Source organism: Sphingomonas sp. Leaf67 (assembly GCF_001421965.1).
Taxonomy (GTDB): domain Bacteria; phylum Pseudomonadota; class Alphaproteobacteria; order Sphingomonadales; family Sphingomonadaceae; genus Sphingomonas.
Window position 1 is genome coordinate 1 of record NZ_LMLP01000020.1, and the last position, 57671, is coordinate 57671.

The 57671-nt window shown below is 66.0% G+C and carries 48 protein-coding genes, 1 tRNA gene and 1 pseudogene (1 of these 50 running past the window's edge); 16 read left to right on the forward strand and 34 right to left on the reverse strand.

Annotated elements, in window-relative coordinates:
• Nucleotides 1-194 (reverse strand): annotated as a pseudogene (locus tag ASE90_RS19725) (hypothetical protein); the annotation flags it as partial.
• A gap of 110 nt (nt 195-304) precedes the next feature.
• On the opposite strand from ASE90_RS19725, the gene ASE90_RS10990 reads away from it, so the two are divergent.
• Complete coding sequence (locus ASE90_RS10990; RefSeq protein ID WP_056000236.1) at nt 305-706, forward strand: hypothetical protein; 402 nt, start codon at nt 305-307, stop codon at nt 704-706.
• 88 nt (nt 707-794) lie between these two features.
• On the opposite strand, the gene ASE90_RS10995 is transcribed toward ASE90_RS10990, so the two are convergent.
• Complete coding sequence (locus tag ASE90_RS10995) at nt 795-1994, reverse strand: penicillin-binding protein activator (RefSeq protein ID WP_056000239.1); 1200 nt, start codon at nt 1992-1994, stop codon at nt 795-797.
• Nucleotides 1995-2007: 13 nt separating this feature from the next.
• Here ASE90_RS10995 and rsmI point away from each other — a divergent pair, with 13 nt between their 5' ends.
• Complete coding sequence (rsmI, locus tag ASE90_RS11000; RefSeq protein WP_056000819.1) at nt 2008-2844, forward strand: 16S rRNA (cytidine(1402)-2'-O)-methyltransferase; 837 nt, start codon at nt 2008-2010, stop codon at nt 2842-2844.
• A gap of 1 nt (nt 2845) precedes the next feature.
• Here the strand turns inward: rsmI and ASE90_RS19730 are convergent, their stop codons facing one another.
• The 3 genes from ASE90_RS19730 to ASE90_RS11010 all read right to left on the reverse strand — a co-directional run bounded on the left by ASE90_RS19730 (nt 2846) and on the right by ASE90_RS11010 (nt 4164).
• A complete protein-coding gene (locus tag ASE90_RS19730) occupies nt 2846-3043 on the reverse strand; it encodes a hypothetical protein (protein ID WP_156347232.1) in 198 nt (65 codons plus the stop codon).
• A gap of 144 nt (nt 3044-3187) precedes the next feature.
• Nucleotides 3188-3547, reverse strand: coding sequence for a GntR family transcriptional regulator (locus tag ASE90_RS11005; protein ID WP_056000242.1), 360 nt, complete (start codon nt 3545-3547; stop codon nt 3188-3190).
• Between the two features lie 38 nt (nt 3548-3585).
• Nucleotides 3586-4164: a nitroreductase gene (locus ASE90_RS11010; protein WP_056000244.1), complete on the reverse strand. Its 579-nt coding sequence runs from the start codon at nt 4162-4164 to the stop codon at nt 3586-3588.
• 236 nt (nt 4165-4400) lie between these two features.
• Here ASE90_RS11010 and ASE90_RS11015 point away from each other — a divergent pair, with 236 nt between their 5' ends.
• The 5 genes from ASE90_RS11015 to ASE90_RS11035 all read left to right on the forward strand — a co-directional run bounded on the left by ASE90_RS11015 (nt 4401) and on the right by ASE90_RS11035 (nt 10167).
• Entirely contained in the window at nt 4401-5975 is a 1575-nt protein-coding gene (locus ASE90_RS11015; protein WP_082449766.1) for a peptide MFS transporter, read from the forward strand.
• Between the two features lie 71 nt (nt 5976-6046).
• Nucleotides 6047-7915, forward strand: coding sequence for an acyltransferase family protein (locus ASE90_RS11020; protein WP_056000250.1), 1869 nt, complete (start codon nt 6047-6049; stop codon nt 7913-7915).
• Between the two features lie 68 nt (nt 7916-7983).
• Nucleotides 7984-8059: transfer RNA gene (locus ASE90_RS11025), tRNA-Val, on the forward strand.
• A gap of 148 nt (nt 8060-8207) precedes the next feature.
• Nucleotides 8208-8519 (forward strand): hypothetical protein, encoded by a 312-nt coding sequence (locus ASE90_RS11030; protein WP_056000253.1) that lies wholly within the window; start codon nt 8208-8210, stop codon nt 8517-8519.
• Complete coding sequence (locus tag ASE90_RS11035) at nt 8509-10167, forward strand: methyl-accepting chemotaxis protein (protein WP_235531758.1); 1659 nt, start codon at nt 8509-8511, stop codon at nt 10165-10167. The genes ASE90_RS11030 and ASE90_RS11035 overlap by 11 nt, the downstream gene beginning before the upstream one ends.
• Here the strand turns inward: ASE90_RS11035 and ASE90_RS11040 are convergent.
• From ASE90_RS11040 to ASE90_RS19140, 7 genes are all read right to left on the reverse strand, one after another.
• Nucleotides 10125-11054 (reverse strand): winged helix DNA-binding protein, encoded by a 930-nt coding sequence (locus tag ASE90_RS11040; protein ID WP_162235083.1) that lies wholly within the window; start codon nt 11052-11054, stop codon nt 10125-10127. The two genes, ASE90_RS11035 and ASE90_RS11040, sit on opposite strands and share 43 nt — an antisense overlap.
• 67 nt (nt 11055-11121) lie before the next feature.
• Nucleotides 11122-12621, reverse strand: coding sequence for an NAD(P)(+) transhydrogenase (Re/Si-specific) subunit beta (locus ASE90_RS11045; protein WP_056000261.1), 1500 nt, complete (start codon nt 12619-12621; stop codon nt 11122-11124).
• 5 nt (nt 12622-12626) lie between these two features.
• The gene (locus ASE90_RS11050; protein ID WP_056000264.1) at nt 12627-12905 is read right to left on the reverse strand and encodes a proton-translocating transhydrogenase family protein; all 279 of its coding nucleotides are present in this window, start codon (nt 12903-12905) and stop codon (nt 12627-12629) included.
• Between the two features lie 3 nt (nt 12906-12908).
• A complete protein-coding gene (locus ASE90_RS11055) occupies nt 12909-13289 on the reverse strand; it encodes an endonuclease domain-containing protein (RefSeq protein ID WP_414889140.1) in 381 nt (126 codons plus the stop codon).
• Between the two features lie 173 nt (nt 13290-13462).
• Entirely contained in the window at nt 13463-13831 is a 369-nt protein-coding gene (locus ASE90_RS11060; RefSeq protein ID WP_056000271.1) for a PH domain-containing protein, read from the reverse strand.
• Nucleotides 13832-13844: 13 nt separating this feature from the next.
• Nucleotides 13845-14972: a Re/Si-specific NAD(P)(+) transhydrogenase subunit alpha gene (locus tag ASE90_RS11065; protein ID WP_056000274.1), complete on the reverse strand. Its 1128-nt coding sequence runs from the start codon at nt 14970-14972 to the stop codon at nt 13845-13847.
• Between the two features lies 1 nt (nt 14973).
• A complete protein-coding gene (locus tag ASE90_RS19140) occupies nt 14974-15099 on the reverse strand; it encodes an aa3-type cytochrome c oxidase subunit IV (protein WP_082438684.1) in 126 nt (41 codons plus the stop codon).
• Between the two features lie 166 nt (nt 15100-15265).
• On the opposite strand from ASE90_RS19140, the gene ASE90_RS11070 reads away from it, so the two are divergent.
• A complete protein-coding gene (locus ASE90_RS11070; RefSeq protein WP_056000277.1) occupies nt 15266-16696 on the forward strand; it encodes a sigma-54-dependent transcriptional regulator in 1431 nt (476 codons plus the stop codon).
• 129 nt (nt 16697-16825) lie between these two features.
• Here the strand turns inward: ASE90_RS11070 and ASE90_RS11075 are convergent, their stop codons facing one another.
• Together ASE90_RS11075 and ASE90_RS11080 are read right to left on the reverse strand one after the other, a co-directional pair.
• On the reverse strand, nt 16826-17374 hold the full coding sequence (locus tag ASE90_RS11075) for a pseudouridine synthase (protein WP_056000280.1): 549 nt from the start codon (nt 17372-17374) through the stop codon (nt 16826-16828).
• Between the two features lie 40 nt (nt 17375-17414).
• Nucleotides 17415-18245: a DUF4253 domain-containing protein gene (locus ASE90_RS11080; RefSeq protein ID WP_056000283.1), complete on the reverse strand. Its 831-nt coding sequence runs from the start codon at nt 18243-18245 to the stop codon at nt 17415-17417.
• A 94-nt stretch (nt 18246-18339) separates the two neighbouring features.
• On the opposite strand from ASE90_RS11080, the gene fghA reads away from it, so the two are divergent.
• Nucleotides 18340-19179: an S-formylglutathione hydrolase gene (fghA, locus tag ASE90_RS11085; RefSeq protein WP_056000286.1), complete on the forward strand. Its 840-nt coding sequence runs from the start codon at nt 18340-18342 to the stop codon at nt 19177-19179.
• A 32-nt stretch (nt 19180-19211) separates the two neighbouring features.
• On the opposite strand, the gene ASE90_RS11090 is transcribed toward fghA, so the two are convergent.
• Nucleotides 19212-19922, reverse strand: a complete 711-nt coding sequence (locus ASE90_RS11090; protein WP_056000289.1) for a FadR/GntR family transcriptional regulator — start codon at nt 19920-19922, stop codon at nt 19212-19214.
• A 100-nt stretch (nt 19923-20022) separates the two neighbouring features.
• On the opposite strand from ASE90_RS11090, the gene ASE90_RS11095 reads away from it, so the two are divergent.
• The 4 genes from ASE90_RS11095 to ASE90_RS11110 all read left to right on the forward strand — a co-directional run bounded on the left by ASE90_RS11095 (nt 20023) and on the right by ASE90_RS11110 (nt 23911).
• The gene (locus ASE90_RS11095; protein WP_056000292.1) at nt 20023-21603 is read left to right on the forward strand and encodes a sodium/sugar symporter; all 1581 of its coding nucleotides are present in this window, start codon (nt 20023-20025) and stop codon (nt 21601-21603) included.
• Nucleotides 21594-22463 carry a 2-dehydro-3-deoxygalactonokinase gene (locus ASE90_RS11100; protein ID WP_056000295.1) on the forward strand — a complete coding sequence of 290 codons (870 nt, stop codon included), beginning with the start codon at nt 21594-21596 and terminating at the stop codon, nt 22461-22463. Before ASE90_RS11095 ends, ASE90_RS11100 begins: the two co-directional genes overlap by 10 nt.
• Nucleotides 22460-23098, forward strand: a complete 639-nt coding sequence (locus ASE90_RS11105) for a 2-dehydro-3-deoxy-6-phosphogalactonate aldolase (protein WP_056000298.1) — start codon at nt 22460-22462, stop codon at nt 23096-23098. The genes ASE90_RS11100 and ASE90_RS11105 overlap by 4 nt, the downstream gene beginning before the upstream one ends.
• Before the next feature lie 330 nt (nt 23099-23428).
• Nucleotides 23429-23911, forward strand: coding sequence for a DUF1440 domain-containing protein (locus tag ASE90_RS11110; RefSeq protein WP_056000301.1), 483 nt, complete (start codon nt 23429-23431; stop codon nt 23909-23911).
• 302 nt (nt 23912-24213) lie between these two features.
• On the opposite strand, the gene ASE90_RS19735 is transcribed toward ASE90_RS11110, so the two are convergent.
• The 5 genes from ASE90_RS19735 to ASE90_RS11135 all read right to left on the reverse strand — a co-directional run bounded on the left by ASE90_RS19735 (nt 24214) and on the right by ASE90_RS11135 (nt 28274).
• A complete protein-coding gene (locus ASE90_RS19735; protein ID WP_235531760.1) occupies nt 24214-24609 on the reverse strand; it encodes a hypothetical protein in 396 nt (131 codons plus the stop codon).
• Nucleotides 24606-25364, reverse strand: a complete 759-nt coding sequence (locus tag ASE90_RS11120; protein WP_056000304.1) for an exonuclease domain-containing protein — start codon at nt 25362-25364, stop codon at nt 24606-24608. Before ASE90_RS11120 ends, ASE90_RS19735 begins: the two co-directional genes overlap by 4 nt.
• A 226-nt stretch (nt 25365-25590) precedes the next feature.
• Nucleotides 25591-26958 (reverse strand): phosphoglucomutase/phosphomannomutase PgmG, encoded by a 1368-nt coding sequence (gene pgmG / locus ASE90_RS11125; protein ID WP_056000307.1) that lies wholly within the window; start codon nt 26956-26958, stop codon nt 25591-25593.
• Nucleotides 26959-27208: 250 nt separating this feature from the next.
• Nucleotides 27209-27463: a J domain-containing protein gene (locus ASE90_RS11130; RefSeq protein WP_056000310.1), complete on the reverse strand. Its 255-nt coding sequence runs from the start codon at nt 27461-27463 to the stop codon at nt 27209-27211.
• Between the two features lie 13 nt (nt 27464-27476).
• The gene (locus ASE90_RS11135) at nt 27477-28274 is read right to left on the reverse strand and encodes a division plane positioning ATPase MipZ (RefSeq protein WP_056000313.1); all 798 of its coding nucleotides are present in this window, start codon (nt 28272-28274) and stop codon (nt 27477-27479) included.
• Between the two features lie 82 nt (nt 28275-28356).
• Here ASE90_RS11135 and panC point away from each other — a divergent pair, with 82 nt between their 5' ends.
• A complete protein-coding gene (panC, locus tag ASE90_RS11140; protein ID WP_056000316.1) occupies nt 28357-29196 on the forward strand; it encodes a pantoate--beta-alanine ligase in 840 nt (279 codons plus the stop codon).
• Between the two features lie 97 nt (nt 29197-29293).
• Here the strand turns inward: panC and ASE90_RS11145 are convergent, their stop codons facing one another.
• Nucleotides 29294-30148 (reverse strand): helix-turn-helix domain-containing protein, encoded by an 855-nt coding sequence (locus ASE90_RS11145; RefSeq protein ID WP_056000319.1) that lies wholly within the window; start codon nt 30146-30148, stop codon nt 29294-29296.
• A 235-nt stretch (nt 30149-30383) separates the two neighbouring features.
• On the opposite strand from ASE90_RS11145, the gene ASE90_RS11150 reads away from it, so the two are divergent.
• Nucleotides 30384-38165 carry a choice-of-anchor L domain-containing protein gene (locus tag ASE90_RS11150; protein ID WP_056000322.1) on the forward strand — a complete coding sequence of 2594 codons (7782 nt, stop codon included), beginning with the start codon at nt 30384-30386 and terminating at the stop codon, nt 38163-38165.
• Between the two features lie 93 nt (nt 38166-38258).
• On the opposite strand, the gene ASE90_RS11155 is transcribed toward ASE90_RS11150, so the two are convergent.
• The 6 genes from ASE90_RS11155 to ASE90_RS11180 form a co-directional block, all read right to left on the reverse strand.
• Nucleotides 38259-39542, reverse strand: a complete 1284-nt coding sequence (locus ASE90_RS11155) for a metal-dependent hydrolase family protein (RefSeq protein WP_056000325.1) — start codon at nt 39540-39542, stop codon at nt 38259-38261.
• A 177-nt stretch (nt 39543-39719) separates the two neighbouring features.
• The gene (locus ASE90_RS11160; protein WP_056000328.1) at nt 39720-42236 is read right to left on the reverse strand and encodes a TonB-dependent receptor; all 2517 of its coding nucleotides are present in this window, start codon (nt 42234-42236) and stop codon (nt 39720-39722) included.
• Nucleotides 42237-42353: 117 nt separating this feature from the next.
• The gene (locus tag ASE90_RS11165; RefSeq protein WP_235531762.1) at nt 42354-43964 is read right to left on the reverse strand and encodes a tetratricopeptide repeat-containing sulfotransferase family protein; all 1611 of its coding nucleotides are present in this window, start codon (nt 43962-43964) and stop codon (nt 42354-42356) included.
• A 147-nt stretch (nt 43965-44111) separates the two neighbouring features.
• Nucleotides 44112-45602 carry a tryptophan halogenase family protein gene (locus ASE90_RS11170; RefSeq protein ID WP_056000330.1) on the reverse strand — a complete coding sequence of 497 codons (1491 nt, stop codon included), beginning with the start codon at nt 45600-45602 and terminating at the stop codon, nt 44112-44114.
• Complete coding sequence (locus tag ASE90_RS11175) at nt 45599-46909, reverse strand: tryptophan 7-halogenase (RefSeq protein ID WP_056000331.1); 1311 nt, start codon at nt 46907-46909, stop codon at nt 45599-45601. Before ASE90_RS11175 ends, ASE90_RS11170 begins: the two co-directional genes overlap by 4 nt.
• A complete protein-coding gene (locus ASE90_RS11180; protein ID WP_056000334.1) occupies nt 46906-48396 on the reverse strand; it encodes a tryptophan halogenase family protein in 1491 nt (496 codons plus the stop codon). The genes ASE90_RS11175 and ASE90_RS11180 overlap by 4 nt, the downstream gene beginning before the upstream one ends.
• Before the next feature lie 202 nt (nt 48397-48598).
• Between ASE90_RS11180 and ASE90_RS11185 the strand changes: the two genes are divergently transcribed.
• The gene (locus ASE90_RS11185) at nt 48599-51901 is read left to right on the forward strand and encodes a TonB-dependent receptor (protein WP_156361542.1); all 3303 of its coding nucleotides are present in this window, start codon (nt 48599-48601) and stop codon (nt 51899-51901) included.
• 634 nt (nt 51902-52535) lie between these two features.
• On the opposite strand, the gene ASE90_RS11190 is transcribed toward ASE90_RS11185, so the two are convergent.
• From ASE90_RS11190 to ASE90_RS11220, 7 genes are all read right to left on the reverse strand, one after another.
• Nucleotides 52536-52961 carry a TadE/TadG family type IV pilus assembly protein gene (locus ASE90_RS11190; RefSeq protein ID WP_056000340.1) on the reverse strand — a complete coding sequence of 142 codons (426 nt, stop codon included), beginning with the start codon at nt 52959-52961 and terminating at the stop codon, nt 52536-52538.
• Nucleotides 52958-53479: a TadE family protein gene (locus ASE90_RS11195; protein WP_056000343.1), complete on the reverse strand. Its 522-nt coding sequence runs from the start codon at nt 53477-53479 to the stop codon at nt 52958-52960. Before ASE90_RS11195 ends, ASE90_RS11190 begins: the two co-directional genes overlap by 4 nt.
• Nucleotides 53476-55500 carry a pilus assembly protein TadG-related protein gene (locus ASE90_RS11200; RefSeq protein ID WP_056000347.1) on the reverse strand — a complete coding sequence of 675 codons (2025 nt, stop codon included), beginning with the start codon at nt 55498-55500 and terminating at the stop codon, nt 53476-53478. The genes ASE90_RS11195 and ASE90_RS11200 overlap by 4 nt, the downstream gene beginning before the upstream one ends.
• A 351-nt stretch (nt 55501-55851) precedes the next feature.
• Nucleotides 55852-56460, reverse strand: coding sequence for a hypothetical protein (locus tag ASE90_RS11205; RefSeq protein ID WP_056000348.1), 609 nt, complete (start codon nt 56458-56460; stop codon nt 55852-55854).
• Nucleotides 56457-57158, reverse strand: coding sequence for a HupE/UreJ family protein (locus ASE90_RS11210; protein ID WP_056000351.1), 702 nt, complete (start codon nt 57156-57158; stop codon nt 56457-56459). Before ASE90_RS11210 ends, ASE90_RS11205 begins: the two co-directional genes overlap by 4 nt.
• Nucleotides 57155-57523, reverse strand: a complete 369-nt coding sequence (locus tag ASE90_RS11215) for a hypothetical protein (RefSeq protein WP_056000353.1) — start codon at nt 57521-57523, stop codon at nt 57155-57157. Before ASE90_RS11215 ends, ASE90_RS11210 begins: the two co-directional genes overlap by 4 nt.
• 21 nt (nt 57524-57544) lie before the next feature.
• A protein-coding gene (locus tag ASE90_RS11220; protein WP_056000356.1) for a DUF4198 domain-containing protein crosses the window boundary here: on the reverse strand, nt 57545-57671 show its 3' end. Its footprint extends 617 nt past the window's final position; the window shows 127 of its 744 coding nt (coding positions 618-744); its start codon lies beyond the right edge, outside the window; it ends in the stop codon at nt 57545-57547.

Sequence of the window (57671 nt, forward strand, 5' to 3'; positions counted from 1 at the left end):
CGTCGAACGGCGCGATCTGGGCGATGCCGTTGACGAGGCTTTCGTCGTCCAGCTGCTCTCTTGCGCCACTTCGCGACCGTCTTGGGGTTGATCCCCAACTCGCGGCTCAGCGTCGCGAGCGAAGCTTGCGATCGCTGTATTGCTGCTCGGACGGCGTGCGTGGTCGTGGCGYTCCCGTGACGAACCTGTCCCATACGGCTTCCTTCCATTCCAACGAAAGGATCGCACCATCAAACCGTGGGATCAAACACCTAGGACGTATGACCCCGATACTGTTGTCCTGCGGTCATATTAGGTGCGGTTGATGGAAGAGGATTATCAAAAGCTGCGTGCGGGTTGGGCGGCTGGGGATCGTGACCGGGAACGTGCCCTGCACCTACTATATCTGTCGTGGTGGCACTGGGCGGAGCCGGACTTCCTGACGGGGTTGTCCGACGATCCTACCGCTTTGCAGTTATGGCGCGCTATATTTGAACATTTCGGAGGTAGAGCCTCTGTGGATGCAGAATTCCTCTTTGTGGCTGCAATCATGATTGAGATTACGACTTGGGCGTTTGGCGATGAAGATGCTTGGGCGAAGGTTGCCGATATGATGATAGCGCGCTCGCTCCTATTGAAGCCTGATGGCTTCTCAGCAGCATCGTTCGAAGATCGAGGCTGTTTTGGTGTATACTTCGCGCATCAGGCAAGCACGCTGCGCGTTTAACCACCGAATGTCGAAAAGTGGGCGTCAGATGACTGCCCACCTCGCACTCTAGTTTGATACAAAACTTTTCAGTTCTGCATCAGACCCCCTACTCCCCGAACGTCTTCGGCGCGGGGCTGACCGTCACCGCGCCGCCCGTCCGCACCTCCTGCACCTCCAGCGCGCGCTCGGCGATGCCGTCGCGGCCGAAGCGGAAGGCGCCATCGAGGCCGGCGAACCCGTCGCCGCCGCGCAGGCGGCTTTCGGGGAAGTCGCGGCCGATCGGCCAATCTCGGGCGATGCGGACCGTCAGCAGCACCGAATCATAGCCGAGACTCGACAGGCGATAGGGTGCAGCACTGAACCGGGCGCGATATTTGGTCGCGAACTGACGATAGAGCGCGTTCGACACGCTGGCATACCATGCACCGTTCAGTGCCGGCATCGTCCCCAGCCCGGTTTCGGTATTCCATAATTCGGTGCCGAGCACCTTCGCGCTGCGGCTGGGCGACTTGCGGATCGCGGGCACCGCCAGCGCCGCCGTGCCCGCCTGATCGGCGATCAGCACCGCTTCATAGGGCGAGGTGCGCGACAGGCGGGTGACGGCGGCCGCCACCTGTCCGCTGCCGCGATCATAGGTCTGGATCGACACGACCTGTCCGCCGGCCTGCTCGACCGCGCGCAGGAAACTGGTCGAGGCGCGCTGGCCATAGACGCCCGCCGGCACCAGCCCGGCAAAACGGCTGATCCCGCTGGTCCGGGCAAAGCCGACCACACGCTCGATCGATTGCGCCGGGGAATAGCCGAGCAGATAGGCCCCGTTGCCCGCGACCGACACGTCGTTCGAATAGCTGATGACCGGCACCTTCGCGCCGCGTGCGATCGGCGAGACGGCACGGACATCCTCCGCCAGCAGCGGGCCGAGAATCAGGCGGTTACCCTCCGCGATCGCGCGTTGCGCGGCGGCGGCGGCACCGGTGGCGGTGTCATAGGTGGTGATTCGTACCCGTTCGCTGCGCGTGTCGAGCAGCGCCAGCTGCGTCGCGTTGGCGATCGACCGCCCGACCCCGCCATTGGGGCCGGTCATCGGCACCAGCAGCGCGACGCGGTGGCGCTGCGTATCGGTCGGGATGCCGCCGGTCACCGGATCGGGGCGAGTCGGCTGCGGACGGGTCGGTACGGGCGGGGCCTGTTCGACCGGCCCCTTGGGGACCAGCGTGCTGCACCCCGCCAACAATGCCGCCGCCAACACCGCCGTGGCGCGCGCGAAATGGTGCCGCCATTGCCGGGGCGCTATCGTGTCTGCCATGGACCTATCCCTGATGACCGAAAAACTTTCCCCCGGCCTGTACATCGTCGCGACCCCGATCGGCAATCTCGCAGACCTAAGTCCGCGCGCCGCCGATATTTTATCCCGCGCGGACATTATCGCGGTGGAGGACAGCCGGGTAACCGCCGGGCTGCTGCGCCATATCGGCGTCAAGCGGCCGATGATCCCGTATCACGATCATAATGCCGAAGGGATGCGTCCCGGCCTGATCGCGCGCATGGCGTCCGAAGCGGTGGCGCTGGTGTCGGACGCGGGCACGCCGCTGATCTCCGATCCGGGGTACAAGCTGGTGCGCGATGCGCGGGCGGCGGGACATGCGGTGGTAACGATCCCCGGCCCCTGCGCGGCGGTGGCGGCGCTGACGCTGGCCGGACTGCCGACCGACCGGTTCCTGTTCGCGGGCTTCCTGCCGCCCAAGGCGCATGCCCGGGCCGAATCGATCGCCGAGATCGCGTGCGTGCGGGCGACACTGGTCCTGTACGAAAGCGGCCCGCGCCTGTCGGCGACGCTGGCGGCGCTGGCGGAAGGGTTGGGCGACCGCGACGCGGGCGTGGCGCGCGAGATTACCAAGAAGTTCGAGGAATGCGTGACCGGCACGCTGTCGACACTCGCTGCACGCTATGCCGAGGCACCGCCCAGGGGCGAGATCGTGATCGTCGTCGCCCCGTCCGGCGCCCCCCCTCCCGCGACCGAGGCGGACGCCGATACGGCGCTGCGCGAGGCACTGACCCGGCTACCCGCGTCGAAGGCCGCCGGGGAGGTCGCCAAGGCGCTGGGACTCGACCGGCGCGAACTCTATGCGCGGGCGATGGCGTTGAAGGCCGAGTAGATCAGGCGGCGATGTTGCCGTAATTCTGCGTCTGGATCGGGCGGACGGCGGCGTTGATCGGCAGGGTATCGCCGCAACAGGCGCATTCGGCGATGATCCGTCCGACGAACCATTGCGAAGCGCCGCAGGTCGGGCAGCTGTTGCGCCCGTGCAATGCGTATAGCGGTACGCGGGTATGGAATAGGACGGATCGTTCCACGGCATTCTCCCTGTTGAAAAGGGAACGCCACCACCGCAACGCGGTTCCGTGCCGAAGGGGTGCAAAAATCGAGGAAGCCACCAAAGGTTCCGGGGAATGTGCCACGGTCGGACAGGTTGACGAACCGGTCCGCCGCAATCCCGGTTACGCCGGGGTGCGTTCGTTCAGCAGCCCGTGCGCGTCAAGCCCCAGCAACGCGATATGCGCGCGGATGCGCGGCCAATGCCCGGTCAGGAATCGTTCGCGCTCGGCAATGCGCAACCGCTCGACCGCGCCGGGCAGCACGAACATGCCCACGCCGCGCCGCACCTCGACATAGCCGTCGTCCTGAAACGTCTGATACGCCTTGGCCACCGTCAGCGGATTCGCACCGTGTTCGGCAGCCAACGCCCGGACCGACGGCAACTGGTCCCCCGCCCGATACTCGCCACGCAGGATCGCCGCCGCGATTAGTGCCCGCAGACGAAGGTAGACGGGCGTGTCCTCATGGTCGATCGCTGTCATGCTGACTTAATACAGCAACGGCCAGGAAAGTCCATCGTTCACCCGGCCCAAACCGTACGAACGCGCGCCGGATCGGGACGTGGCCGTTCGTCGAGCGGACGGCCCGGCGAGCCGATATAGACGAAGCCGGCAATGGTTTCGTGCGGGGAGCCGAACGCGTCGCGGACCTGCGGGCTGTACGCCGCCCAGCCGGTCAGCCAGCTGGCGACATAGCCCATGGCGTGCGCGGCATGGAGCAGGTTCATCGTTGCCGCCCCGGTCGACATCGTCTGCTCCCACTGCGGAATATGGCTTTCGACCGGCGATGACAGGACGACGATCAGCGCCTGCCCCTCGTGCGCGAACCGGTCGCACGCCTCCAGCTGTGCTGCCGTCGCCTGTTCCTGTTCGTCGGCATAGGCCTTGCGCAGCAACGCCGCGAACGCCGCGCGGCGTTCCTGCGCGATCACCACGAACCGCCACGGTGCCAGCTTGCCATGGTCGGGCGTCCGCGCGGCGATGGCGATCATCTGGTCGATCTCGGCATCGCTCGGCCCCGGCGCGACCATGTCGCGCGGCTTGCCCGAACGACGGGTTTGCAAATGGCTGAGCAGCGTGGATCGGTCGTTGAAGGTCATGGCCGGCACGTAGGGTCCCGCCCCCGTCCGCACAATGCGCTTGGCATTGCCGTTTCTTGCGTTACGAATTGACGACAGGAGACGGTCGCACGGCGGCCCGGTCAAGATACCCCAGGACAAGGGACAACAGCGTGCCTGAATTCAAGGCTTTTGCACTATGGAACGAGGCCGACTGGATCGCGGCGATCGCGACGGTCATCCTTGCCGCGTTCCTTGCCGGCGGGTTGGCGGTGGGAATGAGCCGCAAACCCGAATTCGCCGGCCATCCACGTGGTCTCTACATGCTGTTCTTCGCCGAGATGTGGGAGCGTTTTTCCTATTACGGGATGCGCGCGATCCTGATCTTCTACCTGACGCAGCACTGGCTGTTCAGCGATGGCAAGGCGAACCTGATCTATGGCGGCTATACCGCGCTGGTCTATATCACGCCGGTGCTCGGCGGCTATCTTGCCGACCGCTATCTGGGTCAGCGCAAGGCGGTGCTGTTCGGCGGCGTGCTGCTTGCTTTCGGCCATCTGTTCATGGCGTTCGAGGGGATGGAGGGCGTCACCGATGCCGCGGTCAAACAGGCCGATCCCGCGATCAACGTCTTCTGGCTGGCATTGGCGCTCATCATCGTCGGGTCGGGATTTCTGAAGGCCAATATCTCGGTGATGGTGGGCCAGCTCTACCGCATGACCGATATCCGCCGCGATTCCGCCTACACCATCTTCTATATCGGCATTAACCTCGGCGGCGCGGCCGGTTCGATCCTCGTCGGGTATCTGGGCCAGACGATCGGCTGGGCGTTCGGCTTCGGCCTTGCCGGCATCGGCATGGTCGCCGGCCTGCTGGTGTTCGTGGTCGGCAAGGGGCTGCTCGGCGGCAAGGGCGAGGCACCCGACCCGGCGGCGCTCAAGCGGCGCGTGGCCGGCATGCCGTTCGAATGGCTGCTCTACGGCACCGGCCTGCTCGCGACGCTCGTGATGTGGGGGCTGATCCAGTATCAGGACGTCATCCAGTCGCTGCTGATCGTCTCCGGCATCGGGCTGCTCGGCTATGTCCTGTTCGAAGCGTTCAAGCTCGAAACCCATGCCCGTCACCGCATGTTCGCCATCCTGTTCCTGATCGCATTGAACCCGATCTTCTGGGGCCTGTTCGAACAGGCCGGCGGCAGCTTCAATCTGTACACCGACCGCTTCGTCGATCGCGGCGGGGTGCCGGCGGCGCTGTTCCAGTCGATCAACTCGATCTATATCATCCTGCTCGGCGCGATCTTCGCCGGTATCTGGGCGTTCCTTGCCAAGCGGGGGCGCGAGCCGTCGGCTCCGGCGAAGTTCGCCCTCGCGCTGATGCAGGTGGGTCTCGCCTTCCTCGCGTTCGTGTGGGGCGCCAACAGCGTCGGGCCGGAAGTCGCGACGCCGGTCGCGTTCGTCTTCCTGTTCTACTTCTTCCAGACCACCGGCGAGCTGTGCCTGTCGCCGGTCGGGCTGTCGGCGATGAACCGGCTGGCCCCCAAGCACCTCGCCTCGCTCATCATGGGCGCGTGGTTCTACATGACGGCCGTCGGCAATTTCGTCGCGGGCAAGATCGGTGAGGCGACCGGTGGCCATGACGGCGAAATGACCAAGGAAGGTACGCTGGCGGTTTATTCCACCATCGGCTGGTGGACGATCGGCATCGGCGTGGTCGTGCTGTTGCTGTCGCCGTTCGTGAAACGGCTGATGCACCTCGACACGCTGAGCGACGATGTCGACCACAGCCTGGCCGGACAGGCCGCGATCGGCGAGCCGAAGGCGGCAGGCGTCGACGTTTGGAAGGAACAACGCTGACCGGACTGCAACGCGGGACGATCCGGTTGGATCGTTTCGCGTTGCCGCCGGACGCGTACTAGCCGCGTGACATGATCCGGTATCGCGACGACATTGACGGGCTACGCGCGGTCGCGGCGTTGCTGGTCGTCGCGTTTCATTGCGGCTTTGCGAAGTTTGTGCCGGGCGGGTTCGTCGGCGTCGATATCTTCTTCGTCATCTCGGGCTATCTGATCACCGGCATCGTGCATGGCGAGGTGCAGGCCGGGCGCTTCTCGCTCTGGCAATTCTACGAACGGCGGGTGCGGCGCATCTTTCCGGCGTTGATCGCGGTCTATGTCGCGGTGCTGCTCGCGTCGTTCGTACTGCTGTTTCCCGGCGAAACGGCGCAGCAGGCGAAGAATGCCACCGCCTCGATCCTGTTCGTTTCGAACGTCTATTTCTATCTCGGCACCGATTATTTCGATTCGGCATCGCGGTTCAACGCGCTGCTCCACACCTGGTCGATCTCGGTTGAAGAGCAGTTCTACCTGCTCTTCCCGCCGTTGCTGGCGCTGCTCCATCGACGGTTCCGGGCGGCGCTGAAACCGCTGATCGCGATTCTGCTGGTGGCGTCCCTGATCCTGTCGGCATGGCGGGTGCATCACGATGCATCGGCGGCCTTTTATCTGGTGCAGTATCGCGCATGGGAATTGATGATCGGCGCGGCGCTGGCGCTGGGCATGGTGCCGGCCGCGCGGCAGCGGTGGGTGGCGGAGGCCGGTGCGGTGGTCGGGGTCGCCCTGATCGTCGGCAGTGTCCTGCTGCTCGACCGCGACAGCCTGTTCCCCGGACTGGCGGCGGCCCCCGCCTGTATCGGGGCCGCCTGCCTGATCTGGTCGGGCATGGCCGGGCGGACGCTGGTCGGTCGCGGCCTCGGCCTGCCGCCCGCGCGGTTCGTCGGCCGGATTTCCTATTCGCTCTACCTTTGGCACTGGCCGCTGTGGGTGTTGGGCGGGCAGGTGCACGAGATCAAGTCGATCACGGGATCGGCGGCGTTCATCCTGTTGGCGTTGCTGGTCGCGGCTGTTTCATGGCGGTGGATCGAACAGCCGTTCCGGGGGCGCAATCCGGCGACGCCGCCCCGGCAGGCGGTATGGATTGGGGTCGCGGCAATGCTGACGACGCTGACGTTCGTGGTCGCGGTGCCGTTTGCGGCGCGAGCCTATTGGCAGGTGCCTGCGCAAATTGAACGTGTCGGGGCGTTCGTCCGCTACCGCGCCGCGTCCAACTCGCGCGCCGGGCTATGCTTTCTGACCACGCACGACGAGTTTGCGACGTTCGATCGCGACCGGTGTTTGCGCCTGTCGCCGACCAAGCCCAACGTCCTGTTGCTCGGTGACAGTCATGCCGCGCATTTCTATCGCGGACTAGCGGCCCTCAACGGAATCAACGTCCTGCAGGCCAATGCGTCAGGATGCCGCCCGGTCGCCGATCCGATGGGGGAGGCGCGCTGCACCGCGCTGATGCGCTACGTCACCGACGATTTCCTGCCGAACCACCGCGTCGATACGGTAATCCTGTCGGCACTATGGCGCGACGACGACTGGCCGGCGTTGCAACGACAGATTGCGCGGGTCCGGCGCTATGCCGACCATGTCGTCGTGTTCGGTCCCATTGCCGAATATGACCGCGCTTTGCCCCGCATTCTTGCCGACGCCCTGTATCGCCGCGTTCCGTCGATCGTCGACCGGCACCGTATCGCCAGCCGGCGCACGCTCGACGCAATGCTCGCGGCAAGGGTACCCGCGACCGGCGCGACCTATGTCTCGACCTATCGCGCTTTGTGCCCGAACGATCGCTGCACCTTGTGGACTGACGACGGCAATCCGATCCAGTTCGACTATGGGCATCTGACCGCGCGCGGATCGCGGCTGATGATCGACCGCGTCCGCCCGCAACTGCCCTTTGCGACGCGCTGAGCCGACGACACGGCGAAATCCCTGTTGCACTTGGCCGAAACCACGGTATTCCGGCCGCTCCCCACCGGGGGCGCTTAGCTCAGTTGGTAGAGCATCTCGTTTACACCGAGAGGGTCGGCGGTTCGAGCCCGTCAGCGCCCACCAGCCCATTCGAGACGGCGGCGGATGGCCCCGGTTCGGCCCGGCAGCGGATAGCGCGATCCCGTACCGAGCGGCCGACGCAGCCCTTTTTAGCAGCGTACTGCAACCGGATTAACATATTGCATTAACGATTGCCGCATATCGCAAAGACATGTGGAATCAAGGCAATCGGTCGCTGCTGGCGCTACAGTGTTTTGCCGTCGCAGCAGCATTCACGGCGTTCAGCCTTTGGCCGCCCGCCACCGGCGCGATGGTGCTGGTGTCGCTCGATGGTTCCGGCCGCAACGAAGTGGCGAAGATCGCATTGGCGGGCGGTGCGGCGCTGCTGCGGGCCGGCAACCTGCCCGGTTCGATGGTGGTATCCGGCAACCGGACGGACATAGCGACGCAGCTTCACGGTCGTGCGTTCCTGATCGTCGCCGCTTCCGGACTGACATGCGGGAGCGGCAGCCGTGGCAAGTAGAGCGGCCGAACCTGTGCTGCTGGCGCGGCTCAAGGCCTTTGCCTTGCGCGAACCGGTCGATACCCTCAGTTCGCTCGACCGGCTGCGATACCACGGGATCCGGGCATGGGCAGTGCTTGGCTGGATATCGCTGATCCTGCTGCTGATCGGCAACGTCCTTCTGGGGGGCGGCGTAGCCACGCCGCTGTTCGTGACCGGCGTGCTGCTGAACCTCGTACCGACGGCCGCCGCCTTGCAGGGGCGCTACGACGCGCACGCCCGTGCACTGATGGGCACGTTGGCCGCGGCCATCCCGGCGATGCTCGTGTTCCTGCTGCGCGGCCATGCGTGGCAGATGGATGCGCATATGTATTTCTTCGTCGGGATGGCGGCGCTGGTCGTCCTGGCCGATTGGCGGCCGATCGCGGTGGCGACGGTGCTGACGGCGCTGCACCATGTCCTGCTCGAATGGCTGGCCCCCGAATATGTGTTCACCGGCAACGGCAATATCGGCCGCATCGCGTTTCACGTCGTCGCGGTCGGACTTCAGTTCGCGACGCTGGCGGTGCTAACGATCCAGTTGAGCCGCCTGTTCGAAACGCAGGATCGCGCGGTGCTGCGAGCGCAGGAACTGGCCGATGCCGCGGCAGAAGGGCAGCGTCGCACCGAGGACGCGATGCGCCGGACCGAGGAGGCGATGCGGATCGCACGGGCCGCCGAACGCGATGCCGCGGAGGAACGTCGCCGGCGCGAGGAACAGGCGGCACGCATCGCCGGCGACCGGCACCGCGAACTCGTCGATCTGGCGCAGCAATTCGAACGATCCGTCACGACCGTCGTCCACGGCATCGGCGACACGACCATGCGGCTGGAGGGAGCCGCGGAAAAGCTGGAGGACGTGACCGGGCTGGCACGGACGGAAGCGGTGGAGGCATCCGCCGGAGCGCACCGCGCGACCGATGAGATCGTGGCGGTCGCCGCGTCGATCCGCGACCTGTCGACATCGATCTGGACGATCGCCGCCGCTGCCGAACAACAGAATGCACTGACCGGCACCGCCAGCGGCCATGCCGCGCGCAGCGTCCAGACCGTGGCGATGCTGGAGGAGCAGGCCGTCCAGATCGAAGGATTCCTGGCCGATATCCGGTCGATCGCTTCGAAAACCAACCTGCTGGCGTTGAACGCCACGATCGAGGCGGCGCGGGCCGGCGAGGCCGGTCGCGGCTTCGCCGTGGTCGCCGGCGAGGTCAAGGCACTGTCGGCCGATACGCGGCGGGCCAGCGACCGGATCAGCGTGCTGATCGGCGGCATCCGTGGTGGCATCGCCGATACCGGCGACAAGCTTCGATCGGTGCACCAGTCGATTGAGGAAGTCGCCGCCGCCGCGAGCGGGATCGCGGCCGCCGTCCGCGATCACAGCGTCACGTCGCGCGAGGTCGATGCAGGTGCCACGCGGGTGGCGACGGCAGCGGCCGATGCGGGGCACCAGATCGACAGCGTGGCGAATGCCGCCGGTGCCGCGTCATCGCTATCGGCGGCGGTTCGCGGCAGCGTCGGACAACTGGCCGGAAGCGCCGGTGACCTGCGCCGATCGACCGACCAGTTCGTCGCCTTTCTCCGGTCCGATCATGCCCAGCCCAGCCCCGCGCGCGCCACCGCTTCGGCATAGCCCTGCATCCCGGCGACACCGCGCGCGGTCAGCACGATGAACGCGCGGCGCTTGTCGGCGGGGTCCTCCTGCCGCGCGACCAGCCCGGCATCGGTCAGTGTCGTGATCCATCGCAGCGCCGTGGTCGGTGGTACCGCAGAAGCGATGCACAGGCTCGATACCGATACATTGCCGCCCTCCAGCCGTGCGGCGAACAGGTCGAGCAGCATGTCCCATGCCGGATCGGCGAACAGGTCGCTCGCAAAGAACTGCTCGCGCAGCCGCCGCGCCCGGATCGCACCGCGTACCGTTGCCGCCGATACGGTCGGCACCGGTCCGGCACCGGTATCGGGCGCGACGAAATCGTCGGTCCGGCCGCGCACGCCCTCCCCGGTGTCGCCGTCACGCGCGAGCTTTGCCAGCGCTTCGGCGATCCGCGCCACTTCCGCGTTCAACCGTTGCAGCCGTTCGGCGTCGCGTTCGGCTGCGTTGAAACCCGCCTTCGTCCCGCTGCCCAATACGATCGCAGCGACGCGCTCCTCGGGTCGCGCCTCGCACAACAGCGTCGCCGGACCGCCCAGCAGGTGCAGCGACACGACATCGATCGCCTCGATACCGAAACTGACCACCAGTTGCGCCCGATCGCGTTCGGCCCGTGCAGCAAGAACCGGCAGTGCACCGTCGAGCGTCTCGACCGGGACCCCGGTCGCATCGACCAGCAACAGGTCGGCATGGGTGATGTCGTCGAGGGCGGTGGTCAGATTTGCAAAAAAGATCGTCGCGGTGACAGCAACGCCGGCATGGCGCACCGCCGCCTCTGCATCGGCCACTGCCAGCGGATCGTCGGCGACGATCACCGCCCGCCGCGCCGCTGCCGCGTGCTGCTCGAATCCTTCGAACCCCGTCACTCTATGCCCCTTCGCTTCGGCGGCGCACATCGCGGCCGCGACCATTGCGATGGAGCAACGAATACGATCAGTCCATCGCCTTGACGATCTCCTCGACCATCTTCTTGGCATCGGCGAGCAGCATCATGGTGTTGTCGCGGTAGAAGACCTCGTTATCGACCCCGGCATAGCCGACGCCGCCCATCGACCGCTTGATGAACAGTACCGTTTTCGCCTTCTCGACGTCGAGTACCGGCATGCCGTAGATCGGCGAGGTCTTGTCAGTTTTCGCTGCGGGGTTGGTGACGTCGTTGGCGCCGATCACGAATGCGACGTCGGTTTGGGCGAACTCGCTGTTGATGTCCTCCAGCTCGAACACATCGTCATAGGGTACGTTCGCTTCGGCGAGCAGGACGTTCATATGCCCCGGCATCCGCCCGGCAACCGGGTGGATCGCGTATTTCACGCGGACGCCATGTTCCTTCAGCTTGTCGCCCATTTCGCGCAGCGCATGCTGTGCCTGCGCCACCGCCATGCCGTATCCCGGCACGATGATGACCTGTTCGGCCTGCTGCATCAGGAAGGCGGCGTCTTCCGCCGAACCGCGCTTCCACGGCCGGTCGATCGCGCCGCCACCGGCAGCACCGCCGCTGTCGGTCGCGCCGAAACCGCCCGCGATTACGCTGAGGAAACTGCGGTTCATCGCCCGGCACATGATGTACGACAGGATCGCACCCGACGACCCGACCAGCGCGCCGGTGACGATCATCGCGGTGTTGCCGAGGGTGAAGCCCATCGCCGCCGCCGCCCAGCCCGAATAGCTGTTGAGCATCGACACCACGACCGGCATGTCCGCCCCGCCGATCGGGATGATCAGCAGGAATCCGATCGCGAACGAAAGGATGACGATCGCCCAGAACGGCCACGCATCCTGCGTATGCGCGAACTGCGCGACCAGCAGCAGGATCGCCGCCAGCACGCCCAGATTGATGACATGGCGACCGGGCAGCAGGATCGGCTTGCCCGACATGCTGCCGTTCAGCTTCAGGAACGCGATGACCGATCCCGAAAAGGTGATCGCGCCGATCGCGACGCCGAGACCCATTTCGACCTTACTGACCGGGTTGATGACCGCGAACGGCTGGCCGATCATCGGTACGACCAGCGACGAAATGCCGAACGCATCAGGATTGAGATAAGCGGCGACCCCGACCAGCACGGCGGCGAGGCCGACCAGCGAGTGGAAGGCAGCGACCAACTGCGGCATCGCGGTCATCGCGATACGCTTGGCGGTGGTCAGGCCGATTGCCGCGCCGATGGCAATGGCGGCGAGGATTTCGGCCGCACTAGCCCAATCGATGACGAAGCGGCCCGGCGTGCCTTCAAGCTTAACCCCAGTCAGCGGCTGACCCGGCAAATGGGTCAAGATCGTGGTCAGCACCGCGATCCCCATGCCGACCATGCCAAGGCGATTGCCCCGCCGGCTGGTGGCGGGCGACGACAGCCCGCGCAACGCGAGGATGAAGCATACCCCGGCCACCAGATAGGCGAAGGCGACCCATGGATTGACCGGTGCGGCCTCGTGCATTCCGCTCACCCCTTCTTCCTGTACATGGCGAGCATCCGCTCGGTCACCGCGAACCCGCCGAAGATGTTGATGCTGGCCAGCACGACGCCCAGCAGTCCCAGCCACTTCGCACCGGGCACGCCGGCGGCGGCAGCGGCGATCAGCGCGCCGACGATGATGACCGACGAGATCGCGTTGGTCACCGCCATCAACGGCGTATGCAGCGCGGGCGTCACCGACCACACGACATAATAGCCGACGAAACAGGCGAGGACGAAGATCGACAGGATCGAGAGGAAGTCCATCGGCTACTCCGTTGGGTGGGTGCGGTAGAAATCCTCCCCGGGACGGGGAGGGGGACCAGCCGCAGGCTGGTGGAGGGGGGTGGCCACAAGCGCAGCGATCGCATCGGCCACCGTGTCGGCATCCGCCATGACCCGCCGGGCAGCAATCCGCACAACGCGATAGCCCTGTTCGCGCAGAAACCGCAGTCGGTTTTCGTCGCGCTGCGGGCGATCGGCCCAATCATGCACTTCACCTTCGATTTTCACGATCAGCCGCGCTTCCCGGCAATAGAAATCGACAACATAGGGTCCGACCGGATGCTGGCGGCGAAACTTCGCACCCGCGTTTCCTCCACGCAGCTTCTGCCACAGCATCGCTGCGGGGTGCGAGAGGTCGCGGCGCAAGCGACGGGCGGTCGTCACTTCCGGGCGTAGTGTACGTGGAACTCCCCCTCCACCGGCTGCGCCGGTCCCCCTCCCCGTGCCGGGGAGGATAAGAGGGGCTGCCCTTCCACCACGCTTCGCGCGGTCCCCCTCCCCATGCACAGCATGGGGAGGATTTGGGGCGAGCGTTTCGTTCACCGCTTCGCCAGTACCAGTTCCGCCAGCAACCGCTGGATCGCGGCCGGGTCGGCATTGCGGCTGACCTTCAGCGACAGGGGCATCGCCTCGCCGGTCACCCACAGCTTCAGGTCGCTGTCGAGGTCGAACGTGCCCGCGCTTTCGACCGAGAAGCTGGTGATCGAGCGATACGGCACGCTGCGGAACGCGATTTTCGAGCCGGTCAGGCCCTGTACGTCGACCAGCACGAAGCGGAAATTGGTCAGGAACGCAGTATCGCGCAGCGAGCGGAACGCGGCCAGCACGTCTTCGCCATCGATCAGCGCATGGCCGTATTTCTCGCGGATCTCGGCCGGGTCGACTTCGTGGCTGCTGAACAAACCCATGTGCGTTTCCTCGTCAGGCGGTCAGGCGTGGGTTCACGACCTGGCCGTTTTGCGTCAGGCGGATCGCCTGCGTCACTTCGTCGTCGGGGGGCAGGACGGGACGGCCGGCGTCCTTGTCCCAATAGGCCGCCAGAAAGTTGTAAAGGTTACGCGCAAACAGGGCCGATGCGTCCGCGGCCAGACGGCTGGGGACGTTGCGGTGACCGACGATGTTGACACCGTGACGCTGCACGACCTCGCCCGCGACCGATCCCTCGACATTGCCGCCCTGTTCGACCGCCAGATCGACGATGACGCTGCCCGGCCGCATCGAGGCGACCTGTGCGTCGCTGACGAGGCGCGGGGCGGGCTTGCCGGGAATCAGCGCGGTGGTGATGACGATGTCCTGCTTGGCGATATGGGCGGACACCAGTTCGGCCTGTGCCGCCTGATATTCGGCACTCATTTCGCCGGCATAGCCGCCGGCGCCCTCCCCCTCGATCCCCGCCACCTTTTCGACGAAGATCGGCTTGGCACCGAGCGACTGGATCTGTTCCTTCGTCGCCGAGCGGACGTCGGTGGCGCTGACCTGCGCGCCCAGCCGCCGCGCGGTGGCGATCGCCTGCAATCCCGCGACACCCACGCCCATCACGAAGACGCGCGCCGCGCTGATCGTGCCGGCGGCGGTCATCATCATCGGAAAGGCGCGACCATATTCGGACGCGGCGTCGAGCACCGCCTTGTACCCCGCCAGATTCGCCTGCGACGACAATATGTCCATCGACTGGGCGCGGGTGATGCGCGGCATCCATTCCATCGCCAGCGCCTCGAGTCCCAGCGCGGCATAGCCATCGATCCGCGCCCGGTCGGCAAACGGATGGAGGGCCGCCACCAGCCATGCACCACGCTTCGCGCCACCCAGGCTGTCGGGCGACGGCGGCGCTACGCCTAACAGGATGTCGGCATCGGCAAGCGCCACCGCCCGGTCGGCGATGGTCGCGCCAGCGGCAGTATAGCCGGCATCGTCGATCGACGCGCCGGTGCCGGCACCTTGTTCGACGACGACGGTCGCACCCAGCGCGATCAGCTTCTTGACGGTTTCGGGGGTCGCGGCGACCCGGCGCTCGCCGGCAGCCTGTTCGGCGAGGAGCGCGACCTGCACGTCAGCCCGCGATCAGCCAGATGACCAGCGCGGCCAGCATGGCGCAGATCACCGTGCCCCAAGTGAACCAGCGGATGAAGCTGTTGTACGTCCCGGCATGGGCGGGGGTGCGGCCGTTGGTCGCCATCGATGAACCTCTCCATACTGCGTCGTTCAGGCAACTCTAACGCAGGTTGGATCAAGAACAAGCCCCGCACCGCCCCTGACGGTTTTCATGACCGTCTTAAGGCGAACTTTACGCCCCCTGGCGCAAACGGGTGTCGATCCGGGACGACAGGGACTTGGGAGCAGCAATGACGCGAGACGGACAGCGAGTGCTGATGGTGATCGACGACGAACCGGCACAGCGCCGGTTGGTGGGGGCGATCGCGGGTCGGCGCGGCTGGCGGACAGTGTTCGCGAGCGATGCCGCAACGGCGCTGATGATGCTGAATACGCCGGACGGGCTGGCGCTCGATGCGGTGCTGCTCGACCACTGGTCGCCCGATGCCGATGCGCTGGCGCTGATCGCCGATCTGCGTGCGGCACGGCCGGTGCTGCCGATCCTGATGCTGACCGCCAACGAATCGGTCGCCGGCGCGGTCGCGGCGATGCGCGCGGGGGCGACCGACTTTCTGGTCAAGCCGCTGGCCGCCGAGCGCCTGCTTTCCGCACTGGAGGCGGCGGCGGGGGCGGGCGACCACGGCGAACTGCGCCCGCTTACCGAGAAACTGTCGGCCTCGCTGGCATTCGACGAGATCGTCGGTTCCGCCCCGCAATTCCGCGCGGCGCTGGCCATCGCGGCCAAGGCGGCGCGCGCCCGCGTGCCGGTGCTGATCGAGGGCGAAAGCGGCGTCGGCAAGGAAGTCGTCGCCGAGGCGATCCACGCCGCCTCTCCGCGTGCCCGCAAGCCGATGGTCCGCGTCAATTGCGGCGCGATCGCCGCCAATCTGGTCGAAAGCGAGCTGTTCGGCCATGAAAAGGGCGCGTTCACCGGCGCGTTCGAACGCAAGGCCGGCCGGTTCCAGGAAGCCGATGGCGGCACCATCTTCCTCGACGAGATCGGCGAGATGCCGTTCGAGACGCAGGTGAAGCTGCTGCGCGTCCTGCAGTCGGGCGAGATCCAGTCGGTCGGCGCACGCACGACGCGCGAAGTCGATGTCCGCGTGATCGCCGCGACCAACAAGACGCTGATGGCCGAGGTCGAGGCCGGGCGGTTCCGCGAGGACCTGTATTACCGGCTGAACGTCGTGCAGGTGACGATCCCGCCGCTTCGCGAACGGCGCGGCGACGTGCCGGCGCTTGCCCGCCACCTGCTGGCGCGGATCGCGCAACAGCCGGGGTTGCGGCAGCTGGGCATCACCGACGACGCCATCGCGCTGCTCAACACCTATGGCTGGCCGGGCAATGTCCGCCAGTTGCAGAATGCGCTGTTCCGGGCAGCGGTGCTGTGTGACGGCGATACGCTGACCCGCGGCGATTTTCCGCAGATCGCCCAGATCGCGCAGGGCGATGCGCCGCAGCCGGTGTCGCTGGTCCCGCGTCAGGACATGGCGGGCGGAGTCACGCTGTTCCGTCCCGACGGCCATCTGCGGATGCTGGAAGAGATCGAGGCCGACGTCATCCGTCTCGCCATCGGCCATTATCGCGGCCGCATGACCGAAGTCGCGCGGCGGCTGGGGATCGGGCGGTCGACGCTGTATCGCAAGCTGGGCGAATTGGGGATCGACCAGAGCGCGGCTTGAGGTGCTGATCCCATGTCTCAGCACCGTATCCCCGCGCAGGCGGGGATCCAGAGCCGCAGGCGGCGGCGCGCTCCGTAACCCTGTATCCCCGCCCGCGCGAAGCTACGGCTGTCCCGGAGAAAGCCGGGCCTAAACCAGAACCTCGCGCCATTCCCCCGGTGCCAGCCCCTCGACGCTCCATTCCCCGACGTGCCACCGGACCAGCCGCAGCGTCGGCAGGCCGACCGCCGCCGTCATCCGGCGTACCTGCCGGTTGCGGCCTTCGCGGATGGTGATCGACAGCCAGTGATCGGGCACCGATTTGCGGAAGCGCACCGGCGGCACCCGCTCCCACAAGTCGGGCGGGTCGATCGCGGCGACCTCCGCCGGGCGGGTCAGTCCGTCGTTCAGCGTCACCCCGTGCCGCAACCGGTCGAGCGCCGCGTCGTCGCGCGCGCCCTCGACCTGCACGAGATAGGTTTTGGCGAGCTTGAACCGCGGATCGGCGATGCGCGCCTGCAAACCGCCATCGTCGGTCAGCAGCAGCAACCCCTCGCTGTCACGATCCAGCCGCCCGGCAGGATAGACGCCGGGCACCGCGACATGGTCCGACAGCGTCGCCCGCGCCTCCCCGGTCCCGCGATCGGTGAATTGCGACAGCACGCCGTACGGTTTGTTGATCAGGATCAGCCGCGCCATGACGCCCTGTCGCCGCGCGCGGGCGCACTGTCCAGTGCGTTCAATCCCACCAGAAGAACCACCAGTCACTGGCCAGCAGCGTCGCCGCCAGCGCCTCGATCGTGTCGACGCCCTGATCGACGGTGTCCGGGCAATAGGCATAGCACTCGTGCGCCAGTGCCAGTGCTTCCGCGCGATCCTTCGGCCGGCGCTTCACGCGCAGGTTGATGGTGTCACGGTCGATCCCGACCAGTTCCGCACCATAGCGTTCCTGCCAGCGGCGCAGCATGGCACACTGATATTCGGCCGGCGGACAGGCGTTCCAGCCGCCCCATCGCAGATAGGCCGGTACTTCCCACGACGTTCGGGTCGGCAAGGTTACGATATGAACCCTGTCATACGGCTTGCCGGTCGACAGGTCGGTGGCGACGGTCAATTCGACCTGTTCGGTACGCGCCGGCCACGGACCGTTCGCAGGTACGAGACCGCTGTCATAACCCTGCCATTTCGCCAGATCGCCCGGCATGGCGATCATCCGGCTGGTCGCGACGATCCGTTCGACGGGCCGGACCGCCAGATCCGCCGCGCCTGGCGACAAGATCGACGGCATATCCATGCTGAACTGGTCGCAGATCGCATCCAGCCCCTCGTCGCCGCCGACGATTACGGGCCATCCCTTGCCCTCGGCACGGATGCGTTCCCATGCGGCCAGCGCCTGCGCGCCCGAAACGGTGGTGACCGGGTAGGGAAAGGCGGCGCGCAGCTTCGCTCGTGCCGCCTGCATCTGTTGGTCCATCGACGGTTCCGGCTCGATCGAAGGCGGAACCTTCGCCGCCGTCCGCCCCGCCGCGAACAGGCGCATCAGTCCGGCAATCCAGTTGCGTCGCGTCATCGTCGCCCCTTCAACCACAGCCTGCGGGAACCGACTATCCCGCCAAACCGTCCCTCACCTATAGCCTATAGGATTATCGGTGGAGAGCGACCCCATGAAGACCGTTTCGACCGCCCGCGCCCATGGCGGCACGCAGGGCGTATATTCCCATGAATCGACCACGACGGGCACGACGATGACCTTTTCGGTGTTCGTTCCGCCATTGGAGCCGGGACAGCGCGCGCCGGTGCTGTGGTATCTGTCGGGGCTGACCTGCACCCATGCCAATGTCACCGACAAGGGCGAGTTTCGGGCGGCCTGCGCCCAGCAGGGCATCGCCTTCATCGCGCCCGATACCTCGCCGCGCGGTGACGGCGTGCCCGACGATCCGGAGGGGGCGTGGGATTTCGGTCTCGGCGCGGGCTTCTATGTCGATGCGACGCAGGACCCGTGGGCGAAGCAGTATCGGATGCGCTCCTATATCGAGGACGAGCTGCCCGCGCTGATCGCCGGCCAATTTCCGATGCTGGATTGCGGTCGCCAGTCGATCACCGGCCATTCGATGGGCGGGCATGGTGCGCTGACCATCGCGCTTCGCAATCCCGACCGCTTCCGCTCGGTCTCCGCCTTTGCGCCGATCGTCGCGCCGTCGCAGGTACCGTGGGGGGAGAAGGCGCTGGGCGGCTATCTGGGCAACGACCGCTCGGCATGGCGCGCGGCGGATGCGGTCTCAATGATCGAGGATGGCGCGCGGGTGCGGGAGGTTCTGGTCGATCAGGGGGATGCCGACAATTTCCTCGCCGACCAGCTGCAACCGGAATTGCTGGCGAAGGCGTGTGCCGATGCCGGAATCGACTGCACGCTACGAATGCAGCCGGGATACGATCACAGCTATCACTTCATCTCGACCTTCATGGCCGATCATGTGCGCTGGCATGGCGAGCGGTTGAAGTAAGTCAGCCCCTTCCCGCCAGATAGGGAAGAACGCTAGACCGCGACCGGAGCGTCGATCAGGTCGAGGACGTCGCCGATTAGCGCGCGCATCGCCGCGCGGGCCGCGACCGGATCGCGCGCGGCGATCGCTTCGGCCACCGCCGCATGTTGTTCGACGCTGGCCGATCGACCGACGATGGTGTTGGTGAAGCGGATCGAGGTGTTGAGCGCGGTCGCCACCGTCTCGCGGAACTGGGCGTAGAAGGGGTTTTTCGCCGCCAGCAGGATCGCGACGTGGAAGTCGATGTCGGAGTCGAGCGGATCGTCCTCGCCACGCTCGGCCGCTGCCATCCGGGCGAGACCGTCGGCGATCCGTGCCTGATCCTCCGCATCGGCCGCGACCGCCGCCAGCGCCGCCGCCTCCGGCTCGATCGCGACGCGCAACTGGTTGAACTGGCGCAGCAGGTCGACCGAGAATTTGCGGTCGAGCAGCCAGTGGAGCACATCGGGATCGAACAGGTTCCACGCCGCCGCCGGGCGCACCACCGTCCCCTGACGCGGGCGGGCGCTCACCAGTCCCTTGGCGGTCAGCATCTTCACCGCCTCGCGCGTTACCGACCGGCTGATGCCGTGCGTCTTGCCGATCTCCGCCTCGGTCGGGAACGGGCGTTCGTCATATTCGCCGGTAACGATGGCGCGGCCGAGCGTGTCGAGCGTCGCGCGGGTCAAGTTGCCGCCGGGCATTCCCGTCATCCGCGCCGCCATCCCGTCTCCTTTCGGTTCATCCATGCCGCTTGGCACTGGACACAGTGCATTCGTCGTATAATTGTCTGCCTCCAAAAGCCAGTGGGCCGGGGAGGAAACCATGCGTCTGTCGACGATCGATCTGATCGTGGTCATCATCTATGCGATCGGCATCTTCGGCCTGGCGCAATGGGTGAGCCGCGACAAGGGGGGGCATCAAAAGGATAGCTCCGATTACTTCCTCGCGTCCAAGTCGCTGCCATGGTGGGCCATCGGCGCGTCGCTGATCGCGGCCAATATCTCGGCCGAACAGATCGTGGGAATGGCGGGATCGGGCTACGCCATCGGCCTCGCCATCGCGTCGTATGAATGGATGGCGGCGCTGACGTTGCTGATCGTCGGCAAATTCTTCCTGCCCATCTTCCTGCGCAACGAAATCTACACGATGCCGCAGTTCCTCGAACAGCGGTACGGCCCGTCGATCCGCACGCTGATGGCGGTGTTCTGGCTGGCGCTGTACGTGTTCGTGAACCTGACCAGCATCATCTGGCTGGGGTCGATCGCGGTCACGCAGGTCGCGGGCGTCGACCAGACGGTGGCGCTGGTCGGGCTCGGGCTGTTCGCGCTGCTGTACCAGCTGCGCGGCGGGCTGAAGGCGGTGGCGCTGACCGATATCGTGCAGGTCACGTTGCTGGTGTTCGGCGGCCTCACCATTTCCTATCTGACGTTGTCGCAGATCGGCGGCGATGCCGGGGTGATGGGCGGCTTCCACGAACTGACGCGGCGGGCGCCCGACAAGTTCGACATGATCCTGACCGCCGACAATCCTTTCTACAAGGATCTGCCCGGCCTGTCGGTGCTGATCGGCGGCATGTGGATCGCGAACCTCAGCTATTGGGGCTTCAACCAGTATATCATCCAGCGCGCATTGGCCGCCAAGTCACTGCCGGAAGCGCAGAAGGGCATCGTCTTCGCAGCGTTCCTGAAACTGTTGATGCCGCTGGTGATCGTGGTGCCGGGCATTGCCGCCGTCGTACTGGCACCCGATCTGGCCAAGCCCGACGAAGCATATCCGACGATGATGCGGCTGCTGCCCTCGGGCCTGCTCGGCCTCGTCTTCGCCGCGTTGATCGCCGCGATCATCGCGTCGACCGCGTCCAAGATCAATTCGATCGCGACGATCTTCACCCTCGACCTTTATGCCAAACGCACCAGCGAGAGCGGGGCGATGGATGCAGCGCAGGAGCGCAAGCTGGTCCGCGTCGGCCGCATCGCCGCGAGCGTCGCGATCCTGATCGCGATCGTCGCCGCCAGGCCGCTGCTGGGCGGTGCCGACCAGGCGTTCCAGTTCATCCAGGAATTTTCGGGCTTCTTCACGCCGGGGATCACCGTGATCTTCCTGCTCGGCCTGTTCTGGAAGCGCGCGACCGAAGCCGGCGCGATCGGCGCGGCGATCGCATCGGTCGTCCTGTCCTATCTGTTCCGTACTTTTGCGCCGGGCATTCCGTTCATGGACCGGATGGGGCTGGTGTTCCTGCTGAGCCTCGGCCTCGCCGTGGTGCTGTCGCTGGCGCTGAAAGGGCGCGGCAACGCCAACCGTATTACGATGCAGGGCGTATCGTTCGGCACCTCGACCGGGTTCAACATCGCCGGCCTTGGCGTGATCCTGATCCTGATCGCACTGTACGCGACATGGTGGTGAGTCCGTTCATCGCCCTCGACTGGGGCACGACCAACCGCCGCGCCTACCGGCTGGAGGACGGGCGCATCGCTGCCGTGGTCAGGTCGCCCAAGGGCGTATCGGCAATGACGGCCGACGACTATCCGCAGGAACTGGTGGCGATCCGTGCCGAACTGGGCGACCTGCCCGTGTTGATGGCGGGCATGGTCGGGTCGACGATCGGCTGGCGGGTCGCGTCCTATGTCGCGGTCCCGGCCGACATCGCCGACATCGCCGCGCAGCTGACGTGGATCGACGATCGGACCGCGATCGTGCCAGGCCTGTCCTTCATCGACGGCAGTCACGGCGACGTGATGCGCGGCGAGGAGGTGCAGTTGCTCGGCGCGGCGCTGGCCGGACAGGTGCCGCCCGACGCGCTGCTGTGTCAGCCGGGCACCCATTGCAAATGGGTCGAGCTGACCGGCGGCAAGGTCACCGCCTTCACCACCGCAATGACCGGCGAACTGTTCGCGCTGCTCAAGGGCGGCGGCGTGCTGGCGCCGCAGCTGACCGCGCCGGTGACCGCCAGCGATGCGTTCCGCGATGGCGTTCGGGAAGGCGCGAAACGCGACCTCGCCGCCAGCCTGTTCGGCATCCGCGCGTCGCACGTGCTGGGGCTGCGCGACGAAGCGGATGCCGCTTCCTACGCCAGTGGCGTGCTGATCAGCAGCGACGTCGCCGCGCGCATCGGCGATGGCCGCGACGTGCATCTGGTCGCTGACGGCGATCTCGCCACCCTGTACGCTACCGCGATCGAGACGCTGGGCAGCCGCGCCATTGTCAGCGGCTGCGAAGATGCCTTTATCGCTGGTATCACCCACATCCGAAAGTTGTCCGCATGAGCCACCTGACCGCCTTCGACACCGCCTTTGCCCGTTGCCCGCTGGTTGCGATCCTGCGCGGCGTCCAGCCGCACGAGGTGGAGGCGATCGGCGACGCGCTGATCGATGCCGGCTTCGCCCTCGTCGAGGTGCCGCTCAACTCGCCCGACCCGTACGAAAGCATCACCCGCCTGTCGAAGAAGCTGGATGGCTATGCCGCGGTCGGCGCGGGCACGGTGCTAAGCGTCGAACAGGTCGACCGGGTCGAGGCAGCGGGCGGCACGCTCATCATCTCGCCCAACGCCAATCCCGCCGTCATCTCGGCAGCGGCGGAGCGCGGGCTGGTCGCGATGCCGGGCATCGCCACCCCGACCGAAGCCTTTGCCGCACTCGAAGCCGGTGCCGCCGCGCTGAAGCTTTTCCCCGCCGAAGCCGCCAGCCCGGCGGCGATGAAGGCGATGCGCGCCGTCCTGCCGCGCGACGTGCGGATGCTGCCGGTCGGCGGCATCGTGCCGTCGGTGCTGGTCGATTGGCACAAGGCGGGCGCGGCGGGGTACGGTCTCGGTTCGGCGCTGTATGTGCCGGGCATGGATGCCGAAACCGTCGGCGAGCGCGCGCGGGCGTTCGTGGCGGCGTGGAACGCGCTGGAGAAGTAGGCACCGCCCCGCGCGGACGGGTCGCTCTTCGATCAACTGCCCCATCGTTACCATGGACTTGTTGAGACCGTTGCGAAAGTATCGATTCCTGGCCCGTGCCGTACCCCCGCGCAGGCGGGAGTCCATTGTTCCAAACGCAAGCCGTTGTTCTGCTTGGCTCTGGACCCCCGCCTGCGCGGGGGTACGGTCCCTCAATGGTTGGGCGCGACGTTCGCAGACCCCCCGACGGGGTGACGGGGGTGGAGCGCGCTACCGCACCGTTCCGCCCGGACACGGAAACCCCTGCCCCCTCAACCGTTTGCCCCGCTCCTTCTTGCCGGAGCATCGTCCATGTCGCACCCCCGTCCCGTCCTTGGCCTGTTCGCCGGGATCGCCGCCGGCCTGATCGCCTCGGCGGCGATGGCCGCGTTCCAGTCGGTCGCCGCGAAACCGCTCGGGCAAGACGGCGGCGACGACGATCCCGCGACGGTGAAAGCCGCCGACAAGGTCGCGATCGCCACCACCGGCGACCGCATCCCCGACGCCTACCGTCCGCAGGCGGGGCAGGCAGTGCATTATCTGACCGGAGCGGCGCTCGGCGGCCTGTACGGCGTCCTCACCGAATATCGCCCGCAGGCGGCGAGCGGTTTCGGCAGCCTGTATGGGATCGCGACCTCGGCGCTGCTCGACGAAACGGTGGTGCCGGCGACCGGGCTGGGGTCGCCCCCATGGGAGACGTCGGCTGCGACCCACGCCTATGGCGCGTTGGCGCATCTGGTATTCGGGGTGTCGCTGGAGGGGGCACGGTCGCTGCTGGGTGGGCGACAGGGGTAGGCTCGTCGCTCCGACACGGTTCGAACCTTCCCGTTCGGTTCGAGCAGCTTCAAGCCTGTCGAGAAGCAAACGAAGTTCTAAGCGGGATCTACATTCAGTTCGCTGGGCGCAGGAATAGCGTTCGATTCCCTTTCGTCACTCCCGCGCTGGCGGGAGTCCATATACGTCAGCGTCGCGAATCCAGCCAAACCGTCGGCGTCTATGGATTCCCGCCTGCGCGGGAATGACGAAATTCCATGGTTATCGCTGAATGTCGATCGGCCCCAAGAGACGGAGAGAAGACGGCAAGGACAGGTGCAGTTCTACCGCCCGACCAGCTCCACCACCCCGACCTCGATCACCGGTATCTCCCACGGATGCACAGCCACGATCGCCGCCAGCGCCTCGTCGATATCGGCTCCTTCGGCGGCATAGGTCTTGACCACCACCGTCGGCACGACCTCGGCCTCGCCCGCGCGGCCGGTGGTCGGCACCGCATCCGCGCCGGGCACGAAACTTTCCAGCCCGAAGCCGAGTTCGAACACGCCGCGATACGGGCCGATCGTGCCCAGCACGCCGCTGGCCCGGATCACGCCGACCACGCCGGCGAGTACCGGATCGTCGGCCAGCGCCGCCGCCTCGCCCGCCTGCAACCGCGCCAGCACATTGCCTGACACCGGGCAATGCACCCGCACGACCTGCATCGGCGTCCGCGTCACAGCAGCAGCCAGTCGTTGCGGCTGCGCGGCTTGATCTCGCCGCCGCCCTGCCGCCGCGCGACCTCGGTTTCGGCGGTGTAACGGACATCCTCGTCGCGATCGGTCAGGAAGCCGTCGAGCGAATCATCGTCGATCTCGGTCCACGCCCGCCCGCGATCGGGACCATAGCGCACCCGCGGCAACAATCCGGGCAACCGCGACCATTCGAGCAATTGCGCGATCGACGCCTCGTTCAGCATGTCGCGCAGGTGGAAGGCGGTGACATAGGCATCGGGAAACGCGCGGTGCGCGGGCAGTCCGCGTTCGTGCTCCATCCCGTACGGCTTGCGCCAATAGCGCAGCATCTGGTTCGAAAAGCCGGGGCTGTCAGGCCATAGCCGCAGCGCGCATTTCCATGTGCAGATCCACTCGGCACCGTGCGTCAGCTGCGCGGTACAGAATTTTTGTTCGAAATCGGCACGATGCGCCGCCAGCGCCACGCGCCGCGGATACGGGTCGAGAACGCGGCGCGCGATATCCTGCCACCACGGTGCATCGGCGACCTGTTCGTCGAGGATATGGTGCACCGCCTGCGTCACCGGCGGGATCGGACGGCCGGGGTTGACGAAATGCTGTCCGCCGTCGCCCAGCAACTCCCAGCGCCCGTCCTCGCCCAAGGCTACGTCCTGCCAGCCGACCTCGCACACGCCGTGCGCGGGGGGAGCCTGCCCAGTGGTTTCGAGGTCGACGACACGAATGATCTGCGGTTGCGCCATTTGCGACAAATGGCGCTTCAGGGTCGGAAAAGCCACCCCGGGGGCGGCGAGGGTCCGGTTTGGGAAGAGGAAGGATGGTTCGCGCGAAGGCGTAAAGGACGCGAGGGGGTTGCGTTCGTGGCACGGCCCGCGCGAACGGGAGACCACCACGCTCGCGGAAAATGCGGGACACAGCCGCTACGCGGAACCCCGTAGCGCCCTTCGCGCCTTCGCGCGAACCAACCAGCTACGTCCGCACCACCCCGGACGCCGCCAACTGTGCGTCAACCTCGCCCAGCAACCGCGCCAACCCGTCCTCACTCCGCGACTCCGCCCGCGCCGTCAGCACATCCTGCGTGTTCGATGCGCGCAGCAGCCACCATCCGTCCGCCGTCGCCACCCGCGCGCCGTCGGTCGTGTTCACGTCCGCGCCCGTCGCCGCCAGCCGTGCCAGCACCTCGTCGACCACCGCGAACTTGCGCGTCTCGTCGACCTTGAAGCGCAGTTCGGGCGTGGTCGCCATTTCCGGCATGGCATCACGCAGCTCGGTCAGCGACGACCCGCTCAGATGGATCGCACGGATCAGCCGCACCGCCGCATAGGGCGCATCGTCGAACCCGAAATCGTCGCCGCCGAAGAACACATGCCCCGACATTTCGGCGGCCAGCGGCGCGCCGGTTTCGAGCAGTTTGGTCTTCATCGGGCTGTGCCCGGTCTTCCACATCAGCGGCGTGCCGCCCAATTCGGCGATCCGGTCGAACAGCAACTGGCTGGCCTTCACGTCGGCGATGATCGTCGCGCCCGGCGTTTCGCGGAGTTGCGGTTCGGCCAGCAGCATCAGCAGCTGGTCGCCCCACAGCGTCCGCCCCTTGCCGTCGACCGCACCGATCCGGTCGCCATCGCCATCGAACGCCAGCCCGAAATCAAGACCTTTGTCGGCGACCAGCCGCTTCAAGTCGACCAGATTGGCCTCTTCGGTCGGGTCGGGATGATGGTGCGGAAAGCGGCCATCGACTTCGGTGAACAACAGATGATGTTCGCCGGGCAGCAACGCGACCAGCCGCTCGATCACCGGCCCGGCCGCCCCACTGCCGGTGTCCCAGCCGATGCGATAGCTGCCCCCGGCATAGCCCGCCATCAGCCGCCCGACATAGGCGTCGACATGGTCGTGGTCGGACACCTCGCCCGCGCCGTCGTGCCAGTCGCCCGCCGCCGCCATAGCGCCCAGCCGCTGAATGTCGTCGCCGAAGAACGGACGATGCTGCAACACCATCTTGAAGCCGTTGTGATCGGCCGGATTGTGACTGCCGGTGATCTGGATGCCGCCATCGACCTCCAGCATCGCTTCGGCATGATACAACATCGGCGTGGGGCCAAGGCCGATGCGGACCACGTCCACCCCGCTGGCGGTCAGCCCGGCGATCGACGCCGCCTCCAGCTCCGGCGACGACAGTCGCCCGTCACGGCCGACCACGACCCTCGTACCGCCAGCGCGGCGGACCAGCGTCGCGAAACCGCGCCCGATCGCATGGGCATCGGCGGCGCCCAGCGTCCGCCCGACGACCCCGCGAATGTCGTATTCGCGCAGCGAGCTGGGGTGGAAGTGGTGGGCCATCGTGAAATCCTCGCCATTACAAGGCGGTCGATCCTAGGGCGAAGCGGGATCGGTTAGTAGAAGAAAGAGGGGTTCACGCGAAGGCGCGAAGACGCGGAGGAGTTGCGTTCGGGGCAAGCGGCTCACGATCGGCAGACGTTGCGCAACGGGAATACCAAGCAAAAAAGCCGCTGGCGCGGGTGACGTCACGTCGAACGCGACCCCTTCGCGTCTCCGCGCCTTCGCGTGAACCCCGACCTGCTTTCCGCTTTCAATGCCGCAGCCGCCCCAGCAGCACATCCCGCGCCGCATTGATCCGCCGCGCCAGATCGGCCGATCCGCCGCGATCGGGGTGCACCGCCTGCATCAACCGCCGGTGCGCGGCGCGGATTTCGCTTACCTTCGCATCCTTGCCGACGCCGAGGATCGCCCGCGCCTCCGCCTCGCCGCCGACCTTCTTCGGTTTGGCGCGCAGCCACAGCCAGAAAGCGACGATGACCGCGACGATCAGGACGAGCTTGAGCATCGTTCCTGCCGCGTCAGATCGCGGTCGGCGCGCCGAGCGGTTCGGGCAGTTGCAGCCCCCCCATCATCTCGCGCAACTCCTGCCGCGCGGCGACATGCGCCAGCCCCATCTCCCCGAATTCGTTGCGGTCGAGCATGGTCAGCCCCGACGGGAACAGCTCGCGATACACGACGCGTTCGGACAGGCCGGGCGTCACGCGAAAGCCGACTCGCTTCGACAGCGAATTGATCGCTTCCGATACGCGACGCATGTTGCGCGCCTCGATATGCTGCAGTCGGTTGCGCAGCACGACCCAGTCGATCGTCGATCCGTCGATCTTCGCGCGGTGCTTGCGCGTTTCCCAGATCAGTTCGGAATAGAAGCTCGGCCGGGTCACCTTGAACGTATCGGGATCGACCTGTCCGATCAGGTCGAAATCGACGAAGCTGTCGTTCATCGGCGTGACCAGCGTGTCGGCATTGGTCACCGCGATCCGGGCGAAGCGATCGTCACGACCCGGCGTATCGATCACCAGATATTCGGCGTTTTCGCCCAGCCGACCGAGCGCGTCGTTGAAGCGCGTCATGCTCTCGCCGTCATGCGTGTCATAGACCGGCATCGGCAGGTTGCGGCCGGTGCGCTTCATCGTCTCCGCCCGGTTGTCGAGATAGCGGCCCAGCGTCCGCTGGCGATGGTCGAGGTCGAAGCACGCCACGCGCGCGCCTTTTGCCGCCAGGGCGATGGCGACATGCACTGCCGTCGTCGACTTGCCGGTGCCGCCCTTTTCATTGGCGAACACGATGACGTGCAACCGATCCGAACCTTCGTTCAAGCGCGCAACCCAACCTTGTTGATCCAGGACGGCCTGATCCAGTAAAGCCGCCTCCCCCACCCATATCGAAGGGCCATCGGCCGTGCAAATTATACGTCGGTTGGAGGTGCTTCGCGAAGCGCTCGACCAGTTCACCCATGCCGGGGAAGGCGTTGCGCTGGTCCCGACCATGGGGGCGCTCCATGCCGGGCACATGGCGCTGGTCGATGCTGCCCGCCGCCGCGCGCCGCGGGTCGTCGTGTCGATCTTCGTCAATCCGAAACAGTTCGGTCCGACCGAGGATCTGGCCCGCTATCCACGGCGCGAAGCCGCCGATGCGCAGATGCTGTCCGAAGCGGGCGTCGACATCCTGTGGGCACCCGAGGTCGAGGAGATGTACCCGGCGGGCTTTGCGACCAATGTCAGCGTGGCCGGGGTCAGCGACGTGCTCGACGGCGCGCACCGCCCCGGCCATTTCGACGGGGTAGCAACGGTGGTCGGCAAATTGTTCGGACAGGTCGGCCCGGCGGTCGCGCTGTTCGGCGAAAAGGATTTCCAGCAACTGGCGGTCATCCGCCGCATGACCGCCGACCTGAACCTGGCCGTAGAGATCGTCGGCGTGCCGACCCAGCGCGAGGATGACGGCCTCGCGCTGTCGTCGCGCAACATCTACCTTGACGAAACCGAGCGCGCCCGCGCCGTCGCCCTGCCCCGCGCACTGGGCGAGGCGAAGCGCGGCATCGAACGCGGCGACGATCCGGCGACCGCGCTGAGCGCGGCGGTGGCGATGCTGACCCGGGCCGGGTTCGACACCGATTATGTCACGCTGGTCGACGCCGAAACGCTGACCGCCCCGACCGGTGGTCGCCCCGCCCGGCTGCTGGCGGCGGCGCGGATCGGCACGACCCGGCTGATCGACAACATCGCGGTGACGTTCGACTGACGTGAAGCCGGGGGCCAGAGGCGGCCATCGCCCGCCTACGCGGGGGTACGCCGAACGATCAGACCCTCCGGGATATTGGTCCGATCTGACCTGCCCTTCATACCGGTACCGCGGCGTCGGTCGCGAGGCCGAGCGGATGATGGGAGGCGATCGCGAAGCGGGCCTGCATCACGTCGCGGACCAGCACATCGTCGGCCTGCAGGAACCGGGTCGGGGACACGCCGATGAAGCGTTTGAAATTGCGGTTGAAATGGGCCTGATCGGCGAACTCCTCGGTCCAGACCGCGCGGCGGTTGTCCATGCCGATGGCAAGGGCGGCGGCCATACGCATGATCTTTTGCTTGTTGGCGAGCACGCTCGGCGGCAGGCCGCAGGCCGCGGTCGTGATCCGGTCGAGATGACGCCGGGAAACCTGCAACGACGCGGCCAGCGCATCGATGTCGTGATCCTTGCCATTGGCCCATGCGGTGATCGTGGCGATGCGCGGATCGACCGGCAACGCGTCGCGCAACCGCTTGCACAACAGGGCATCGATCCGTCCGGCAAGCGTCGCATCGTCGTCCGCCGCGCTGCCGGCCAGCGGCAGGTCGGCGTCGTCCCCCCAGACGTCGTGCAGCGCGGCGACGCGGTCGACCATCGTCCCGGCGGCCATCGGCAGCAGCGCCGCCCAGCCCTCCGGGAACAGCCCCAGCCCGATCACGACCATCGGCCCATGGGTTTCGAGCTGCATCGCTGCCGATGCGGGGCCGAGAATGGCGCCACGACCGATCGGCTGCGCTTCGCCGCCGTGCGCGCGCCAGGCGAACGCCCCCTGTATCCGCCAAGTCAGTTGCGGCAACAATGCGCCGGCCCAGCGCTGTCGAAAAGGTTGGTCGCACCGATATACATAAATGGCGTCGACCAGCCCCTGTAGCGACGGGTGCTGCGGCAAGTAGGTCATACGCGTCGTCATCGTTCGCCCCCACGATCGACTGATGTGCCCGTGTCGCGCCGATGTCCGATTCATTCAATACTTCGTCTGGGTCGATCGGCGATATTGGGTTTGCAAGCATGGGGTTGGGGGCGCGACGGTCCGCGATGGACCGCAAGGGACAATCGGACCGATGACGTCGTGACCACCATGGTCGCGGTGCGCACCGCCGCTTGCCCGATCGCCGCACTCCGACCTGAACAGGGGAGTGACGGGCATGGCGTTGAAGGGCGAAGTCGAAACCGCGATCGAAAACTTCTTTGCACAGATCGATGCGAATCTGGTCGCGCAGGTTGAAAAGGCTTCGCTCCCGTTCGTCGGTGCGCTGAAGGATGCGCCGGGCGTCGCCGATGCCCTCGCCTTCTACACGTCGATCAAGACCAAATTGCTGGCGGTCGTACAGGCCGCACCCGACGAACCGACCGAACAGGACGCCGCCGAGGCGCTGGCCACGGCGATCACCGACCAGCTGAAGGATGAGGGCGTTACCGCCGTCGCCACCAAGGATGCGGGCGTCACCCTGACCTTTGCCCGGACCGAAGCATTCTCGCCGACCGGCAAGGATGCGGCGCAGGTCGGCGACAGCCTCGGCAGTTTCCTGAAGCTGGAGGCGGCGGTCGGGCTGAAGCTCGCGGCGGTGCTGGCCGCCGAGCTGACCGTCACCAAGGACGGCAAGGTCACGCTGGCCGACAATGTGGAGCCGGAGGTCAAGATCGGGCTGACCGGCGACCTGTCGATCACCAAGGGCGAAGCGGGGCTGGGCTTCATCGGCGTGACGTTCAAGGACGCGGTGCCGGTCGATCCGGCCAACCCCGACGATCCGGCGGCACATGAATTGACCGCGACGGTGGCGGTCGATGTGACCCAGACCGACGGCAAGCTGGGAGCGGACACGACGTTCGCGGCCACGGGTACGCTCGACCTCGACTTTGCGAGCACGGCCGACGGTGCGTTCGAATTCCTGCCGACGATCGCCGGCGAACTGATCGCATCGATCGGCGTCGACAAGGACGGGGTGTCGACCAAATCGTTCGACATCAAGAACGTGACCATCGATCTCGGCACCTATTTCAAGCTGATCGAGGATGCGGCCCAATCGGTGGCGGACGTATTCAACGCCGCGCCGTTCGGCACGCTGGTCGATGTCGCGACGTCGCCGGTGCCGGTCATCAACGGCATCAATTCGGCGATCGGTCTCGGCCTCGACACGGTTGGCGGCACCGGTGGCAAGGGCGACGGCAAGGTGACGCTGGCCGACCTCGTCGTCTATGTCCGCGAGGATCTGCGCAGCATCGTCGAGCCGTGGTACAAGGTCGTCACGATCATCGACGTGCTGCGCAAGCTGGGCGCGATCGACACCAGCCAGACCGTCACGCTGGGCAGCATCGAATCGACCAAGGACGGCCCGAAATTCACGGCCAGTGACGACGATATCTTCTCGATCCTGACCAAAGCATTGCAGGACAGCGGCAAGATCGACGACGCCACGCTGAACTATCTCACCGATTTCGACAGCGATGCGATGAGCAAGCAGGTCGCGCTGTCGGCGGCGAAGGTGGGCGAGAGCAAGGGTTTCAGCTTCGGCCTGCTCGAAAATCCGGCGCTGATCGCCGACCTGCTGCTGGGTACCGGCGAACCGGTCAGCTTCGTCGAATATGACGTGCCGCCGCTGACCTTCGAACAGCATTTCTCGAAATTCTTTCCGATCATCGGTCCGCTGGGCGCAGAGATCAGCGGTGCCATCCGCGCATCGCTCGACTTCGATCTGGGCTATGACAGCTATGGGTTCGACAAGGGCAACCCGTTTCTGGGCTTCTATCTGTCGACGCCCGCCTATGACGCCAGCACGCGGCCGCAGCAAGGCGCGGGAGCACCCCCGCCGTTCAACGACGAACAGTTCGAACCGATCGGCGCGCTCGACGTCGAGCTGCGCGGCGGGGCCGGGATCGGCTTCGGCGGCGGCAGTTTCACCGTCGGGGTGTCGTTCCTGTTCGGCCTGTATGCGTTCCTGAACGGCGATACCGCGGGCCGCTATCACCTGACCGCCAAGACGATCGACTGCATCTTCGATCCGATCGGCGGCGTGGCGACGGTCGAGGCCAACGCGCGGCTAGTCATCGATTTCGCCTTCTTCACCTATCGCAAGAACTTCCCGATCGCGAGCCAGACGCTGGGGTCGTTCACCGCGTTCGAATGTCCGCATCCCGATTTCGTGGTCGAGGAAAAGAATGCGCAGGGTCTCGCCACGTTGCTCGACAATGGTGATGTCCGGCTGAACGTCGGCGCGGATGCGAAGGATCGGGCGGTGCCTGATGAGGTGGACGGGAAGACGATCTACAAGCCGATCCAGATGGCCGACGCGCCCGAACAGGAATCCTATCTGATCGCCCGCGCACGCGACGCCGGTGATGGCGGCATCGCCGGCGGCGGCGGCGATCCGGTGGTGGTCGCGGACAAGCTCGACATCCTCGCCTTCGGCTTCACGCAGCGGATCGCGGCAGGAAGGATCGTCGCCAGTTTCGGCGCGGGCAACGACGCGCTCATCATCCAGAGCGACGTAACGCAGGATTCGCTGGTCGACGGCGGTGACGGCGACGACAATCTGGTCGGCGGCGGGGGCAGCGACACGCTGTCCGGCGGGAGCGGCGAGGACGTGCTGTCGGGGGGCGACGGCAATGATTCGCTGACCGGCGGCAGCGGTCTCGACCAGCTTTCGGGGGGCCAGGGTGCCGACACGATCGATGGCGGTACGGAGAGCGACACCGTCGATTATTCGGCGGCCAATACCGCGCAGAAGATCGGGGTGAGGATCGCCATCTCGCAGGATGGATCGGCGATCTCCAGCGGCGGGGAAGCCGATGGCGACAAGCTTGTCAGCATCGAAAACGTCATCGGCACCGCCTTTGCCGATCGCATCGATGCGAAGGCGATGACCGAGAAAGTCTATCTGGAAGGCGGCGAAGGCAACGACACGCTGTTCGGCGGTTCCGGCAACGACATCCTGATGGGCGGCGTGGGCGCCGACAAGCTGAACGGCGGCGGGGGCGTCAACGCCACCAGCTACATCACCAGTTGGGCGGGGGTCGACGTCAACCTCAACCGGGTCCTGCAATATTATGGCGAGGCGGACGGCGATTCGCTGATCAAGATCCAGGCGATCCAGGGTTCGACCTTCAACGACACGCTGGTCGGCAACGCCGACGCGAACCAGTTCGATGCGGGCGACGGCGACGATACGATCGATGGCGGGCTGAACACGGATCTGGTGCTGGCCGGTGGCGGCGACGATCTGGTCTTCGCGCGCGGCGATGGCGACACGCTCGACGGCGGGGCCGGCGTCGATACGCTCAGCTATGCCCGCGCGACCAATGCCGTGGCGGTCAATCTGCTGCGTTCGTTCGATGCCGACGGCAAACCCGATCCGGCCGCCGCGCCGGACACGATCGTCATGGCGGCGGTGTTCACCGGTCAGGATGGCGGGTTCAGCACGTTCGAGAATCTGGTCGGCTCGCGCTATGACGACACGCTGGTCGGCGACAATGGCGACAACCGGATCGAGGGCGGTACCGGCAACGACTGGATGGCCGGGGCGGGCGGCGACGACACGCTGATCGGCGGGATCGGCGCGGACACGATGTACGGCGCAGCCGGCCGCGACCTCGCCGACTATGCCGGCTCGGGCGGCGCGGTCGAAGCCGATCTGACCGCGATCGGCAAGGGGGGCGATGCCGACGGCGACCGCTATTCGGGCATCGAGGATCTGCGCGGTTCTGCCTATGGCGACGTGCTGAGCGGCGATGACGGCGACAATGTCATCGATCCGTACATTGCCGGGCGCAAGGTGTCCGACGCGGTGATCGGCGGCGCGGGGACCGACACGCTGAAGGTCGATTATTCGACGGTCGCCGCCGATATCGGCGGCGGGGTGTCGGGCCGCTTCGTCTATTCCAACGAGGGACGCCTGACCCACGGCGATGGCGATGGCGGGGTGCTGGACCGGGTCGATTTCACCGGGATCGAGCGGATCGACTTCACCGGCACGCGCTTTGCCGACAGGATGATCGCCGGCAATGGCGACGATCGGATGTATGGCGGCAGCGGCGACGATTCGCTGGCCGGCGGAATCGGCAGCGACGTGATCTACGGTGCGCAGGGCAGCGATACGGTCAGCTGGGGCTTTTCGCGCTCGGGCGATTCGATCGGCGGCGGCATGATCGACGACGGGATCAGCGACGCTGGCAGCACCGCCTATCGCGGCAATGGCGACCCGGATGTCGTGTTCTTCCTGAACGGCGGCAGCGGTGTCGACACGCTGGCGATCAACCTGACCGGCATCACCGAAGACGTGACGATCCACGGCGGCGACACCCCGGGAAGCGACTACAAATACTACAACCTGCGGCTTGCGAGCGGCGCAGCGGCGACCCGGTTCGAACGCCTGTCGGTCGTGGTGACCGATCGCGGCAATGACCGCATCAGCCAGGCCGGCCGGGTAGACAATGATTTCCGCTCCGGCGACGGCAGCGACCGGATCGACAGCGGTCTCGGCCGCGATACGATCGACGGCGGGCTGGCGGTGCGCGGTCTGTCGGATAGCTATTCTTTCGACCGCGTCGGCAACCGCGTCTACCAGCTCGAAAGCCTCACCGCGTTCCGCAAGGAATCGGGCGATACGCTGTTCCTCAATTATTCGACGCTGGAGGAAGGGCGCCGGGTCATCTCGACCGGCTTCACCCAGACCGCCTATTCGGTAGAGTATCCGGTGTTCGGCACACGGGTGCTGCGCAGCGACGTGCAGGGCAACACCGGCCGCTACGTCACGCTGGAGGACAGCATCTATGGCGACGCCGGCATTCCGCGCCCGATCCCCGGCGACGCGCTGGACGATGTGCAGTTCACCAATATCGAACGGCTGAACGTCATCGGCAGCAGCGGCAACGACATCATCACCGGTACCGACACCGTTATCGACACGCTGTTCCTCGACCGGATCAGCGGTGACCGGTCACAGGCGTCGGGCAGCGACGAACTCCATGGTGCCGATGGTGACGACTATCTGTACGGCCGCACCGGCGACGACACGATCGACGGCGGTGACGGCAACGACGTGCTGGTCGGGACCACCCGTATCGTCGAGGATGCCAGTTCCACCACCAGCGATTACGATCGGGGCGAAATCGACGAGCTGACCGGCGGCGCAGGCGCCGATCGCTTCGTGCTGGGCGACTTGTTCGGTGCGTTCTACACCCGGCAGACGCCGGAAGGGGATGGCAATCACGGCGTCATCACCGACTATTCGGCAGCCGATGGCGACGTCATCCAGCTCTATGGCACCGCGCGCAGCTATTTCCTGCGCGAAGTCGACGGCGATACGCAGATCTACATGATCGGCGGACGGGTGCCGGAGCTGATCGGTATCGTTAAAAACGTCACCGGCATGAATCTGCTCGACACGGCGTTCGACTATGTCGACCCGACCACCGGCGATCCATCCGATCCGCCGATCGCCAAGCAGCAGATGAAGGCCGCCCCGCCAGAGACGGTCGATCAGGCGACGACGCTGCGCACCGCGTCCCTGTCGGCCGAACAGAAAGGCGCCTTCGCCGTCATCCAGAATTCGTCGCCGACCGCGCTCACCGGCACGTTCGACGCGGCGAGCGGCGCGACCAAGACCAGCGTGGCGTTGTCGGGCAGCGCCGAGGCGTTCGGCACCTTCAGCGGCGATCCGTTCGGGCTGGGCAAGGGGGTAATCCTGTCGACCGGGCGCGTCACCGACCTGCCCGGCGAAAATACCGTCCAGCATAGCGGGACGCTGATCACCTCGGTCCCGGTGACGTTCGACCTGATCGGGCGGGTCGGCAATACCGACATCTATCGCGCCGACCTGTCGCATTTGGGCATCGACATCAACTCGATCCGCCTGTCCGACAGCAACAGTACGCAGGGCGGCGGCACCGGCATCTATAGCGGTTTCGACGTCGGTGCGGTGGCGCTCAGCAACAAGGGCATCGACAAGCAGGACTTCGCCGCGCTGCTGGCGGCCAACAACGACTTCAGCCTCGACGATCCGTCGATCCTTCCGCGGTTGGACGTGTTCGACTTCTCGGCCGACGCCATGACGTACAATGCGGGGAAGCAGCGCTCGACCGGGGATTTCGGTGGCACCGACCCCAATCTCAGCGGCGCGATCAATCTGAAGCTGGTGAACGAGGCGGGGGCACAGCTCGACCGGTTCGGCGAGGCCGGGGGGATCGGGACCGGGGCGGCGATCGGCGCGCTGACGCTGGGCGATGGCGGATCGATCGCGTTCGACCTGAACCAGACGGTCAGCACCGCACAACCGCTATATCTTTATGTCGCGGAATCGGGCGGCAGCGGCGAAACGGTGGTGCCGACCATTCAGGTTTCGGCGGATGGCGTCGAACCGTCGGGTGATCTGTCGAGCGATCTGGGCACCGAAGGATTGCCGGGCGATACGACGCAGCTGACCTATCGCTTCACGCCCAAGGCGGGGGACACCGGGTTCGCTTTCGACGCGGTATTCTTTACCGAGGAACTGCCCGAATATGATGGGACCAAGCTGTCCGACCTGTTCTCGATCAAGCTGAACGGCGTCGAGATCGGGCGGTTGTCGAACGGTACCGAATTGTCGCTCAAGAGCCTCGTCTATTCGGGCAGCGGCGACCTCATCCTCAACGCGCCGGGCAGCGGCCCGCTTGCCGACCAGATCCGCGCGGACGCCTATACCAGGATGCTGACCATCGCCGGACAGGTGATCGGGGGGCAGGAAAACGTCCTGACGATCGAGGTGAAGGATGGCCGCGACGCGTATCTCGACAGCGGGCTGCTGATCAAGGACGGGTCGCTGCGCACCTTCGTCCGGCCCGACGTCATCGTGCGCGGCCCCGACAGCGACGCCCAGCCGGGCGACCGGCTGACCATCGACCTGTCGCTGCCCGAGGGTGCCCGTCCGACCAGGCCGGTACAGGTGACCGCGACGCCGGGTGACGATATCGACCTTGGCAACGGACCGGGCAAGCCGGTGACGATCACCTTCGACCCGGACGGACCGCTGACCACGACGATCGACGCGACGATCGTCGCCGGGGCCGAACCCGGCACCACCGGCCAGATCGATTACAGCGTGACGAGCGACGACCCGAATTATGACGGCAAGCCGGTCGGATCGTCGGTCGTCGACATCGTCGAGCCGGCACCGCAGAACGATCCGTTCCTGTTGTTCGAACGGTTGAGCGGCGATGTCGTCCCCGGCTTCACCAGCGGCAACGACGCCGTCGACGTCACCGGCCGACCGGGACCGACCACGCTGCACATCGCCGGGACCGGCACCGGCAAGGACAGCGTAAAGGGCTTTGGCGGGAGCGACATCCTGATCGTCGACGAACCCATCGTCGACAGCAACAAGGACGGCATCATCACGTTCGGCAGGAACGGGGTGCTCGATTTCGACGGGCCGGACAAGGGCACCGACACCGTCCGCTTCGTCGGCGGCCCCAGGAGCCTGCGCTCTATCGGCACCGACGACGACGGGCATTTCGCCTATGCCGACGCATCGACCCGGCAAAAGGGGTGGAAGGAAGGGATGCTCGGCGACGATGCGCTGGCGGGCGACGCCAAGGACCGCCGGGGCGACGTGTTCCTGTTCGACACCGCGCTCGACGTGAACTGGGGCAGCGACAGCATCGCGTCGTTCGGACGGAAGGATCGCGTGGTCACCACCACAGCGCTGTACGATGCCGATGGCGACGGCCGGATCGAATTGGGGTCCGGCGGGCGGCTGGTGCTGACCGGCAACGGGACGCTCGACCCCAGCCATCTGGGTGACGTATCCGCGACCGCGCCGTTCGGGACGGTACGCATCACCGCAACCGGCGGGGCCAGCGTCGCCGCGCTCGATCTGGTGGGCAGCTATACCCAGAACGGCCATGCCTATTACGTGTATGAACTGGCCGATGGCGACGCCGCCTTCGCCGATTGACGGGCGGCGGGGCGCGGTCCGGTCCTCCGGATTCGCGCCCTGCCGAGCGGTCGCGGGCCGATCGGACGAAGCCGATCGGCGTCGGCTACGCCGTCAGCGGACCGGCGTGGCCGGTCGCACGACGACGTCACCGCCCTTCATCACGAACGCGACCTGTTCGAGGGTGCGTACGTCGGTCAGCGGATCGCCGTCGACCGCGATCAGGTCGCCGTACCGCCCGACCGCGATCGCCCCGACGTCGCGCGTGCGGTCGAGCGCCTCGGCGGCGCTGCTCGTCGCGGACTGGATCGCCTGCATCGGGGTCATGCCCCATTCCACCATCTTGGCGAATTGCAGCGCGTTGTTGCCGTTGGGATAGACGCCGGCATCGGTGCCGAACAGCATCTTGACCCCGGCGGCATGGGCCGCCCGAAACGTCTCGCGCTGCTTGCGGCCGATCTGGCGTTCCTTTTCGAGGCTCTCGGCAAAGACGCCGTTCTTCGCCCCTTCGGCAAGGATGTAGTCGTCGTCATAGATGTCCATGTCGAACCACGCGCCGCGCTCCTTGGCGAGCTTGAACGACGTCGCATCGGCAAGGCTGGCATGTTCGATCGTGTCGACGCCCGCGCGCAGGCCGGTGTTGATCCCGTCCGCCCCATGCGCGTGGATCGCAACGCGCATCCCCAGCATGTGCGCTTCGTCGACGATCGCCTTGATCTCCTCGAAACTCAGCTGCTGCGCGCCGACCGAGTCGGTCTTCGACAGCACGCCGCCGGTCATGCAGACCTTGATGACCTCCGCGCCATATTTGCGCACGGTACGGACGGCGGCACGGAAGCTGTCGGGCGAGTTCGCGATCTGCGGTTGCGGCACGGTGATCGACGGCGGAAATTCGGTGGCGTCGCAGTGCCCGCCGGTGACGCCCAGCGCATAGGTGGCCGGCACGATCCGCGGCCCCGGTATCTCCCCGCGATCGACCCCCTGTTTCAGACCGACATCGGCATAGTCGCTCGACCCGACATTGCGCACGGTGGTGAAGCCGGCGTTCAGCGTCCGGCGGGCATTGGCGACGCCGACGACGGTCCAGTAGCTGTCGGTGAATTCCAGCACCTTGTATCCGCTCAGCGTCGGATCGCTGGTCAGGTGGACGTGCATGTCGATCAGGCCGGGCAACAAGGTACGGTCGCCAAGGTCGATCCGTTCCGCATCCGCCGGTACCGCGTCGCCACGGCGGCCGACGGTCCGGATCCGGCCGTCGACGATCGTCACCTGCGGGTTGTCGACCCGCTTGCCCGACAGGACGTCGACCATATGCGCGGCGGTGACGACGACGGTCTTCGCCTGTGCCGGAACGGTGGTCAGGGCCAGCACGAGGAGGACGGAAGCAATGCTACGCATGAACGATCTTTCCGAAAAGGTCAGAGGTTGTTTGAAAACTCGCGGTAGAGCGAGTTTCGCAGGCGGTGCCGGCTCGCTCCCCCACCCGGCCACCCAAACAGTATTCTGATGGGTGGCCGGGTGGGGGAGCGGGCCGGCACCGCAAAAATGCGCCACCGCGCATTTTCAAACGGACGGTCAGAAGCGGGCGCCGGCGCGGATGCCGATCGTCCGTGGCGTATTGGTCACGATATAGGGTCGCTGGAAACAGCTGCCGCATTGCTGGAATCGTGACAGCTGCGCCCGTTCGTCGAACGCATTCTGGAGATAGAGTTCGAGCGAATATTTGCCGAAGTCGGTACCGACCGCGAAATTGGCGGTCGTGAACGCGGCCAGCCGCCCCTGCAAGGCCGCCGGGTTGACGATATCGCCGGTCCCCGTTTCCACGACCGCGGTGCGGATGTCGGACGATGCCGAACTCTGATGCGTCACCAGCGCCTGCACATAGCCCTTGGCCGTGCTGCCGATCGGTGTCGTATAGCGCGCATTGCCGCTGACCTTGAACCGCGGGGTGACGGGCAGACGGGTACCGACCGGCGCCGCGATGAAATTGTCGGCGCCGGTACAGCTGTAGGTCGGGTCGTCGATCGCGCACAGGTTCCGCTGGATCCTGGCATCGGTGTACGATCCCGCCGCGGTGAGCGAAAGCCCGCCGAGATTGAGGGCGACGTCGCTCTCGATACCGCGGATGCGCGCGTCCGGACCGTTATGGATTTCGGTAAAGCTGTTCGCGCCGAGGAACGAGAACTGGAAGGCGTTCCAGTTCTGCTGATAGACCGCGCCATTCCAGCGCAACCGGCCGCCGAGCAGCGTCGTCTTCCACCCCGCCTCGTAATTGATGAGGAAATCGGGCGCATAGGGCGCGACGGTGGCGCGGCGATTGATCCCGCCGGGACGGAAGCCCTTCGACCAGGTGCCGTAGAACATCAGGCCGTCGGTCGGCTTCCACGTCAGGTTGAGCCGATAGGTCGCGCCCTGCCCGTCGACGCTGCGCGGCCTGAGCGTACCGCCGACATATTGGGCAAGGTTGGTACACGGACTGCCACCGACGGCGGCGGGCAGCAGGGTGCCGCCCGGATTGTCGCGGACCAGCGCACCGGTCGTCGTGTAGCAGCCGGCGACGCCGGTGCGCGAACTGCCCGCCGCATTATAGGGCGGACCGTCGAAATCGCGACCGAAGCCGAAGAACCCGATCAGCGAGTTGTCGAAGATATAGGCGCGGCCGCCCGCCGTCAGCGTCAGTTTCGGCAGCAGGTCGTAGCTGGCCTCGCCGAACACGGCATAATCCTTGTCGACGCGATATTGTTCGGTCAGCCACAGGGTACCGGGACGGCCGTTGACCGACAGATTGTCGGCGAGGTCGGCGACGCGATAATCCTGTCCGATGCGGTTGCTCTGCCGTTGATAGAACGCACCGGCGACCAACCGGAAGCGTTCATCCTGCGGCGATGCGACGCGCAGTTCCTGGCTCATCTTCCTGAAATGATCGGTGCCGATGATCCGCTGCCGCGAATCGATCTGCTGCCCGGTATCGTTCTGGAAATAGAAATAGCCGGCGATGCCGCCGACCGAGGCATAGAGCGAGTCATAGGCTTCGGCATAATCGGTGTAGTCGGACGATTGCAGCGCGCGCCGGTCGAAATAGGCACCGGCATAGGTCAGGTCCCAATTGCCGACCTTGCCCTCGATCGTCAGCGCCGCCTGTACGAAACGGTCCCGGCGATATTCGGGAAAGAAGTGCTGGACTTCGAGGTCGCCGACCCTGGCATCGTAGCCGAAGGTGCCATGGGCGCGCTGTTCCTGGTACAATACGGTCGGCGTCACCGTCCAATTGTCGTCGAGATCGATCTTCAGCGCGGCGCGGCCGCCCCACAGATCGGCATCGTTATAATCCTTTTCGACGAATTCGGGGTTGTCGACGGTGATGCCGCCGATGAAGCTGCGCGTGCCCGGGACATTGTCGATGAAGCCGGCATCATGCTGATAGAAGCCGACGACCCGCAACGCCGCATTCTGCGACAGCGGGATGTTCAGCATTCCTTCTAGCCGCCCGCCCGTGCCGCCCGATTTCACGGTGTTGAGCTCGCCATCGACCCGGCCGTAAAACTCCTTCAGGTCGGGCTTGTTGGTGATGATCCGGATCGTGCCGGCCTCGGACGAGGCACCGTACAGCGTCCCCTGCGGCCCGGCGAGGCTTTCGATGCGCGCCACGTCATAGATATGGATGTCGGGCGTGCCGCCGATCGTCGTCACCGGCTGCTCGTCCAGATAGACGCCGACCGATGGCAGCGAGCCGGAATGGTTGCCGTCACCACCACTGGCGACGCCGCGCATATAGACGGTGGTGACGCCCGGCTGCGAACTCTGAAACGCGACCGAGGGCAGCAGCTGCGAATAATCGGCGAAGCTGGTCACGTTCAGCTGGTCGAGCCGCCGGGTCCCGATCGCCTGGATGCTGATCGGCACGCTCTGGATATTTTCGTCCCGCTTTTGCGCGGTGACGATGATCTCGTCCTGGGTGTCGTCGGCCGGTGCCGGACCGGCTGGCTCGCCGGCGGTCTGCTGCGTCGCCGACTGCGCCAATGCCGGCAGGGACGTGAGCGCAGACGAAACAAGCAAAGCGACGCTCAGCGTTCGGCGAACGATCGGCACCATAAAACCCCCAAGCGCAACATAATGTTACGCAAGGTTAACTACAGCGCCCTGACCGTCAACACGCTGCGGTCCGCAGAAACATTTCGCAGGTGCAGCGTGACAGTTTTACAACGCTGCTCATAATGATCCATCGAAGTCGGGCACGGCCGGATAGGCGGTCAGCACGTCGCCAAGGCTGTCACGCAGCGGGCCCAGCCTTGGATCGAACGGCTTCCATGCCTCCGTTCCATCGCGATAGATCGGTTGGCGAACCTGTTCGGAACTGGCGGTCCGCACCGGCCGCCGCGTTTCGTGGAAGGACAGGCAGGCCGGTTCCCAATCGAGGCCGCATGCATCCAGCAAATGACGCACCTCCGCCTCGGTATCGTCGACCATTTGTTCATAGAACACCCGGTGCACGCGGCCCGGTGCGACCCGGTCGACATGCGCCATCAGCCGGACATAGTCGCGGTAATAGTGCCCCATATCGGTCAGGTCGTAGCTGAACGCCTGCCCCCGCGCGAAATGCTGTTTGTAGTTCGAAAAACAGCAACCGAGCGGATGGCGGCGGGCATCGATCACGCGGGCATTAGGCAGCATCAACAGGATCAGCGGCAGATGCGCCCAGTTGTTGGGCAGCTTGTCGATGAAGAACGGCCGGTCGGTCCGCCGTTGCACCGCAGCACGCCGCAGATAGTCGTCCCCCATCGCCCGCAACTGCGCACCGTTGAGTGCCGCGAGCCCGGCGGGATAGTCGGCGACGGCACGGGCGAGCGCGGGCACATCTGGCAATTCCGACGTCCCCTCGACCAGCGAATGGCTCGACAGGATCTGTTCGATCAGCGTCGATCCGGACCGCGGCATGCCCAGCACGAAGATCGGATCGGATGCGGTCGATCCCTGCCCGGCGCGCGCGGCGATGAGCGCCGCGTCGAAGGTCGCGACGCTGTCGTCGACAAAGCGCCGCGTCTCCTCCGCATCATAGACGATCTGTGTTCGCCGCAGCCGGTTGCCGGAATCGTAATGCGCGAACGCTTCCTCCGCCCGGCGGAGATCCTCGAACGCCTTGCCCAGCGCGAAGTCGAGGTGGAAGCGATCCTCGACGCTGACATCGTCGCGCGCCAGCGCCGCCGTCATCGTGGCAATGTCGGCGTCGTCGAACGCGACCGTCTTCAGGTTGGCAAGGCTCCACCACACCTCGCCCAGCGAGGGCGTGATCGCGACGGCCCGGCGATAGGCGGCAACGCCGTCCGCCTGTCGCCCGACGGTCTTGAGCATATGGCCATAGCTCATCCACACCCGCGGCTGATCGGGCGCGTCGCGCAGCACGGTTTCGTACAGCGCGATCGCTTCGTCGAATCCGCCGATCCGCCCGAGCGCCGCCGCCTTCAGATTGGCATGGCCGACATGGTCGGGCTCTTCCTCCAGCAACAGGTCGAGTTCGCCGATCGCCTCCATCGGACGGTTCAGGCGATACAGCACGATCGCGAGATTGGCGCGCGCCGCATGGAACACCGGCGACAGCTCCAGCGCGCGGCGCAACAGCGTCTCGGCATCCTTGTAGCGCCCGATCCGCCCGGCGAGTTCAGCCAGCATGCGGATCGCACGCGCGTCGAACGGGTCGGCCTTCAGATGCTGGCGCAGCAGCGGTTCCGCCTCGCCGAGGCGATTGTCGTGCAACGCCAGTGCTGCCTCGATCAGACGGGGGTGCCACCGGGCATGGGGGGGCGATGGCGGTACCGGGATCATGCCCCTAACAACCACCAAGCCCCCTCGGGATCAAGCGTGGCCTATGGGCGGCAAGCAGGGTGCGTCGGAAGGCCGCATCCGGATCATGCTCCGTTCTCGGTCAGTCCATCGGGCGTAACCACCGGATCGACGGGGGTTCGGCCCCGGTCATTTCAACCGCGTCAGCACCGCGCCATGTTGCGGCAGGGTCGCGACCGCCGCCGCCGTGGCGCTGCGCATCTGGCGGATCGCGGGGAGCAGGCGTTCCTCGTCGAGCGCATCGGCGACGGGATCGTACCCGACCGGTTCGATCCCCTGCCCCAGCAGCACCGCGACCCAGCTGGGCGTCGCGAACAATTCGTCCTCGTAGCGGAAGATGCGGCCCTTTTGCCGGAACAGCTCGATCTTGCGGGTCAGGCTGTCGGGGACGTCCATGGTGCGGACATGGTTCCAGAAGGGGGAATCGTCGCGCGCGGTCGCATGATAATGGAGGATGATGAAATCACGGATCGTCCGGTAATTGTCGGCCATCTGCCGGTTATATTCGTCGCGCTCGACGGCCGAAAAGCCGCGATCGGGGAACAGCGCGAACAGTTTCGATATGCCCTGCTGGATCAAGTGGATGCTGGTCGATTCGAGCGGTTCGAGGAACCCGCCCGACAGGCCGATCGCGACGACGTTGCCCGCCCACATCGCATCGCGCCGACCGGCGGTGAACGACAGGCGACGCGGGGTCGCGGTGGGCGCAGCGTCGAGGCGGCTTAGCAGCAGCGCCTCCGCCGCATCGTCGTCCATGTAGCGGCTGGCATAGACCACGCCGTTGCCGGTGCGATGCTGCAACGGGATGCGCCATTGCCAGCCGGCGGTATGCGCGGTGGCGCGGGTATAGGGCAGTACCGGTTCGGTACGTTCGGTCGGCACGGCGATGGCACGGTCACACGGCAGCCAGTGCGACCAGTCCTCGAAACCCACCCCCATCGCCTCGCCCAGCAACAGGCTGCGAAAGCCCGAGCAGTCGATGAACAAATCGCCCTCGACCCGGCGGCCATCGTCGAGGCGGACGGCGGCGACATGGCCGTCGTCGTGATGCTCGACGGCGACGATGCGCCCTTCGATGCGGGCGACGCCGTCCGCTTCGGCGCGGCGGCGCAGGAACCGGGCATAGAGGGTGGCGTCGATATGATAGGCATGGGCGATGCCCGACAGCGGCGATCGCGGGTCGGGATGCGGCGGGCCGAACGCGTTGGCGCGCGCGGCGACGGTCGCCGGCGAATAATCGCCGATCGGGCCGATGCCGTCCTGCCCCTTCAGTTTTGCCCAGAGCTGATGGAAATTGACGCCCTCGATATCGCGCCCGAAATTGCCGAAGGGGTGGAAATACCGGCTATCGGCGGTGTGCCAGCCGGTGAACTCGATGCCGAGTTTGAAGCTGCCGCGCGTTTCGCGCAGGAACTCGACTTCGTCGATGCCGAGCAGCTTGTTGAAGTTCAGGATCGACGGAATCGTCGCCTCGCCCACGCCGACCGTGCCGATCGCGTCGGATTCTACCAGCGTGATACGCCGCTGGCCATCGTCGAGATAGCGGCCGGCGGCGGCGGCGGTCATCCAGCCGGCGGTGCCGCCGCCGATGATGACGACAGTGCGGATCGGATCGGTCATGATGGAAACTCCAGCGCGGCAAGGCGCGTGGCAAGCGTGTCGATCGCGCGGGCGGCTTCGGCGGGCGAAAGCGACAGCGCAACCGGATCGGGTCGTTCGGGGCGTATCCCCTGCCCCAACAGCACGGCAAGCCATGCGTCGCGCGACACGGTTTCCTCGTCGTCGGTGACGATCTGGCCGCGACGGGCGAACTGCGTGAGCAGGCGGTCGAGCGAGGCCGGGCGGGCAAGGCGGTCGAGACGGTGCCAGAAGGGGCCGGTGGTGCGGCCGCCGCCATGATAATGCGCGGCAAGGAAATCGCGCAACCGGTCGGCCCGTTCGCCGGCGCGCCGGTTGATTTCGGCGACGAGCAGCGGCTCGGGGTCGCGGGCGGGCATCAGCTCGCGGATCAGCGCCAATTGGGTCAGCGCGAGGGTGAAGCCCATCCGGCCGAGCGGCCCCGGCTGGACCGCGGCATCGCCGATGGCGAGCACCTTGCCATCGAACGGCGCGATCAGCCGCCCCGGCGCGATCGCGATGCCGTCGCCGCCATTGCCGGCGGTCACCGTCGCACCGGGCCAATCGGCGGTCCAGCCGGTCGGGGTAGCGCGATACCGGTCGATCGGACCGGGATCGGCGACCGGTGGCGACACCGTCATACGGGTGGCCGGGAGCGTCGCTGCCCAGTCCTCGAACGGTGCAGCGCGGGTCAGCAGGCGCGACGGGCCGCTGGCGTCGACGAACAGATCGGCGGCGATCTGCGTGCCGTCGTGCAGCCCCAGCCGGTCGCCGTCGAACGCCGCGAACGCGGCGACCGGACGCACGCCGGCCTGACCGGCGATGCTGCCCAGCACCTGCGCGAACCGGCCGGGGTCGATCTGCAATGCCGGCTCGATACGCGGATCGACGATACCGGCGCTCGCGGCAACGCAGGCGGGAATAAGTTCATGGAAACGGCGTTTTCCCCCCGCCCGCAACCAAACGCCCTGCAACCGTCCTTCGGGAAGGGTCGCGGCACTGTCTTCCCCGACCATCCACGCGCCGCCATCGCGACTCCACGCATCGAACCGGGTAGCGAGGCGCGGACGGGCGATGCCCTTTGCCAGCAGCCGTTCGGGCGGCAGACCGAGCGTCGCGAGCAGATCATGGGTAGCGGGCAGCGCGATCGGGAAGCGGTCGGCCAGCGCGTCGGGGGTGACGGGTGCGGGCACGAGCATGATCATGGCACCGGGAAGCGCCTGGGCAAAGGCGACCGCGGCGATCAGCGCGACGGGACCGCCCCCGACGACCGCGACCGACCGCAGCGGCTGGCGAGCATTGCCGGTCACAGGCCGAGTGCCGCGTCATGGCCGGGCATCGCCCTGACCCGGTCGGCGATCGCCTGCGCCAGCGAACCGAGCGCCCGGTCGAGGCCGGCCGCGTCGGGCTGGTCGGCGCGCGGGTCCCATCCGGTGGGCACGACCCGCTGACCAAGGTACACCGCGACCCAGCTGGGTTCGAGAAACAGGCCATGGCCATAGCGGGCGACCTGCGCACTGCCGCGCCACAAGGCGAGCTTGTCGGCCAGCGTGTCGGGGATCGTCATCGTGCGCACATGATTCCAGAAGGGGGAATCGGCGCGATCGGTCGCATGATAGTGCAGGATCAGGAAGTCGCGGATGCGGTCATATTCGGCATCGATCGCGGTGTTGAAGCCGTCGCGATCGGCCTGCGCGACACGGGTGTCGGGGAAATGTTCGATCAGCGACGTGATCGCCGCCTGCACCAGATAGATGCTCGTCGATTCGAGCGGTTCCAGAAAGCCCGAGGCGAGGCCCACCGCAACGACATTGCCGGCCCAGCTGCGCCGCCGCCGTCCGGCCCCGAACCGCAACGGGCGCGGGTCGGCGAGCGGTTCGCCGTCGAGACCCGCGAGCAGCGCGGCGGTGGCTTCGTCGTCGCTGCAGTATGCACTGGTATAGACATAGCCGTTGCCGACCCGGTGGCGCAGCGGAATGCGCCAGCGCCATCCGGCCGGCATGGCGGTTGCCCGCGTATAGGGTTCGATCGTACCGGGCGGGCTGGCGCACGGAACCGCGACCGCGCGGTCGCAGGGCAACCAGTGCGACCAGTCCTCCCACGGCTCCGCCAGCGTTTCGCCGAGCAGCAGCGAACGAAAGCCCGAACAGTCGACGAACAGGTCCCCCCCGATCCGGCGACCATCGTCCATCTCGACCGCGGCGACGCTATCGCCATGGCGGTCGGCACGGACGATCCGGCCCTCGATCCGGGTCACCCCGCGCGCCTCGGCCCAGTCGCGCAGGAACGGCGCGAAGCGGGTCGCATCGAATTGATAGGCATAGCCGAACGACGTCGTCGGATCGCCCGGATCGCTGCCGGGGCGTTCGAAGCGGCGGCGTTCGGCGGCGACCACGCCGGCCGAAAAGGCACCGATCGGCGGAACCGCGCCGGCCCGGTCACGCCGCAACCAGTAATGGTGAAAGGCGACCCCGGCGAGCGGGCGGCCATAGGTACCGAACGGATGGATATAGCGGTCGCCGATCCGGCCGAAGTCGCGAAACTCGATGCCGAGCTTGTAGGTCGCGTCGGTCGCGGCCATGAACGCACGCTCGTCGATGCCCAGCCGTTCGAGGTAGAGGCGCAGGTGCGGCAGGGTCGCTTCGCCGACCCCGACGATGCCGATCGCTTCTGATTCGATCAGCGTCACGTCGCACGCCGCCGGAAGCAGGCCGACGAGTCCGGCAGCGGTCATCCATCCGGCGGTGCCACCACCGACGACGACGACCCGAACCTTGCGCCTCTCGCCATTTTTCATGCCGCTCCGTCCCACAAGTGTCGCCGTAGTGCCACAGTGGATTGCCGATCAGCCTTAATTAAAGCAACTTGCAATATTTCTGTTGTGTTGCCGAATTGAGGTAACTAGCGAGAGAAATCGTTCGTCGTCATCGAGCGCATAAGGTTGAGTCCCGCCAATGGGACGTCCGGGGAGAGGAAGCGTGATGGGGAAGCAATTCGCCATGAATGGTTTGAATACGCGCAAGCGGCTGGGCACGACGGCGTCGTTGCTGGCGCTGACGGTCGCGGTGCAGCTGGCAGCGACGGGCGCGATGGCGCAGACGACGGTTGCGCCGGCATCACGCGACGACCAGTCCACGCCGCAGACGGACACGCCGCAGACCGACAATTCGGTTCCGGCGGGCGCAGGCGCTGGCAAGCGTCCGGTTTCGGGCAGCATGTCGATCGAAAATCAGGCCGCTCCCGAGCAGTCGAACGTCACGGTAGCGGACGTTCAGACCCCGGCGGCCGATCAGTCGGGCGGCGATGACATCGTTGTCACCGGCCTGCGCCAGTCGCTGGCGAACGCGCAGTCGATCAAGCGCAACGCTGACACCGTTGTCGATGCGATCACCGCCGAGGATATCGGCGCGCTTCCCGACCGGTCGGTCAACGAAGCGCTACAGCGCGTACCGGGCGTCGCGATCACCCGCTTCGCCGCGGCGACCGACACCGCGCACTTCTCCGTCGAAGGGTCGGGCGTTACCATCCGCGGCCTTTCCTATGTTCGTGGCGAGTTCAACGGCCGCGACAGCTTCGGCGTCAGCGGCGGTCGCGAGATCGGCTTCAACGACGTGCCGACCGAGCTGGTCGGGTCGGTCGAGGTGTACAAGAACCTGACCGCCGACATGATCGAAGGCGGCATCTCGGGCTCGGTCAACATCAACACCCGCAAGCCGTTCGATACCAAGGAAACGCTGATCTACCTGTCGGGTAGCGTCAACTATGGCGACTATAACGGTCGCAGCGAGCCGGCGGTGGTCGGTCTGTTCTCGAAGCAGTGGGACATCCCGAGCGGCGGCCGGTTCGGCATCATGGCCAGCGGCAGCTACAATCGCCAGCGCAGCCGGTCGGACTCGGTATTCTATTCGTCGTTCCTGCCGCGCTTCAACGACGATACCGACGGCAACGGTGTACAGAACGGTACGGAAGGCCGCATCCTGAACCCGGGTACGCCGTATCAGTCGACGCTGTGGGACCGCTATCCGGTGCCGGCGGGTCGCGACTCCGTGTACGTGCCGCTGGGCGCGGGCATGCGCATGCAGGAATTCGACCGCAAGCGCGTCGGCTATTCAGGCGCTGCGCAGTATGAGAACGCTTCGCGCAGCCTGTTGGTCACCGCGCAGTTCCTGCGCGCCGAATCGTCGCAGAGCTGGCTCGACCGCACCGTCGAACCCAACGTCTATTACGGCGACGCGAACCAGATCTTCCCGCAGGGCTATAACTCGTTCGCGCCGGTGGCCGGACAGACCTTCAGTCAGCCGACCTATAACGACGACGGCCTGTTCACCAGCGGGACGCTGATCAAGCAGTTCGGCGGTCAGTACACGACGCTCGGCAACCGCTATTTCCAGACCGACGGGTTCACGCAGGACCAGTCGCTGAACGTCAAGTGGGACCCGACCGACCGCCTGCACCTGAACTTCGACGGGCAGTATGTCTATTCGAAGGCGCGCGATTCGGACGACGTGGTCGAACTGGCGACCTTTAGCGGCGTCAGCATCGACGGCCGCGGCAACGTGCCGCAGATCACGCTGGTCCCGCCGGGCAACCAGGCGATCGGCCCGTATTTCGCCAGCCAGACCAACACCTTCATCCGCGACGCGATGAACAACCGCACGCACAGCGACGGTGACGAATGGGCGTTCCGCGCCGATGCGCAATATGATGTGTCGGACGACTCGTTCCTGCGCAAGGTTCGCGTCGGTGGCCGCTACACCACCCGCGACCAGACGGTGAAGGCGAACGACTACAACAACTGGGGCGCGGTGTCGGACACCTGGACCTCGGGCCTTGCCACCGTCGATCGCTATCGCGACAGCATGACGCCGGTCAATTTCGCCGACTTCTATCGCGGTGAAGCGGTCCAGCCGCCGGTGGTGTGGGGTATTCAGGACGGCGTCCTGACCAACCACGACGCACTCACCGCGCTGCTGCGCACCGCCACCCGCCAGGGCGGCGGCGGCTATACTCCGCTGGAGGATCGCGGCACCGACCTGATCGACGGCTTCTTCCGGCCGAGCGAGGTCTATCGCATCACCGAGAAAACCTATTCGGGCTATGCCCGTCTCGACTTCGGCGTCGACAACATTGGCGGCGGCGAGGGCAATGTGTCGGGTAACATCGGCGTGCGCTTCGTCCACACCGAGGACCAGTCGTTCGGTGGCACCACCTTCCCGAACATTGCCAATACGCTGGGCGGTTTCCCGACCGTAGCCGCGTTCTGCGCCAGCCCGAACACCAACAACCAGGTTCGCCCGATCTGTACGGTGTCCGCGGCCCAGCAGGCGGCGATCGTTGCCTTCTCGAACAGCGGCAACGCCTCCGACGTCGCCACCCAGTCCTTTGACAAGTGGCTGCCAAGCCTGAACATCAAGTTCCAGCCCAATTCGCAGCTCTTGTTCCGCCTCGCGGCATCGAAGGCGATCTCGCGGCCGGGCTTTACCGACCTGCGCAACTTCGTCGGGCTCAACCCGTCGTCGGCGAACACGACCGGCATCTACGGCTTCAGCGCCAATTCGCGGAATCCGTTCCTGAAGCCGATCGACGCCAAGCAGGTCGATCTGACCGCCGAATGGTATTTCGCCAAGGTGGGCTCGCTCACCGCGGCGGTGTTCTACAAGCAGTTGTCGAACATCGTTCTCGACAATTTCGGGTATAGCCGCAGCTTTACGAACAACGGTCAGACCTTTGCTGCGACGATCAACGGCCCGGTCAACGTGCCCGGCAATGCCGACATCAAGGGTGCGGAGCTGTCGTATCAGCAGACCTACGACTTCCTGCCGGGCGCGCTGCGCGGACTGGGGTCGCAGGCTACTTTCACCTTTATCGATGCAGGCAAGATCCCGAACGCGGTGCCGGACAACCGGCCCGAGGACGGCAACCGTCCGCCGCTCGACGTCGCGGGGCTGTACGACAACCTGCCGCTGTCGCAGCTGTCGAAGTACAACTTCAACGTCTCGGCCTTCTACGATCTGGCCGGTGTCTATGCTCGTGTCGCGTATAGCTGGCGGTCGAAGTATCTGCTGACCAACCGCGACTGCTGCTTCCCGTTCCTGCCGGTCTATGCGCTGGCGACCGGGCAGATGGACGCATCGCTGTTCTACACGGTCAATCCGCAGTTCAAGATCGGCGTCCAGGTCCAGAACCTGCTCGATGCGACCACGCGGACCACGTTCGTACTGAACGACGAAGGTCAAGAAGCACCGCGTTCGTACTTCAAGAGCGATCGTCAGTTCCAGGTGAGTGTTCGCCTGACGCTCTGATCTATCCTTCTCTCCTGAGAATGGGGTCGCGACCTGTGTCGCGGCCCCTTTTTTTTGGGTCGATGATGCGCGCAGTCGCGGTGCCCAGGACGGATGTGCGGTCCCGTCTGCGTGGACCATTTTCGGGTGCAGCAGCAGCATCGGCATAGGTCACCACGTTGCCCGGCACCGGCAGTGAAAATCTTCTGTCGCCGGCGCGATGCCGTTTGCCTCGGCTCCGCCCGAGGAGCGGCGTTCTTGCCTCCCGCGCGGACGGCATCAAGGACACGGCGCACGCATCACGGGCGAGGCGTACCATCAGAGGTTTGGCGAAAGACGTTCGGCGTCATCGGCGACGGCTTCGTCGGGGTGTCGGTGCCAATGCGGCCGGCAGGCGACGCGATCACCCCCGCCCAATACCCAATGCGCAACGTGTCGCGGCCCTGCGCCGATGCCGGGATGTCCCCCCTCACCCCGTGCGCAAGGTCGGAACAGATGGCGGTGCCGTCAGTCCAACGCGAACCGCTCGCCCCACGCGGCAAATCGGCCGTTGGACGATCGTCTCACAGGACCGGCAACTGGATCCGGGGCGAACGTTGCGCACGGCCAGCCAGCGCGCCGGTACGATGTCGAGCATCGACCTGGGTGTGCCCGTTCAGGATTTCAGGACGGGATAACAGCCTATCCCATGGACCTCGGTCGGCATGGACGGCAGCAGGCCGGCTGCCGGTGAATCGAACCGCGTCGACAACATCACCTTCACCATCCCCGGTGCGGCGTTGCAGACCGTATTGGATGTCACGTCTATATCGGCGGCGGTCAACGCCTGCCCGTAGCTTTGCGCGCGAGCGGTGGCGAAGGCGGCGCGGTGTGTCGGTGTGTCGCAATCGGTGCTGACCGACGTGCAGCGCGCCGTGCTGAACGCGACTTCGGTCAGCGATTGCCGGATCCACAGAAAGCGCGACCCTTCGATGATGCCGAACATCATGCTGAGGAAAACCGGGGCGAGCAGTGCGAACTCGATGGCGGTGGCGGCACGCCCGTCAGCAGCGAACGTGATGGTTCGGTTACGAACGGTCATTGCAGCCGAACTACGGCCGATTGTTCGAGCGTCGTGTCGCCGAAAAGATCGGCGGGCATGACGGTCGGCCGGTATTGATAGGTGGCCTTCACCTTCAGGTAGTAGCCGGACGTGGATACCGCACCCGTCGCGCTGCCCGTGCACGCTTCGCCGCACGTCGCCGTGGCGCGAAAACCACCGGCATCCGTCAGGCAGGCACATTGCCGCGACTGGTTCACGCACGGTGCGCTGCCGCCATTACAGTCGATGGTGACCCTCAGGTCCGACGCCACAGGCGCGCCCGCGACCGCCGACACCATCGCCGGAAGACTTGCATAGGGAACGGTGGACGCGTTCGAGAAGCCGTACACCGCGGCCGATGCGACACCCGCGCCCAGATTGCTGCGCTGAATGAAGAACATGCCGAAATCGAGCGCGGCGAGCAGGATGGCGAACAGGAAGCACGTCAACAGCGCGAATTCGATCGTCGCTACGCCACGCCGATCGCGTCGGATGGAAATTCGCCGCAGGATCGTCACCGTATCAGCTCGACTTTGTTACGGCCGGGGGTGCCACCCCCACCGGGCAGACCGGCACAGGTCGATCCCGACGTGCTGCCGCCCGATGCGGTGATCCGGTTGGCGATCAACATGAAACATTGCCCGGCGGACTGGGTCGAGTTGCCGCCGCTGATCGTCACATCGGAATTGGGCAGATGGACCACGCCGCTGAAGATGCTGTCAGACCCGCCGCCCCATGCGGTCGCGGTCGACGTCGCGCTGTCGACGAGCAAGCTGGTGATCGTGCCTGCCGTCGTGCCATTCGGCGAGGACAGGAGCTTGCTGCGCGCGCCACCGCTCAAATTGAGCGTACCCGACAGGATAAAGGTCACGTTCACCCCTGCCATGTCGGTATCGCTCGTCGAAACGCCTTCAAGCTGCGCGCCATATGTTTGGCCCGTCACCCTGGACGTATAGGGCCATTTGGTGCCGCCTGTGCCGTTCACCAGATCACCGGCAATCGTGTAGCGGCCCGCACCGAACAGCACTGCCCCCCTTACGTTCAGTTCGCCATTGATGAGGTGGTTGGTAGCCCTGCCGAACACGAGCCGGCTGCCCCCCTCGCTTGCGATGCTGCCACCTGCGCTGAACGCGCCGTCGCCCATGATCATGATCGCGCTACCTGCGAGCGCGATCGATCGGCCGTTGGCGGCGCGCCCGATACGATAGTTGCCGTCGCCCAACGCCAACGTCGAATCACCGCCGATATCGATGCCGGCAACGACGTCGGTGTTTCCGGCGCCGGCCCACATCCAGCTACCGCCGCCGACCGAAATCGACCGGAACGCGTGCGCGCCCTTGCCGATGGTCAGCGTCGTGCCGCCCTTCAACGCCAGGTCGCCAGCGATCGAAACGCGGCCATCGCCGATGCGGTTGCTCCCCGAAAACCCCAGCGTACCGCTGCCGATCGAAAGGTTGCCGTTGCCGAAGGTAACGCCGGCGCCATCGAACCCGCCATTGATGCTGACGTCGCTGTCGCCGAAGTTGACCTTCGTACCGCCGCCGATCGTGACGCCCCGCGCTACGGTGATGGTCGACTGGTTCGAGAACGTAACGGTCGTATCGCCGGTGATCTTCAACGCGCCGATCGTATATTTGCCAGCCGGCACGATATAATTCCCGTTCCCGCGGCGAAAACGGGCGACATTGGGACTGAAGTCGCTGCCGAACACCCAGTCCTCCCCTGCGGGTGTCGATGGATCGGTGATGTTGGCGGGCGGGTCATAGGTTCCGATCAGGGCGCGTGCGGCGGTAATCTCCGGATTGTCCTGCAACGGATCTGCGATCGTCGTGGCTGCCTTGGTGCGTTTGTCTGCGGCGGGGACGTTGCCGTTCCACGACGGACTGACAAAATCGACCGCGTAGCGAACCGCATCGGCAACGATCGAGCCATAATTGTTCCGGATCGATCCCGCGCCCGAGACGATGTTCTTGGCAGCGATGCGCGAACCGCCGTTATTGACGTCGCCAACCCCGGCGATCGCGCAGTCCGGGGCGTCGATCGTCGCTCCACCCGATGTCGAGACGGCATCCCCGCTCGACGTCAGGCCGAGGATGCACGGCGCGATACTCTCAGGCGCTTGAAGTCGCGCCGTTGCCGATGCCGCCACCGTATAGCTGCCGCCAAGACCAATTCCCCTCGCCAGCATGATCGGTACCTGGGTCGTGACGGTCACCAGTACCGCCTTCTCGCCGCGCGTGGGGACGTCGGTCAGCAGGTCCGCCGTGATCGTCGCATCGGGCAGGCCATTGATCCGGGCGAGGTCGCGCGCGGTGGGCGCTAAGATAACTTCCTGTTTCTGAACATTATAGGCCAGCGCCGCTGCAAGCGCCGCCAAATCCGCCACGCGTTGGTTGACGACGCGCTGCTGCAGTCCACGGTTGATGTCGACGGCAAACGCCGCAATGCCGATAAGACAAGGCAGCGACAATGCTCCGATGACCGCGACGGTGCCGCGGCAATCCGCTATCAGACGTCTCGGACCATCCCGGAAATTCATCGATTATTTCTAGGGGGAAAAGACTTTATACGGCGTTAATTATGCCCCGCCCCCGCTGGTGGTCCATCGACCCTGACAGTCCGGGCCGGGAAGCGACGCGGGATGCCCGTGAAGAAGCATGAACCTCGGGAGATCATCGGAAAATGCCGTCAATCTGACGCGAACCGCTCTCCATACGATGCACGTTGTTCCTTGATTGCAATGTTCAGCTGACGAGCAGTTGCCGTTCGGCTTCGACGGTGCCCGAGCCGGGGATGTCGTCGCAACGCGTGCACGCCACCGGGCTGTCGGCACGATGCGCGAAACAACAGGTCGGATCGACGGGGCGCTTCGATCCGACCCGGGCAGGGGTTAATTTCGTTCGAACACGCTGGCGTAAAATCCATCGAGCTTAACGGTAACGGTGACGGGCTTGTCTTCCCGGTTCTTCCAGTACCAGCCATGCGTCCCGGCGAAGGGGGCGGTGAAGCTACCCTGGGAAGACGTTATGTCCTTCTGTTTCCAATAGTCGGTGAACTCGTCCTCCTTCCCACCGGTCGGCTCACCATGCATGTCGGCGCGGACCGGACCTGTCGATGTCCAGCGAAAATTGAAGCTGTCGCCGGCCTGCATCCGCGCCTTCACCTCGATCCCCTTGCCGGGGGCGAGGATGACCGTCTTTTCGTCGCTGCGGAACGGCGTGGCACGGGCGATATTCGCCTGGGTCTGCGCGGCAACCGCAACGGCGACCGGGGCGGCCGCCGGCATGGTCGAGGGCGTCGCGTCGTCGACCGCATCTTCGCCGGCCGCCATGCGGGTCAGGCCGAGCGCCTTGCCGACCCCGGTCGGATCGATCGCATATTCGGCCGGCAGCACGAACAGCACGAGGATCGCGGCCCCCGCCGCCAGCGCAGCGATCGACGCCCGCCCCAGCGTCCGGGGCGAGGCATGATAGGGCGTGGTGGTGGTGGCAACCGTCATGCGACCTTCTCCGTCATGAAACCGGCGAGCTGATAGCCGGTGAGAACGATCCCCGCGCACATCAGCGCAGCGTTGGCAACGACGACGCTGCGGGTAAAGCTGGGTGAGCGCCGCCACAGCGTCATCAGGATCAGGATGATGCCGAGCGCCATGAACTGCCCCATTTCCACCCCGACATTGAAGCTGACGAGGTTGGGGATCAGCCCGTCGCGCGACGCGATCAGATCCTGCAACTTGGTCGCCAGGCCAAAGCCGTGGAAAAACCCGAAGATCAGCACCGCCGCCTTCTGGTTCGGCTGAAACCCGATCAGCGTCGGAAAGGCACCCAGATTGTCGAGCGCCTTGTAGACCACCGACAGCCCGATGATCGCGTCGATCAGATAGGGATTGGCGTGAATGTTGAAGAACACCCCGGCCAGCAGCGTCGTACTATGCCCGATCGCGAACAGCGTGACATAGGTACCGACATCCTTCAGCCGGTACAGGAAGAAGATGACGCCGAACAGGAACAGCAGGTGATCGTACCCGGTCACCATGTGTTTCGCACCCAGATACATGTAAGGCACGATGTTGATGCCCGGATTGTTCTGGATGAACGCCTTGTCCCCTTCGGCGACACCATGCGCCGCGGCGACCCCGTGCAGGCCGAGCGCCACGGCCGCGCCGAACAGCGGCCACGCGCGACGCAGCCCCCTCATTTGACGGCAAAGGTCGCGGTCTGCCGCGCCTGGGTCTTCCTGTCGATCAGCAGGACGCCGACCTTCGATCCGACGGCGATCTTCGCGCCCTTGGCGACGAACTGGTTCTTGGCCGCGGGCGTCAGCACGATCTCGCTGCGCTGCGCACCGGTGGTGACGAACAGCTTGCCCATCATGCCGGCGGCCGGGACTTCGTCACCGTCCTCCATGACATAGAGCGACACGCCGGCCGGCGCGCGGACCAGTTCGAACACGGTCTCGCCGACTTCGACGACCTGTCCGCCATGCCGCGGCTTGTCGTCGCCATGGGCCAGAGCGGGGGTGGCGATCAGCGCGAGGGCGATCGACAGAGTCTTGAACTTCATAGGATATCTCCGGGAAAGGACTTATTGCTCGGGTGCGTGCGGCAACGTGAAGGACAGGGTCGCCGTATGTTCGTAATGGTCGATCTTGGTCGGCTGATCGGTCGGCGAGACATAGACGGCGCGCAGCACGTTCAGCCCCTGGTTGCGG

Coding starts and splice junctions, on each gene's coding strand:
- ASE90_RS11160 (WP_056000328.1), bottom strand. CDS start 42,236: ATGGTGCCGATCGTTCGCCGAACGCTGAGCGTCGCTTTGCTTGTTTCG.
- ASE90_RS11190 (WP_056000340.1), bottom strand. CDS start 52,961: ATGACCGTTCGTAACCGAACCATCACGTTCGCTGCTGACGGGCGTGCC.
- pgmG (WP_056000307.1), bottom strand. CDS start 26,958: ATGGCCCACCACTTCCACCCCAGCTCGCTGCGCGAATACGACATTCGC.
- ASE90_RS11155 (WP_056000325.1), bottom strand. CDS start 39,542: ATGCGTAGCATTGCTTCCGTCCTCCTCGTGCTGGCCCTGACCACCGTT.
- ASE90_RS11090 (WP_056000289.1), bottom strand. CDS start 19,922: ATGGCGGCGCGGATGACGGGAATGCCCGGCGGCAACTTGACCCGCGCG.
- ASE90_RS11110 (WP_056000301.1), top strand. CDS start 23,429: ATGTCGCACCCCCGTCCCGTCCTTGGCCTGTTCGCCGGGATCGCCGCC.
- ASE90_RS11170 (WP_056000330.1), bottom strand. CDS start 45,602: ATGACCGATCCGATCCGCACTGTCGTCATCATCGGCGGCGGCACCGCC.
- ASE90_RS11130 (WP_056000310.1), bottom strand. CDS start 27,463: ATGCTCAAGCTCGTCCTGATCGTCGCGGTCATCGTCGCTTTCTGGCTG.
- ASE90_RS11200 (WP_056000347.1), bottom strand. CDS start 55,500: ATGAATTTCCGGGATGGTCCGAGACGTCTGATAGCGGATTGCCGCGGC.
- ASE90_RS11095 (WP_056000292.1), top strand. CDS start 20,023: ATGCGTCTGTCGACGATCGATCTGATCGTGGTCATCATCTATGCGATC.
- ASE90_RS11185 (WP_156361542.1), top strand. CDS start 48,599: ATGAATGGTTTGAATACGCGCAAGCGGCTGGGCACGACGGCGTCGTTG.
- ASE90_RS11150 (WP_056000322.1), top strand. CDS start 30,384: ATGGCGTTGAAGGGCGAAGTCGAAACCGCGATCGAAAACTTCTTTGCA.
- ASE90_RS11015 (WP_082449766.1), top strand. CDS start 4,401: ATGAGCCGCAAACCCGAATTCGCCGGCCATCCACGTGGTCTCTACATG.
- ASE90_RS11210 (WP_056000351.1), bottom strand. CDS start 57,158: ATGAGGGGGCTGCGTCGCGCGTGGCCGCTGTTCGGCGCGGCCGTGGCG.
- ASE90_RS11165 (WP_235531762.1), bottom strand. CDS start 43,964: ATGATCCCGGTACCGCCATCGCCCCCCCATGCCCGGTGGCACCCCCGT.
- fghA (WP_056000286.1), top strand. CDS start 18,340: ATGAAGACCGTTTCGACCGCCCGCGCCCATGGCGGCACGCAGGGCGTA.
- rsmI (WP_056000819.1), top strand. CDS start 2,008: ATGACCGAAAAACTTTCCCCCGGCCTGTACATCGTCGCGACCCCGATC.
- ASE90_RS11180 (WP_056000334.1), bottom strand. CDS start 48,396: ATGAAAAATGGCGAGAGGCGCAAGGTTCGGGTCGTCGTCGTCGGTGGT.
- ASE90_RS11050 (WP_056000264.1), bottom strand. CDS start 12,905: ATGGACTTCCTCTCGATCCTGTCGATCTTCGTCCTCGCCTGTTTCGTC.
- ASE90_RS11030 (WP_056000253.1), top strand. CDS start 8,208: ATGTGGAATCAAGGCAATCGGTCGCTGCTGGCGCTACAGTGTTTTGCC.
- ASE90_RS19140 (WP_082438684.1), bottom strand. CDS start 15,099: ATGGCGACCAACGGCCGCACCCCCGCCCATGCCGGGACGTACAACAGC.
- ASE90_RS11070 (WP_056000277.1), top strand. CDS start 15,266: ATGACGCGAGACGGACAGCGAGTGCTGATGGTGATCGACGACGAACCG.
- ASE90_RS11215 (WP_056000353.1), bottom strand. CDS start 57,523: ATGAAGTTCAAGACTCTGTCGATCGCCCTCGCGCTGATCGCCACCCCC.
- ASE90_RS11145 (WP_056000319.1), bottom strand. CDS start 30,148: ATGACGACGCGTATGACCTACTTGCCGCAGCACCCGTCGCTACAGGGG.
- ASE90_RS11080 (WP_056000283.1), bottom strand. CDS start 18,245: ATGACGCGACGCAACTGGATTGCCGGACTGATGCGCCTGTTCGCGGCG.
- ASE90_RS11105 (WP_056000298.1), top strand. CDS start 22,460: ATGAGCCACCTGACCGCCTTCGACACCGCCTTTGCCCGTTGCCCGCTG.
- ASE90_RS11205 (WP_056000348.1), bottom strand. CDS start 56,460: ATGACGGTTGCCACCACCACCACGCCCTATCATGCCTCGCCCCGGACG.
- ASE90_RS11075 (WP_056000280.1), bottom strand. CDS start 17,374: ATGGCGCGGCTGATCCTGATCAACAAACCGTACGGCGTGCTGTCGCAA.
- ASE90_RS10995 (WP_056000239.1), bottom strand. CDS start 1,994: ATGGCAGACACGATAGCGCCCCGGCAATGGCGGCACCATTTCGCGCGC.
- ASE90_RS11120 (WP_056000304.1), bottom strand. CDS start 25,364: ATGGCGCAACCGCAGATCATTCGTGTCGTCGACCTCGAAACCACTGGG.
- ASE90_RS11100 (WP_056000295.1), top strand. CDS start 21,594: ATGGTGGTGAGTCCGTTCATCGCCCTCGACTGGGGCACGACCAACCGC.
- ASE90_RS11060 (WP_056000271.1), bottom strand. CDS start 13,831: ATGGGTTTGTTCAGCAGCCACGAAGTCGACCCGGCCGAGATCCGCGAG.
- ASE90_RS11045 (WP_056000261.1), bottom strand. CDS start 12,621: ATGCACGAGGCCGCACCGGTCAATCCATGGGTCGCCTTCGCCTATCTG.
- ASE90_RS11010 (WP_056000244.1), bottom strand. CDS start 4,164: ATGACCTTCAACGACCGATCCACGCTGCTCAGCCATTTGCAAACCCGT.
- ASE90_RS11005 (WP_056000242.1), bottom strand. CDS start 3,547: ATGACAGCGATCGACCATGAGGACACGCCCGTCTACCTTCGTCTGCGG.
- ASE90_RS10990 (WP_056000236.1), top strand. CDS start 305: ATGGAAGAGGATTATCAAAAGCTGCGTGCGGGTTGGGCGGCTGGGGAT.
- ASE90_RS11020 (WP_056000250.1), top strand. CDS start 6,047: ATGATCCGGTATCGCGACGACATTGACGGGCTACGCGCGGTCGCGGCG.